Below are 53,964 nucleotides of genomic sequence, written 5' to 3' on the forward strand. Positions count from 1 at the left end.
CTCCTGGTTTGAGGGTTTGGCTTCAGCACCTCCCTCGCTACCAGGAGCCCACCCTTATGCCAACACGACACACCACAGGTTTAGGAACAGGCTCTCAGGCGGGCGACCTGAGCGGACCGGGCAGCGGGAGGCCCGAGTCGCCATAGCGCCTCCTCGCCCAGCACGGCAATCACTCGTGGGGCGTTCGGCCGGAACAGCCGATTACCTCGTTCTTCGCGAGCACGCGCCATCGATTCGACGTCCGTCGCAACCACCACGGGAGACCGTAGAAGCTGGGTGCGAGCATTCTCCGCGGTGTGAAAGAGACCAGGAAGGTGCGGATACACCATCCGGATCTCAGCCGACGCACGTTCGAGCGGGACATATTGCTTTGCCCAGTCGCTGACTCGTTCCGGCGCTGCCCGCCGTCGGGCATCGAGGCCAAGTTGGATGACCTGCGCAGCCTCCGGCCCTTTCACGCCGTACGCGACCAGGAGCGAACGAAGCTCTGCCTCCGTGATACCAAGGGTTCCGTTCTCGATCTTGGACAGCTTGCCGCGGTAGCGGCTGAGCTTTGTGTTGGCGTCATCCAATCCCATCCCCTTGGCTTCCCGAAGAGCCCGAAGGCGAGAGCCAAGGACAAGTCTCTGAACGATAGGTCCAGGGTCATCGTCGAGCATGGCCCCATCCTGCACTATGTCGATCACAGTCACTCAGGGTCACTCCTTGAGTCTCAAGTTTTCACCCGAACGGCAGAGTATCTCTTAGTGTTGCAACTTGAGTCTCAGTTGTACGCTCAATATGTCAGCGGGGCCGGATGCACTCTCCCACAGTCTCCCGGCTTCGCTGGCCTCCAAAGGAGGTCCCCTGTGATCGAGGTAGCCGCAATAGCAGGCGTTGCCGTCGTCGCGCTGATCCTCTCAGCGTTTGTCGTTGGCCTAACGATCCAGTGGGTAGCCGACTGGAGACGGGACAGGGCGTCGAGGCACCGTACAGAGCCGTGGTCGGAGATGCGGGAGAGGTTATGACCGGATGGGTGGACCTATGACTTTGAGCTGGGCAGGTAGCAAACCTCGATTGAAATACCCACAGGGGCCGTTTCGAAACTCGGGCTTCTGGATCGACGACATGATGATCTCCGATCCTCCGAGCGAGGGGGCTCGGGAACTCGGATGGCAGCCCCTTGCATGGCGCCCCCGGAACGCCGATACCGAACGGTCATTGCACAACAGTTCGAACGGATCGTAGACTCCCGGCCGCTGGCCTCCTCCCAGTGAACAGCGGTCGGGCTAGGGGCAGCGCCTGTCGAAGCGAACTCCGGGTTAGCTGACAGGCGCTGTCTTTCAATTACCTCTGAAACGACAGAAAGCCCCCTCCCAGGCCCGCTAAGGACCCGAGAGGGGGCTTTCGCTGTCTATCGTCGTTGGATCGACTTGACCCACTGAAGGGCCACCGCGGCGATCTGGGTCAACTCCTCACACCGCTTGTCGTCGTCCGGCTCGCTGAGGGCTTCATAGACCTCTTCCCGGAGGATCAGATCCCACCCAAGGGTGTCATTGGCGCGGGCCCTAGACTCACGGGAACGGATGCTTACTAGCGCGAGCTCGTATTCCCGCCGGGCGACCTCTGGATCATGTCCACCCCAATCCGGATGGTCCTGTTGGCCCCATCGTTCATTCTGGCGGGTCATCTCCAGGTCGGTTCTCAAGAGGACGCGATATGTCTCATCGTTCACGCCGCCGCCTTCCTGGCAGCCCGCGCATGAGCCGCCCTTGCTCGTAGTTGGGTCAACGTGTTTCGCTCGATGAGGTACTGGGCGTCGACGTCCGGGAATCGGGTGGCCGTAACCCTAACCGTCCTAACCTTGGGTCCGCCGATGAGCGCGCCTTCAGGTGCCCCGGATAGCCCCAGGATTCCGTGTGAACGCACATCCCGGATGACGGCATTACCGTTGACGTCGAGAATGGTCATTCGATCCTGTCCCCCCATACGTCTTCGTAGTTCCCGGACGTGCTCATTTCTTCGCTGATCTCATGGGCCCGTTTGGCGTTAGCCGCGTACTTGTAGACCTTAGAGCCGTTGCGCTTGACGCCTACGATGAGGAACCCAGTCCTCGGGATAGACGGGTCAATAGGGCCGGTCATTAGCCTACCTCATATGGACGTTCACCCTTAGGGATGTCTTCCATAGAGACCACCTCGAACCTATCCAGATAGTACCCGTCGTTGTCGCACAGGATTACGTCGAACGCCTCGGCGGCGTCATCATCGTTTGTCACGATCGGCTCGCCTGTGCGGTCGATCAGATAGACGACGTGGGTCTCGACGTCTTCCGGCTCTAACGTGATCCTGTAAACAACTTCGTCAGCCATTCGCTTCCGCCTCTCTGATTAGAGCTTCCTCTGTCTTCTTGTGCCAGAACCGGGCCTCGTAGACCCAGATGTTTTTCTCCCTATGGGCCGCCGCTAGTCGACGTTCCAACGCCTTGCAGTCGCATTCACCCCGGGTGGCCCGACGCAGGATCAGGCCACCCAGGAGAGCCCAGGGAATCAGGATCTTCATCGGTTCACGATTTCGTCGACAAGTCGGGAGAACCCGCCGACTGTTCGCAAACGTCCCGCCGAGTTCCCCTCGCACTTCTCCAACTCCCGGAGGACAGCCACAACGGCGGCTTCTGCCTCACCTCTCCAGTCAACTGGATCAGTAGTTGGCTGAATGCAAACCCCGATACCTATGCTTCGGTCGTAGGCTTCGGGAAGAACAGCCATCACGGCGTTGACCAGACGCTCAGACAGTTCGCTCACTTCAACTCCTTGCCGCCCCGGAACACACGGACCGATCGGCCGGTTGGAGATACGTAGATATCCAGTCTCTCGCCCGTATCCGGGGTAATCCTCGTGATCGTAGTCCCTCGAATCTCTGCACAGCGCTCAAAGAGGGCCGCCCCGAATCGGAACCCGTAATCGGTCAACTCGCTACGAATGTCCTTCACGGCAACCAGCTTTCCGCTGACTCGTGCCTACCGCGGTCATCAATATAGAGAGCGAACAACGGCTTCCCACACTGGATGTTGTCCCACGGGACGCCCCAGTGATTAAGCCATCCTTCGATCGCTTCGTAATCCGTCCAAGGACGGGACGTGTGAATCACGATCTTGTAGCCCTCAATACGAAGTTCGTCAGCCTTGTGGACGTTCTCGGCGATCGGGTTACCGATACCCGAGGTGGGGTTATCCGGGGTCCACAACGGGTGGGCTAGCGTACCGTCAAGGTCGACTCCGACCCATTTGAGGTCGGACCTCGGCGGGGGATTGATGTAGGTCACGAAAGGCCCTCCCAAACGACAACGGCTCGCTGAACGGAATATGGCTGCCCACCGGGACTCCCGGGCTCCCCATACACACCCGGGGTCTTGTTCGCCCGGGTGGCGATAGCCTTAGCCGTACCTTGCTGCCCGTAGAAAGCTTCGTGGGAACTACTCTGCCGGGTCCTTAGAGGGTGACCGTTCTTGTCGACCACGCGATAGATGTAGTCGGTCATCCCGCCCCCTTCGGAGCGTGGGTCTCGGGAACTTCGATCCAGGTTTCCAAAAGGTCACCCAGAGAAAACCTGATGCTCGGGAGCCACTTCGCTGTTCTTTCAACGAATACCTGGGCCTCAGACTCGGTTTCACCGCAGGACACCCGTCGAAACCACCGCAAGCCTACGTCGTCATCATCGTGGAACCACCGATATCTCGCCTTCGGCCCCTCGGACTGAGCCGCCGCATCCGCGATCGCGTCCGTCATCATCCCGGCTACGACTTCCTGATGCCCCTTCCAACGGATCAGCTCGATAGCCTGGACGTTGAACCAGACAGCCGCCGCGTGGTCCTCGTCCGTCTTACCGGCGAGGAGCTTGAACACGTGCCTAAGAAGGCTTCCCTTGGCGTGCTCCAGGGCCTCAGCGCTGTCGAACTGCTCCCAGTTCCGGGATTCATACTTCTCAGCCCCACGGGCCATCCAGTGGCCATAGCGGGTCAGCATCTGGTCTTCGTACGGCTGCTCAGCTGTCCATGCCAACTCCGGACGTTCTTTGCCGACGGCCGTATCACGCATCCCCCCACCGGGGAATGCCTTACGCTCTCCGCTGTCTTCCATCAGTTCTCCAGAGCGGCAGTAATACGAAGGCCGATGTCGTTACCCTCGTCGTCTTCAACGGCAACAATGTTCAGATCGAGCGCCGAGTTAAGTTCATCCCGGGAGAGATAAACTTCTCCACCCGCTTTTGCGACAGCCCCGGCCAGCCAACGGATAACGTCCTCGTTCACGCCTTCAGCCCTTCGATGATGTTGCCGACAGAAGCGGTGAGGTCTCGAATGGGGACCTCGTCCAACACCCGAAGGCTTTCGATAGCCCGGTCAACTTTCGTGCACAACGAATTCAGCTCCGTGGAGACCGCGTTGGCGCAGTGGTCAACGAATTCTTTAGCGCTGTTTGCCTCGACCAGCTCAGACGCCAGGTTGTCCCTCTCGATCTCTAAGGTTTCAGCCAGACGAAGGGCGTCCGTCAGTCGGCCGTTCAGCTCGATGATCTCGTTGTGCTGACGCTCGATCTCGCCACGCTGATCCGCGATCCAGGCGTCAGCGCACGTGGCCGAATAGCTCATGTCAGTTCTCCTTCAAGCCGACTTCGGGCGGTCGTCGTTTTCCAGCAAGACCTTATAAACCTGACGAGACTGCGTGTGGAAAACGCACACGCCTTCGGGATTCTTGAATTCCAGACCGGTAGCCGGAGATCCGAAGTCACGAAGCTGATCGAGGATGCTACGAAGGACATCTTCGGAGAAGACACCCGTGTAGAGGACGGGCACCGGGTAGAGACCATCGACGGCTTCCAGGGCCTCAATGCCTTCTTCGGTCGTCCATCGGGCCGTATTGAAGAGGCTGAACCTCTTCTCGCCCTTGGGCAGCCCGTAGCCTCGCTGGATTCCGCTACCCCACCATTCGCCGTAGTGGTAGCCGGGTCCGAGCGTGTCAGCTAGCGCACCCGCGTTCTCCCAAACCCACCGGGCGAACCCGAAGTTATCGTTCTCAGGGGTAATCAGACGGTTCCGCGACTGCGCGTAGACCTCGGTGCCATCCTCGCTGACGATGACGGCCGCGTTCGTACCGTCGATCTTCTCCGTGATCACGACGTCCCGAAACAGACGCGGAGTCTTCGGCCAAGCTTTGAATTCAACAGACATTTCTCTCCCTCTAGTGATCACACCCGTACCAGGTGTCTCCGAGTGACCCGGACGACGCCGGGAATTCGATTCGCTGTCCCCGGCCATGCTTCGGCTCGAAGACTGTCGACATAGCGTTGATCAACCACGCTTGGTGTCTCTTCGCGTTCTTCCGTGGGATGGAGAACACGAACTCATCGTGAATCTGAGCCTTCACCCGCCGAAGAACGGGCAGCGGGAACAACAACAAGATGTCGCACATGATTTCCCGGGTGGCGTTCTGACCCATGAGGGCCGGGGCTTGCGTGTACTCCCGACCCTTCTCCACCCGCATTCGACGACCCCAGTCGTTGATGACGTAGCCGTGTCTCCGGGCGAACTTCCGTTGTTCGTCCTGCCAGACAACCAGCCGCTTGAAGGCAGCCGCCATGCCATCGCAGAACTTCGTCGCCTCCTCAACCGATCCGCCAGCGTGGGCGGCCAAGGTCTTTGGTCCGCCGCCGTAGGTCCACCCGTGGCCGTAGGGCTTGCCCGCCTGCCTGTAGTGGGCCTGGGTCTCCTCGGACTCCATGACGACCTCGTAGCCCCAGGCCGCAATGGCGTTGAGCAGATGGCCGTCCTGTCCGGGTTGGAATCGAACGGCGTACTCGGTGTCTCCAGATTCCGCGGCAACCCCTCGGGCGTCCGCGTTGCTGAGGTCTACCGACACCAGGACTTCGTCCGGGCTGTCTGGGAGGTAGTACTTCCGTTCGACAGCTCCAGGACCACGGGCCGTCCACACGGTCAACCCAGGTTTGGTGGTCGACCATCGACCCGATGCCTGAAGCATCGTGATCTCCGGGTGAACCCTGCCGTCCGGATGGACGCTGTCCAAGGTCAGCTGAGCAAGCGACCGCTGCCCCTTGACCTCCGCCAGGGCGGCTCCAAGGTCTTCGGCATCCGTTCCCTTGGTCAGCTCGGTCAGCGTCTCGCCGGACAAGGACAACCCGTAGAACGGCGGCAGTGGCTCACGCTCCAGGCGTGAAGCCTCTTCAGTGTCCCGGGTAATCCACCGCTGTCGGGCCGCTATCTGGCTCTTGGAGAGCTTTCGGCCGTTCATCGCTATCCCAGATAGGAGTTCGTTCTCGCAGGCGACTACGTACGACCGGAGGGCCTTCGCCTTCTCTATGGCCTTCTGGGTGTCTCGCTCCCTGTTCTCCCAGCCGTCCGTCTTCGGCCAGTCGACCGACTTCGGGGTGATCCCGGCGTCGGCCAAGGCGGACACGATGACCCGCTTGCCGTCGTTGGTCGACCACGGGTTATCGCTGTCGGTCGGTAGGCCGTAGTCCTCAGCCAGCTTCCCGACGATGACGTCTCGGCGGGCGGCCAGTTCGTCCCGCCGCCGGGTAGCCGCCGGGATGTCCACCCGCCATCCGTTGGATGAGATGACAGCTGCCCTAGCAGCGATCTCCTGTTCCCGCATCGGGTAGCCGACGTAATCTCGGTCGTCGTAGCGCTCTCCATTGCCGGACAGCTTGCCGAGTTTGACCAGTTCTGCGGCGACCCGTTCTGACGCCTCAACGTCGCCGACGAGGTACGCCATATAGCGTGGGTCGTCGACAGGGATTCGACCGAAGCCAACCCAGTCCTCTTCGCCGTCCTCGACAAACTCCGCGGCCAGCTTCTTGAGATCGTCAGTCTTCCCGCCGACTCCGAGTTGGAATGCCTGTTCGTCCAACCCGTACCATTTCATGGCCTTCGCTGGGCTGTCAGCGATCAGCTCATACCCATGGCGGCTCATGTACTTGTACGGCGCCTGGTTGACCAGGGCGGCGTGGGTCATCGTGTCGTAGACCCGACCCGCCATGGCCAACCGAACCGGCTCGTTCGACTCAGGCCCGAATATGGCCTTTAGGTCAAATGCGTGGATGTTGTGGCCGACGATCCAACGTGCTCGCCGGATGACGTCCCGCATCTCTTCAAGGTCTGCGGTGAGGGTGACTTCGGGATCACCCTTCCACCGATAGCCCCCGAGGCGGAAGAAGTCTTCGGGTGGCATCGTGTAGAGCAGGTGTGCCGAATGAGTCTCAATGTCCAGGGTTACCGTGCCCTTCGGGGCAACCATGTTGTTTCCCTCCGGGTAGACGGGGCGGCCCCTTAAGGGGCCGCCAGCACGCGTCAAGTAATCGGGTATCAGAAATCCGGCTCGTCGTCCGACGACGTCTCCGGAGCCTTCGGGGCCGCCTTCTTCGCAGGGGCTTTACCCCCACCACGGTTGACCTGAATGGTCAGCTTGTTCATCGTGTTGCCGCCATTGGTCTCCTTGGCGTCGAACGAGAACCGGACCTGAACACCCGGAGTGAGAAGTTCGTCCTCCAAGGCGTTCTCAAGCACCGTCAGGTGCTGCTTAGACCGAAGCGGGAAGCTGCCTTCCACGCCATCCAGGGTGTCGACTTCCACCCACCGAACCGGGCCGAACTTGCCGTCACGCAGCTCGCCCACCCGACGGTAGGCCCCCTCGATCTTGCTACCGATTTTCGTCGCCAGACGTTCGCGCTCTTCGTAGTCGCCCGCGCCGTTGTCCTCGACGGTTTCCCACGCCATACCTATTTCTCCTTCTTCGGGGCGTTCAGCCAGATTGCCGGACACTGGTCCGGGTTGGGGTATTCGACGGCGACGCACTCAAACAAGTGGCCCATCTCGCCGTTCTTCTTCAACGTAGACTTGTATCGGCGCTTTTCGCCGTGGTCACACTCGGACGGCTCACCAGCCCAATCAGGCGGCTCTACGCTGCCCGCGGGCTGACCAGCCCTCAGCCTTTTGGGGCTGCCCCGCCGCCGATCTGCTTCTTGTAGAACTCATCGACCTTGGCCACCTGTTTCATCAGGGTCGACACCCGGCCGTCAAATTCCTTGATGCCCAGCTTGTCAGCGAGGTATTCCGCACTCCCCCGGACGACCACCCACGGGGCGTCATAGCCCCCGTGAGCCTTGAAGGTCACCGAGATTTCGTTGCCGTTGGCGTCGCTATCCGCGAACGGGTTGAAGTCAGGGTCAGCCGCCATTGGTGAACTCTCCTCCGCAGTACATCTCTCGATCTTCCATTGACCAATTGCCGATCATCGCGGGCCTTTCCTCCGGGAACATCTCCGGGAGAACCCACGATTGATACATCTCTCCTCGGGTAACCGTGATGTCGAAAAGACTCGTTGTCACAGGTCGCCCCCTTCTCTCTTGGACAGCGAATGAGCCGCCGAGTTGGACAGCACACGTCGGGAACCCGGGCCTTCATGGGTCATCTCCGACTCCCGTCGGGTCTTATTCATGGCGACTGCCAAGGCATCCCGTGCCCTCGTGAGGTTCATCCGGGAGACGCCTGCGGAGGCGTCGTAGTCCTCCGCGACATACCGGGAGAACAGCACCTCAGCGTGCCGCGGGCTGATGGCCCTCATGCCCTCTTGAGCGTCAATCCACTCGACGTGAGACGGAGACCCCGGGATATCCCCGGCTCCCCCGTTCTCCAGGATTCTCCGGACGTCATCCGTCGAGTAGTAAACCTGGGCGGAGAACACCTCTTGGTCGGCCAACTCAGCACCAACGCACTGCCGTGCGATGGCCCGCAACACCTTCCCCCGCTGACCCTCGTCGTACGACTGCAAGGACGACAGGGTGTTCGGGGACTCCAGGATCTTCACCCAGACGTCATTACGGATGTCCTCGAAGTCCAGGACACCCGTCCACGATCGGGATAGTGTTAGGGCGGCCTTCTCGACTTCCGTGACAAGGTCGATCTCTTCATTCATCCAGTTATCCCTCCACCAGCACGCGTCAAGTAATCAGGCAGCACGAACGTCGACACCGAAGACTCGCTTGCCCTCCGATGACCACGATCCACACGAGTCACACCGATAGCGCTGGTATGCACCGACCAGGGTGTGCCGGAATCCCCGAGGCTTCAGGGCTTCCGGGCCTGCCGGGCAACGAGGACAGCCGTCGGTCTCCGAGTAGAGATTGCGGTTCGGGTGCTCAGACCCGATCCACGGCAACATCTTGTCGTAGAGGTCAACCAGAAGGTTGACGTCCTGGATGTTGTACTCCTTCATCTCTTCCCAGGCGTCAAGGTCGCCCTTCATGCAGCGAAGCCAGAGGTCGAACCCAGAATGCTGTACCTTCCCGGCAAGCCCGAGTTCCTGGGAGACGTTCTGAAGCTTCGAGCTGACGAATCGGAAGTGCTTCCGGGAGGTCAGCATGAGGTCGATCTCCTTGTGAGCCGACGGGCGGCCCAGGTCTTCCAGGAGGAACGCCCGTTGCATCCACCGGGTGTCGAACCCCTTGCCGTTCCAGGACACCAGGGCATCGGCCTCGTCGAACAGCTTGAAGGCCGCCCGGATCATCTTGCGGTAGTCAGACTTCTTCGGGCCTCCGAAGAACATGATGTTCTCCGCTGGCTCATCGACCCAGCGGGCTGCGAAGCTCATGATCTCGCCGCGGTCCTTGATCTGATTGAGGCTGACGTTCTGCTTGAACAGCCCCCAGACGTAGGCCAGATTCGGCGATGTCTCGATATCCCAGGCGAGAATCCGCGGTTCGGTCATCGGTTAGCCTTCCGGGACGCCTTCTGACGTCGGTTGAGGGAACGTCGTCGGGCCTTCTCTTTCAGGGACACCGTCCCGCCGTACACGTGCTTGCCCAAGGCGTTCAGGGCGAACAACACAGCCTTCTGATAGGGCGTGCTCTCCGTCATTCGTCCTCCTCGATCGGTTGCCATGTTTTGCTATCCCGGTTCCACCGGTCGACCCATCGGCCGTTGTCGTCAAGCCGGATAATGGTCGGCGGACCGTCGCCATCCCGGACGACAGTGCATCGCCACGTCACTCCGTGATCTCCTTGCCGGTCTCGACGTCGACAAGGCGATAGGACCTGTTCGGCAGAGACCATCCCCATCCCTCGAAGGACTCGGCCTCCTGACGGGACTCCGCCCAAAGAAAGCACCCCGGCGAAAACTCGTAGGCTCGAAAACCCCCAACGAAGTGCTCTTTGCCATCAAGGAGGTGCCAACCGATGAGTGTTCGAAGCTTCGGGGTCTCCTCCTCCGCCGTGGTCGTCTTCGGCTGACCGCCGAACTTCTCGTTGAGGGCGTCCGCGATCGCCTGGGCCATCTCGGTGTCGTCGTCATACGTCGCCAGGTCCGGGATAACCACCGTTTTACCGTTGGCATCCAAAACTAGGTTCTCTTTGGCCTCGAACGGCGTGCAGTACTTCGGGCCATCCGTCGGCTTGGGTCCGATGAAAGCCATTATGTTCTCCTTCAGTTCGACGAAGTGGACGACGGGACGATGGCGGACACGAGAGCGCCCAAGCCAACGAGGGGCCAGAAGGCCAAGGACACACCGAAGATGGCGAGGATTCCCCAGACGCACAGGGTCACGTAGGCCACCCGGAGGATGATGGCGAAGAGGCCAGCAACAACGGCAGTAGCGGTTTCCATTAGTTCTCCCTAGACGAAAGAACCCGCCTCGCGGGCGGGTTCAATAGATATTCGATTGCTGCCCGGAACCTGTCCGGGTTGTCTCGGAATCTCCCGAGCAACTGGTTATCCGGTCCACATAGGAGACCGCGAATGCACTTGCCGCACGAGGTCGGCCCGGGACAGCAACTGTGATCGTGGTCGACTGCTAGCGCCTTCGTCTTCCCCGTGGCCCCACAACCCATGGCACACTGTCCACCCTGGGCCTCATACAGCTCTTGGTAGACCTCGGCCGATATCGAGTACACCTTCTCCAGCCGAGATGCCCTAGCGCGCTCTCGGGTGGCCTTACGGCGAGCCCTGATGTGGGTCACACAGAGGTCGACCTTGGGGCTAACCTTCTTTGTCGGCCGGACGGTCTTCACGCCGTCCTTGATGCAGTCCAGGCAGACGACGGTCTTACTCAACGCCGAAGTGCTTGTTCAGCAGACGCACAACCAGTGCCGCAAACTCGGCATCCTGGTCTGAGTTCGTGGTCACACCGTCGAATTCGGCCAACCGGTTACCCCGGCTGTCCACGACGAATTCCTGGAACTCTCCGGCGGTCTGGAAGGGCACGGTCACCCGAGGGGGTTCGATCGGCTCAGGCTCCAAACCGATGAAGCTCAGTTCGCGGGCAGTCTCCACGGGTTCCGGGTCAAACAAGGTCACCCGCTCCACCAGCGGGTTCGACCCAGTCCCATCCGACAAATCCACATCGACCGAGCCAAGTCTCCAATAAGGTCTTTCGGCCCGCATAACTGTTCCGACATATTTGTCACCCGAGAGGTATCCGTACCCAACCACCCGATCACCCGGTTTGATCTCCGTCATCGTCTCTCCCTAATATCCGAGTTTTCCTTCTGACACGTACACCGGGAAACCCCCCGGTCCGCTTACGGTCTTCCCGATCCACCGGGCGCCGTCTTCGCTGTCCTTCGACTTCGTCACCGTCACCGAATACCGATGCTCTCCATCGGGTTCGGCGAACAAGATGTAATTCGTCTTCCCGTAGAAGGCCCCGTGCTGCCCGGCCATCTCCTTGGAAACCACCGGGTTGCCCTCTCGGTCGACCTTCGGCGCCTTCGGATGGTGGAGGAAGACCAGGGTCACCCCCGCTCGGGTTGCGATGTCCTTCAAGGCCATCACGATGCGGGCTGCGTCGGTGTTGATGGACAAGCCGCCTGTGACGTACTCCAGCATGTCGACGACAACGAACCCGAATGGCTTCATGTAGCTGACCGCGCGCTCTACGGAGCGCGGGTTATCCAACTGGAGATTGCCGGGTTGGACCTCGATCATCCTTGGGTCAGGACTCAATCCATGATGCTTGAACCACGCCCGGAAACGATTGGCCACCGAGGTGAACGCCTCAGCCGCCAGATAGAGGACCCGGGTGGCCTCGACGTCCGACCCCATGAACTCTCCGGCCGTCGCCAGCTGTCCACAGAGGTCGACCATCATGGCCGTCTTCGCTGCCCGGCTGCCCCCGTAGAGCATGATGGCTTCGTTCTCCGCTATCAGCTCTGGGACAACCCATGCTGTCGCCTCCATCGGAGCCATGAGATCAGCGGCGTCCTCCCGACGGAGATGAACGGCGTCCTCTCCCTCGATTTTCTCCAGGGCTTTCCGTCGCCCTCGCTCCCGGATCTCCTGCCGGGTGGCTTCCTCGGCCACGAGATCATCGAGATCCGGCTCAGGGTCGCCCGGTAGCCACGGCTCTACCTTTTTCAGAGCCGACTTGATCGACCTTCGGGCATCGGACAACGTGCCGCCTGGGCGATCCCGATAGGCATCAAGGAAGGCTTCCTCGATCTCCGGGTCGGTCATGCCGACACCCATGGCGACCGCGGCATACCTCATCGACAGCGGGCCAAGGCGTTCCCAGCCCTCACCGGCAGGCATCTCGCGAACCCGCTGGAGAAGACTCTCCGGGTCGGACGGCAACGGAGTCGTCTCCAGACGACCGATACTCTCCTTCACCCGGACGAGGTCAACCCAGGCGGCGGGGAGCACCGGGAGGTCATCCCGGGCTACTACCTTTTGGAACTTCCATGCCCGACCGTCTGAGAGAGCCGTAGGCTCTACGAAGAGGAGACCACCGTTGCCCCCGGCCGCCCTGATGTCGACGTCCTTGACCGGGACACCCTGGCGGCTGGACAACTCGACGCCCTCAGGCGCCCGGTAGAGCAGGTGTCGCCCGCCGCCTGAGGTGTTCTGAACCATCGGGGTAGTCGGGGGCACCAAACCAGCTGACTTCAGGTTCCCCCAGCCGTCCTTGCCTGGCCCCTGGTCGATGTCGACGGCGACGATGCCCGACAACGCGCAGACGATGACCACGCCGTCGTAGTCGGCCCAGTGTTCCCGAATGGCGTCCGGGTCGGTCGGGTATTCAGCGCCCTTCTCGGGAGACCAGTGGCCAGCCTTGAACCGGGGGATCTTCCTGACCTTGCCGTCGTCCCCGGTGACCAGATCGACATGGACCGGGTAGCACTTGAAGCCAAGTTCGGTGTACTGGATGGCGGCTTCAGCGGCCGGATTGGTCATCGTTTAGCCTCCGTTCAAGGCGGTCACCGAGACGCAGACGACGAGGGTAATCACGAAACCGATCATCCCGGAGCCGATTGTCAGCAGAACCAGCCACTCGGGGATATCCTTCGTCGGATCTTCGTTCTGGATATCCAGGGCCTTCGCAGCATGTTCCTCAGCCAGCCGGATGTATTCCTCACGAGTCACGCTGCCTCCACAACATCCGGGTCGAAACCGTCCTGCCAGAAACCGCCGGTTTCTCCAGTGAACGGCGGCACCCGCCGACGAACGGCGCTCATGATCTCCGGGTCCGCCAACCTATTCGGCGGGTCGGAGACTTCGCCTGGGATGACATAGAAGGCGTCCAACACCGTCTCCAGCATGATGAGATCTGGATGCCCGTAGAACATCGCCTGGATCTCTTTGTCGTCCACGTGAATGCAGGCTTTGCGGTCAGCGTAGAATGTCCAAGCCATATTCCACTTGTTGTCGAATGCTTTGTTCAGACGTCCGATGTGAAACGTCGTCCACGGGGTCTCCAAGGTTTTCTTAACCCGGATCTCGTAGTCCCTCTTCAGGTCCCAGTTCTTCTCCATGGTTAGCTCCCTTCGAGCTGTCGGCGGAGGTGACGAAGCGACCGAAGGGCCTCGTCAGCGTCGGCCATCTCGGGGAGCGTCGGGAGAAGCGGAGCCAGCGAAGCCAACTCCCGAATCAGGGAGACCACCCGGGTATATGTATCCGCGATGCTCGGGACAACCGCGGCCGCATCGCCTTCTGCGTAGACCTCGTGGGGATCGAGTCGGTCAGTCATCGGGGATCACTCCTCGGAGAACACGCGGGCATTGAGGGCGGCGGCGATGAACTCACCCAGTTCATCCAGAGTGGATTTATCTTCTTCGTCGTCTCGAAGGTCAATATCGAACGCGAAGCGTCCGTTGGCCTGGAAGATCGTTCCGCCGCCATAACGAAAGGGTGCGACGTAACGCGGGGTTTCAACCTTCGGAGCCGGGCCAACCAGGGGACGACTAGGGCCCACGTCGGGTTCCAGGTTTTCGGGGTAGACCCCTGTTCTAGGGTTACCGTCGTCCCATTCAACATAGGCAACGTTGTAGCCAATTTGCTGGAGAACCCCCGTTTTTCCGTTCCACTCTTCATTCATGGGTTCCCCGCTGTCAAACCCACGGCGTTCGAAGTAGCGAACTCGGTCTCCAACCTTCAAAGTGCTCATGTTTCTCTCCCTAGCTTTCTCGGTGCCGTCAGCACGAATCAAGTTTTAACGCACGACAAAATCACACGACGACGCGACAGAGCACCGCCGACATTGATCGCCCGGTTTCGGGCCCCAGTTGCCCGCCTTGATCCCCTCGTCGGCCGCATGGAACCGGGCCGTCAGAGTCTCCACGGGGATGACCGTCAGATCCTTCTCGACAACCTGGGCCTTACTGACCTTCCCGGTCTTCGTCGGTGGCTTCGCGGTCATCGCGTAGACACCCCGAGAGACGTCTGAGTTGCCTGTAGCCCGCCTCACAGCCTCCGCGTACACAGCGAGCTGCCCCGGGTCGTCTGGCGTCTTAGAGCCCGCCTTCACGTCCACGATGGTGAACCCTTCGGCATCCACCCGTACCTGGTCGGCCGACCCGATGACTCGAACTCCGTCAAGGTCCATGTCGATCGCCCACTCAACGGCGGGCTCATCGACCTTCGGATACCAGATAGGCGACAGTGTCGCCGCCACCTGTCGATAGTTCTCAAGATGCCGTCGGAGGTCGTCGTATCGCCTCGGGATGTCCGTCGGCCCGTGATACGTCCCAGACGATTGCCAGTACTCGGCGTTGGGGGTTTCCCCCAGGCGGGCATTGATGTCCTGCCTGAAGGCTTCCTGAGCCACCGGAAGCATGTCGTCGACCGTGGGGGCTTCGCCCTTCTCGTGGGCCTCTGCCGCCGCGTGAACTCCGAGGCCCGTAGCGAACCAGGCGGCGGGCCGACTCCAGACTTTGGCTATCCGTTCAAGGTAGAAGGCGTGAGGGCAGCTCTCGTAGCTCGTGAGCTGACTCCAGGACCGCGGGCGGGTTTTGTACTCTTCCCATTTCTCGTCAGGCGTCGTCATGGTCGTCCTCGTACTCTACGATTTCGCCGTCTTCACAGCATTCGCCGTACAAGTCTGCCTCTTCGCCGCACGAGTTGCAGTAACCCAGCGGATTGCCATATTCGTCCTCCACGGCTGATCCTTCAGCTTGCGACACAGTTCACCTCCACGACGCAGTGATGTTCGTACGGCGGACAGATGTCCCAGACTTTGTAGATCGTCAGCTCAGCACCCCGAGACCACTCGGGTTCACCTTCGTCATCCCCATTGGGCCCCCGATACCCCAAGGTGTGGCAATGCTCCGTCAGAAGCCGCCGAACCGGTCCGTAGGCCGGTTCGTGCGGACTGACCCCCTCACCCCGTATCACCGTCAACAGCGCGTCGTCTTGGTACGCGAACACCCTGCCAACCACATCAGCAACCAATCGTACTGACAATTGGGGCCCCTACTCCGGCCAATCCTCCCTTGCGGGGAGTGACCATTTAGCCCGGTCCTCGACCGGTATCTCAGTATTCTCGTCGACCCGGACTATCAGGTCCCCATCGCTATCTTGTCGCGGTACATACTCGAACCCTCCGAACCGCTGCCCAGGACGGGGCGGAATGTCGGGGTCGTAGCGGACCACGAGCGAGAAGTCAGCCAACTTCTCGTAGAAGACTCGCAGCTTATCCAGCTTGTAAGGATTAGCCCTCGATTTGTTGGCTGACATGTTCTTGCCGCCAGTCTCCTGGTATTCGAGATGAAGCAGGATCATCCGATAAGGGACGGCTCGCACCATCTCACCAGAGATGTCCCAGGGCAACGACTTCTTCAGGCGTTCAACCGTCGACTCAACGGGCGCCCCGTCAGTGTGCCGAAGGTAGTAGGACACCCCCGCGGGGGTCATACCCACAATCTTGGCTACCTCTTTACGACTGAACCCCTTGTTGATGAGTTCTTCGAGTTCCGCCTTAGACGTCGTGCGCTTCCTGGCCATCTTGTAGTCCCCTCCCGTTGTGGGGATTACTTTACGGGTGCCTCCAATACCACTCAAGCTAGGGTCTCTTAGTTGACCTTGGGCCACTTGTCGCAGCCTGTTGTCCCGTTCATCGGATGAACTACCCGGAGTCGTTAACGAGACATCTCCGGTCGTTGTGTCACTGTGACCTACTGCACAGTAGTTTACCGCCCGCTGACCTGGGACTTTGTCAGCTCAAACGAACACCTGTTCTAGACATAGGGTCACTAGTTCGAGCACGTAGGGTAACTTGAAATATCAACCGACCTGGGTGGTTGACCCGTTTGGAGTAGCCTCAAAGGATCTCCCCGGTTCACTCCTGTGGCGTAGAGTCGCCTCTCAAGTTGTGAGAATCACTAGTCAGCAGCCCGCTCGATGCCGTAGTGGTCCAAGGTGGCGTAGACGGCCTTGTTGACCAGCTCGCAGACCTCCCACTCGGGATCCTTGGCCTTCACCGCGGCCACGACGGCCTCCAGCGGCACGACGCTGGCGACGGCAACCCACAGGTCGTCGCGTTCTTTCATGCGGGGTGTCCTCTCCTCGAAGTTTTGGTGGGCTCAACCCGCGGCGGCACCGTCGTCACGGGGAGCCCTCGCGCCCGTCGACGCGGGAAGGGCCACCCAGCGGGCGACCCAACCTGCCGCGACGGACTACCGGGTCTGAACCCAGACGCTGTTGGCGTCCGCGTAGTCGTAGAGGTCGTTCATAATGCTGTCGAACTCCGCCACGTCATCCCGCTTGTCAGAAGCCATGTCGCGGAACTGGTCGACTACGTCAGAAACGCCGAAAGTCCAGCATTCTGTGAAGAACCCTTTGCTTTCAATCCTGTTGGCTATAATTCGCGCCTTGTCGGCAAGCGAATGAACGTCGGAGTGATAGATGTCCGACAGGTCGAGTCTATGTAACCACTGGCCCATCACGGGTACTCCTCCTGGGTCGTCAGTAGTTGTAGGGGTCGTTCCAGCCGCCACCACACGACCCCGCGACCATGAGGACGAAGAGCAGGACGGCGGTGGCCTTGACGTAGAAGGCCGACCTGAAGTTGTGGACACGGGCAGCGAGCTGGCTCATTTTCTTCTCCTTGTGTTCAGCGGTGGTACGAGGCGGTCGGGATTCGCTTTACGAGTTCGCTAGCGACAGCCTTAGCGAACTCGCCGTCAGGAAGCGATTTCCAGTGGTCGTATGCTTTCGAGCGGACAGCGGAGAGGGCCCACACGTGGCGGTAGCCCTCCCGAGCTTCCGAGTCGATAACGCCCACTTCGAACCAGACGTCTACGGCCTCCAAAGGCTTGAGCTTTAGCTCCTCGGCCGTGCAAGGCGCACAGCGGATGTGCATGAAGTGACCGGCGGTACCGTCGCACGGGCTCATCGACTTCTCTTGATCCGATAGGACGAATGGGCGATGACACCCATCTGCTTGGACAGCGAGCCGCCGAAGGCGGCCTTATAGTCGTGGTCAGCCCGGCCACCCTTGCGGGTTCGATGAAGGGCCGCCGGAAGCTGTTCGGGATGGCGGCGAGTGCTGCATATGCACTCGACAACGATGCAGTCTGTCAAGTTTCCTCCTGGCAGCACGCGTCAAGTAATTGGGTATAAGAAAACGCCCGGAGATCAGCTCCGACGTTCGCGCATGACGGCCACGATCTCGCAACCCTGCTTGTTGTAGCGGTCTCGCCACAGCATGGCGGCGTCGTAGCTGAGACCCCGGTTGAACTTGGTCTCGCCGTTCTTGGTGAAGCGAACAGTCCAGGTCATTGTTCTGATCCTTTCAAAGGGGGTTTCTAGTTGACTAAGCAAGAAGACCGCAGAGGGTCAGCCCTCTACGGAAACCGTGTGCGTTCGATAAGCGGTCCCCGACCGCCTGAGTTCGTCTCTGGCCGCCAGGAAGGCCGACCGCGAGCGGAACACCCGGGCGTACGGGAACTCTCCCTGATTCCAGGTCAGCACGATGACAATGGTGGGCTGTTCGCCTTCAGTCATCGTACGTCGTAATTCTCTTGGCGGGGCAATCCTTGACAAGACGCTCCAACGCTTCCAGTTGTTCGCGCAGTTCCGCGGCCCGCTTTACGCGCTCCGCGCACTGTTCACATAGCATTTCATGCCTCCGTTTCATGACAACAACAAGCCGGGCAGGGAAGAGAAGACCTACCCGGCAAGTTGCCGCAATGACCCATGTAGCTAGCGAGAATCTTGCCGTTTTTTCTTGGCGCGGTAGAGGCGTTGCCAAAGAAGCAGGGCTCCGTCACAGGCATCGTCAAGAATCCTCTGGGTGTCCGGGGACACACCCAACCGCCTACCCATTTTGGCTCTGTCTAGTAGATGGTCTACGGTGTCATCCAAGACACTAGTTTTTCGCGAGTAGCACATCAGTTGTCCCGCCCTGCCGGGTTGTAGTTGGCCCGCCGCATCTGGATGTCCTCGGCGACCTCCTTGACGTGATCAACGAAGTGGCTAGGGGATTCTTCCTCGTTCCAGTCAAGTGGGACGCTGTTATCCTTGGCCGTCTGCACTGTGCGTGCTACTCCCTCCGCAAGTTCGGAGAAAGTGCTGCTTGGAGTCATGATTGGGGCCTCTCGTAGGCGATCGTCTCCGAGTCCATCCACTAGCGCTCCACCTCCCGGTTTGCGTAGCGAGTACTTAAGGATGCACCTTTGCCCGTCGTAACCCACGGATGGTGATCCGAAGGCCAACGAGGTAGGTACATCACCTCTGTGTCTTTAGGTGCGTTGAGCACCGCCTTAGCCAAGTCACCCGGCTTAGGCTTGTTTTTTGGTTTCATGTACCGCTTCGAGGTATCGAACCTCGTAGGCCGTCGTCTCCGAGTCGCCCGCTAGAGCCAGTTGGTCCGCAGTCGTTCGCGGCTGACCCGTCCCGGGAAAATCATGTGAACCTCTGAGATGACGCCCGGTTACCTAACCGAGCGGTCCTGTTCAGCGAGCGCTATCCGCCTCCCGGCAGTCGCCGCCTCGCTGGCCCTCTCGTCGGGGTCTCCAGGGGCTCTCAGGCCCTGGTGGAAGCTTCCCCGGTCTGACGACCGATCCCGGTTCCCGTTGCTGGCTCGCTCCGCTGCTATGACGGAGTCAGTCCGTGTCCCCGGTGTTTGCCTGGCTTCCCGGTGTCCCGGTCGGCCTGACCCCTGTAACTATCCACGTGCTGGCAGCACTCGTCAAGCTTCGAGACATATCTGTCACCCGGATGGGCTAGCTTCAAAGGGCTTCTCCCTGGTCAACGCCCGGTGAACTCAGATCGACTCCACAACACGAGGCAAGCTACGCCTCCCCCGAACGGGTGATATCTGAAGGGGTCGTGTTGCACTTCCCCACGATGCACACCCACCTACTAGATGACAGATAACTACAGATGACCTTGAGGTCATCCGGAGGTCATCCGAAGGATGACCTCTCAAGGGTTAACCAAAGACAACCCTGGTTGATAAGACATCTCAGATATCCATTAGGTCTCCGGTGGGTTGAGCCACCCGTGAGTAACGACAGCCTCTCCCCTGTCGTGGTCCGGGTCGTGCTCCCCACCGGGTTCACGTCAACGAGGGAGTACCGGATGACCGTCATCGTCGCTGCCCGGAACGGGAAGCACGTCACCGTGGCTGCTGATCGACAGACCACCGCGGCCGGAAGCCAGATGGAGAACTCCGAACCGAAACTCTGGATCTCCGGGCGGTACGTCATCGGGTGTGCTGGCGATGTCCGGGCAGCCCAGGTTCTCCGGTACACGGCTAACTGGCCGACGTGGCGACCCAAGGAAGACCCGGACTGGCTCCGCTTCATCGTGACCCGGGTGGTACCGGAGATGCGTCGGGTGTTGTCCCAGGCGGATGCTGACGACGCTGAAGTTATCACCCTGATTGCGAACCGAGGACGGTTCGCCACGATCTACGACAACGGGGCTGTCATGGCTGACCGTTCCGGACGTACTGCCATCGGCAGTGGGGCAGCTGAAGCCCTCGGGTATCTCGGCAAGGACGGCTCCTGGGGCCCTGAGGACGTCGTTACCGCGGTCAGTCGAGCGTCGGCAACCGATGTGGGTTGCAGTGGTCCGATCTCGGTAGCCGATACCCAAGTGCTGGAAGTCTTCACTCAGGCCGACCCGTGACGTGGTCCGCTGGCTATCGATATGGCCCGGAGTTCTTCAGGAATCGGGCCATCGTCAGACGACGAGTAGCCGCTTCGGGTGGCTACTGCGAACTTCCGGGCTGCGCCCTCCCGTTCGCTGCTGTCGACCACATCACCCCGACCGCTGAGGGTGGCTCAGACAGACTCGACAACCTTCAGGGGTTGTGCCAGACCCACCACGACTTGAAGACCGCTGAGGAAGCCCGTAGGGGTCGTCTACGGCGTAGCGGTAAGCGGAGACCGAGGGAACACCCAGGGAGAGCATAGTGAGCGTTCAAAGGTATCGAAAGAAACCCATCGTCATTGAAGCAATGCAGTGGACCGGCGACAATGAGGCTGAGATCCAGGAGTGGACCGGCCCCACTACGTTCTGGGAGCTGGAATTCGCTGACCGGGAAGAGAACCCGGCAGCTACAGCGACCTTGTACGTAGCGGCAAACTCCGTTTGGCTCGGGGTCGAACCTGGCGAATGGGTTCTGAAGGACGCCAAGGGCTTCTACCCGTGCAAGCCAGACATCTTCGAAGCTACGTACGAGGTGGTCTGATGAAAATTCGATATCTCGAAGATCTGGCCAACGTCAAGGCGGGCGAAGTCGTCGACCAGACGCCGTCTACGGCTGAGTGGCTGATTACCCGTGGCTTTGCTGAGGCTGTCGAGGAGACTTCTGTGGTCGACTTCGAGCAGAAGGCTCCAGCGGGCGAAGTAATCGTGGGGACCAAGCGTCGTCCTGGCCGTCCTCGGAAGGCGGATAGCTGATGAGCGATAAGCCGACTCTAGACCGTGTGATCAGAGCGTGCTTCGGTCCTCATCGACTGGTTAGTCCGAAGACGATCCGACTTACTGTTGAACAGGCGAACCAGATCCAGGATGAGATGGTTGACTTTGGTCGGCCCCGCATGGTGATCCAGCGAGATATGAACATGCGGTTCCTGAATCGCCCGGTGGAATGGGTTGACGATGAGTCAGAGTCAACCATCGCCTGACGCCGTCTACGTCGTGAAGGAGTCCGAAGCCAACGAAGAGCTTCGGTACTCCCTGCGATCGGTGGCGGCCAACTGGCCTGATACCCGAGTCGTCATCGTGGGATACAGGCCAGCGTGGGTAGATCCGGATATCTACATTCCCGTAGATCAGATCAAAGGGCAGAAGCATCCGAACAGCCTTCGCAATCAGAGGGCGGCATTGGAAAGCCCACTAATTTCTGACCCCTTCTGGTTCATGAACGATGACTTCTTCGTCATGAAGCCTGGGGCCAACGTCTACCACTGGGGCTACGTACAAGACGTCCTTGATGACTACGGTCCCGATCGACTGGGTAGCTCTTACTACAAGAGCATGGTGGCTACGAGGGACATCCTCAGGGATATGGGTGTCAACAAGCCCTTGAGCTATGCGGCTCATGTCCCACTGCTGACTCACAAGGCTGCGATGTTGGACGCTATGGGTATCAACCGCGAGGACTGCTGGGTCCAACACGCGACCATCTACGGCAACGTGGTTGGCCTTGGCGGTGTTGAGCTACCTCATGGTGACGTGAAGGTTTACGACCCCTTCAGGACACCACTGGCTAGCTGGGTGATGGATAGCGAGTACTTGTCGACCCATGACATGTCGTTCGAGCGAGGCAACATAGGTCGCTTCATCCGCGGTCAGTTCCCTGACCCGTGTCGATTCGAGGTGTGATGAGAGATCGACTGGTAGGTGTCTGGTGCGCCCTGAGTGAGGGTGAACGAGACCAGGTTGACGAGATAGCTCCCGACCTCGCTGAGCTGCTTGAGGGGTTGACTGCCGAAGTGGCCCTCAGATGGCCTGAGACGTTCTGAGCCTGCTCTCCGGTGTCCTGGGGTGGCTGAGCGGTCCCAGGGGCAGGGGGGTACCCCTGGGCCTCAGCGCCAGACCATCGGTTGGCATAGCGTCTGCCTCCGTGCTCGGCGAATGAAGTTTTCCCACAGGCATCGTTCGGTGTCCTGTAGTGACCGAACATCGAACATATCCGCAGGTAGGAGACCTCATGGGGAACTTTGTGTACCTCGTGTCCAGCGATGGCGAGGTTGAACTCACTCTGACCCGAGAGGGTCAGCAGAAGGTTAACGATCTCCTCCGCAAACTGGAAATCCTGGGGGTACAATGGCCGGAGTAGCAGGCCGCTCGGGTGGCGCGAACGCCAAGCGGCCGGAGGCCAAGCTTGGCAGGCCGAATGGAGCTGGCGACGTTGGCGCGGGGTTCACCCGGATCGATGCCAGCGATGAGCCAGCCCCGGTCATCCCAGAGCCCAACCCCGGGTGGTCCAAGGCGGCCCGGCTGGTCTGGGACTCCATGACGTCCTCCCCGACCCGGGTATTCGCCGAGTCCCCCGACTGGGCTTACCTCTACCTGACCTGTGAAGCCGTCCACAAGCTGGCAGAAGGTGGCTACAAGGCCATGGCGTTGACCGCGGTCCAAGCGATGATGCGAGACCTCGGGATGACGGAGATCCACCGTCGTCAGGCGAAACTCCTGATCGATCGGACACCCCCGCCGCCGAAGCTGGCTCCGGTGAGTCAGATCGACGCCGCCAGGAAGGTATTCGAGGAGTGACCGAATTCGCCAAGGGCGGTTGGGTGGACGAGATCAGCGACCGGGAAGACCTTATCCCTGTGTATCTATCGCCCGGCGAGGTCCGAATGACGTCAACCGCTGTCAAGCGGTACGGTCCGGAACTGCTAGCGATGCTAAACCTGAATGCCTATCTGGACGACCAGGCTATCCTGGGTGAAACTAATGAGACCAGCGCTGACGACTAACAAGCGCTACCCGGATAGCCGCACCGGGTGACCAAAGGCGGCCTAATAGCCGGTCGTGGGCTGAAATACACGGCATTTACAGCCCCGGGCCCTGTGCCCGGGGTTTCTAGCTAACCGAAATACACAGCCCACTAGGCTGCGATCCATCTCGGTGCGCCTACGCCGGGCGCTTAAGCGGAGCCTGAAGACCGTAAATCTTCCAGGTAGTTGCAGGCGAGAACAGGGATGATCGGGGTCACACCCCAGGCTAAAACCGGGCGGGCCGGATGCCCGTGGTAATCCCTGTTCCTGGTCGGGTGTAGCTCAATGGTAGAGCGGCGGTCTCCAAAACCGTTAACGGGAGTTCGATTCTCTCCACCCGGGCGAGCTATGGAGTCTTGCCGGATGTCCATAGACAAGCTCATGTTGGTCGTGTCAGTCGGCAAGCTGGACGCGGGTGATGTGGGCCTCTGATGACCACTAACTCAATTGGCAGAGTACCCCGCTGTTAACGGGCAGGTTCCTGGTTCGAATCCAGGGTGGTCAGCTTAGAGGGTGTGTCCGGGTTCGAGTCCCGGGGTTTGACCTGATGGTTGTTCCTAGGCAAACGGGTAAAGCCGCCCTCGCTAAGCCACGTTCAGAAAACGGGCATTTTCAGCCCGATTAAACAATACACGATAAGGAGTCCGCGTGGAGCTAACCGCCCCCGCGGGCTACTACAGAAACAAAACCACGGGTGGCCTCGAATCCATTCCCTGGCCTGAAGACCTCGCGGATCTCCCGCCGTCGATCGGTTTTCAGTTCATCGAATGGGCTGAGGCCAACTTAGTTCATCACCTGACGGGGGACCCCTGGCGGTACACTCCCCAGCAGAAGAAAATCATCGTCCTTCATTTCGCTGTGGACGAAGAGGGCGACTGGCTGTACCGACGGACCATCGTTCGGATGGCCAAGGGCGCTGGCAAGGACCCCTTCTTGGGCACTCTGGTTCTTGGGGCCTGCATGGGTCCGGCGAAGTTCTCCCACTTTGACCCGATCACTGGTCGCCCCATCGGGATGGCCCACCGGAAAGCCCTTGTAGGCATCGGTGCCAACTCCGAAGCTCAGGCCAAGGAGTTGCTGGACACCGCGAATGCCCTCGTTGGCGCCGAACTGCGTCGGGAGACTGGGTTTACACCCGGAAAGATGGCGTCGGCGACCGCGGCAGGCTCCCGGATCAAGATTATGACCGCTTCCGAGCGGTCAGCTGAGGGTGACCCGCTCACTGACGGTTTCCTCAACGAGACCCACCATATGACGGAGTCGAACGGTGGCGCCAAGGTCGCTAGGACCATGCGCCGTAACGTCGGCAAGTCACCCGGTGGTCGAGCGAGGATCACCGAGGCCACCAACGCCCACGAACAGGGCGGCGGGTCGGTAGCGGAGAAGACTTACGAATCCTGGCAGTCCCAGGTGTCCGGGAAGTACCCGAAGATGAAGAAGGACATCCTTTACATCTCCACGGAGGCTGACCCGGATCTGTCCTTCGGCCACGCCGACGACGACGCCAAGATCATTGCTCAAGCATACGCTCACTCCCCGTGGATCTCCCAGAAGCGAATTCTGGCGGAGGTCTACGACGAGGAAACCTCGCTAGCGGAGGCTATCCGCTTCTACGCCAACGGCGTAGCGGCGACGGAGTCTGCTTGGGTGGAACCGAACAACTGGAACGCCCTCGCTCGCCCGGACATCGTCATTGAAGACGGTACCGAAATCTCGATGTTCCTCGACTGCTCGAAGTCGGGAGACGCGACAGCCCTTGTAGGCGTCAGGATCTCCGACGGCCATGCCTTCCGACTCGGTCTCTGGCAGAAGCCCCACGGCAGCCAGAACAAGCGATGGTTGGCGCCGCGGCATGAGGTTGACTCTGCTGTCCGGCAGGCGTTCGAACGGTTCACGGTGTGCTGGTTCGGGGTCGACCCGTCCCCGGCGACCGATGACGAGGACGACGCGACGCCGTATTGGGGTCACCTGGTCGAACAGTGGCATCTCGATTTCCGTGATCAGTTGCCCGTGTGGGCGTCGAACAAGTCCGCGGTGGTCTACGACTTCAGGACGTCTCTCCCGGGCGGCAAGGAACGCTTCAGGCTCTTCGTTGAGATGTGCGAGCGAGTCCGCGAGATGATCGACGAGGACGGCACGCTGACCCACGATGGGGATGCGGCCCTGGCCGCCCACGTCCATAACTGCCGAGTTCGGCCGAATGTCTACGGAATCGGCATCGGCAAGGAGACCCGGACGTCCCCGAAGAAGGTTGACCTCGCAGTGTCGATGGTCGGCGCTCTGCTGGGTAGGTCTCTCTATCTCGCTTCTGGCAAATCTGTCGAGGAACGTTCCTCGGAAATGTACTTCTTCTGATTGGGGCGCGAGGCCCCCTTACTGAGGGGCCTCGATGGCGCTCATCAACAATGACATCCTCAAAGAGCTGATTGAAGAGCACGCGGGCCACATCGCCAACGAACTCTCCCGGCTTGCCAAAATCAAGCGGTACATCGACGGTCAGCACGATCGTCCGTACACACCGAAGGACGCGACGGACCAATATATCCTCCTTCGCGAACGTTCGGTAACGAACATGATGCCGATGATTCGCAACGCCCCCCTTCAACAGCTCTTCGTTGACGGTGTGTGGACCGGAAAGAGGACAGGCGACCAGATACCCGCCTGGGACATCTGGCAGAAGAACGACATGGATCGTCGTCATCAGCAGATCATTTCCGCTGCGCTGACCGACGGCTATTGCTACGGGATGGTTACCCCTGGGAAACCCGTTCCGAAGATGCGGGGCGTCTCCGCCTCCCGGATGTACGCCCTCTATGCGGACCCGGTTGACGACCTCTGGCCCGAATACGTATTCCAGCTGAGCACAAACGGGGAAATCGTCGGCATCATCGACGAAAAGGCCATTTATCCGGTCACCATCCATCCTCAGAAGATTGACCAGCAAGGCAAGGACGTCACCCCGCCGCCGTCACTTGGTAAAGGTGCGGCCCATGGTGCCAGCGTCTGTCCCGTGGTTCGATTCGCACCAGATATGGACCTCGACGGCAACTGCTACGGCGAGATCGAGCCGAACTACCAGGCTCAGGATCGCCTAAATCAGACGTCCTTCGACCTTCTGATGGTACAGCACTACGGCGCCTTCCAGATTCGTGGTTTCTCGGGTGTCAAGGTCGCCAAAGGACCGGACGGTAAACCCGTGCCGATCCGAATGGACCCGTCTATCACTCCGGTCCTGGAAGACAAGGACTCGAAGGCTTGGGCTCTCCCCGGGTCACCCCTAGACGGATACATCGCTGCGAAGGAACAGGCCCGACGGGATCTTGCCGTTTCTTCCCAGACGCCCGCTCACTATCTTCTTGGACAGTTGTCCAACCTCGCAGCCGACGCTATTGCGGCGGCGGAGACGACGCTTACCCGTAAGGTTACGGGTTACAAGCACACCCTTGGTGAAAGCTTCGAACAGCTCCTTCGGCTAGCTTCAGCCTACGTCGGCTTGGATTTCCCGGACACCGCTGAGATTCAGTGGGCTGATCGGGAGTCCCGTTCACTGGCCCAGGTCGCCGACGCCGGAAACAAGATGACGGCCTTCGGTGTCCCCAACGAGGCCATCTGGGAAATGCTTCCCGGCGTCACTCAGACGAAGATCGAGCAATGGCGTGAGATGGTGGAGGCCCAACAGGATGAAATTGATGTCCTGGCTGACAAACTGTTGAACAAGAACCCGGCGGATGAGAATGCCCAGTGACGCCGCTATCGCAACCCGCGGTAAGGCGTCTCAAATGGCTGTCCGTAAGGCTGCCTTAGCGGACGCTCTTACCGCGTGGCAGTGGATCGACCCTGTCCACCCGATAACCACGACAGCCCGATGGTTAACCATCATGGCTGAGGTGATCCGGGAACATCGGGATCGGTCCGCTGAGCAGGCCATGAATACCTACAACCTGCTCCGCCCTCTTCCAGACATCTGGTATGAGGCGTCGTCTCCGATGGATGACGCTCGGGTTATGCGATCGCTGCTAATCACCGGCCCCGGTCGCCTAAGGCACTTGATCAACGAAGGGATGGAGCCCAGCGAGGCCCATTCCAAAGCGTTCCAGTTGGTTGGTCGGTCGACCTCTTCGGCTGTGCTAGACGGCGGCCGTGAGACGACGGAGAACGCGATCAGCAAGGACAAGACTGCGCTTGGATTCGCCCGTGTTCCGTCCCCGGGGGCTTGCGCCTTCTGCATTCTTTTAGCTAGCCGTGGTGCGGTCTACTCCAAGGACACGGTATTGACGACGACGTCCCGATCGAAACGGCGGGGCTCGGGTAAGTCATACCACGAGGGTTGCAGTTGCACGATGATTCCGATCTTCGATCGGACGCAGGGTTTACCCGAAATCATAGCAAAGGCCGAACAGATCTATACGTCGGCTTCCACTGAAGCATCCGGAACAAAAGACATTCTAAAGGCTATCCGACAATCGGAAGGGGTGCGGTAATGGTCATGGTCACTACGGCCCTGAAGACCCCGATTACCGGGGCGTTCGCCGTCTTCACCCCTTCTACCCTCCTGAAGGACGCCGCCGACGACACCCACGTACTTCCGCTGCCCACTCGGGTGGAGTTCGAGGAAGACGGCACGCTGTCTGTCGAACTCGCGGCGACGGATGACCCTGATATCACCCCCAGCGGGTGGTTCTACCGAGTAGAGATCCGCGCGGGTGACTACCGGTCCGCGTTCTCAGTCCTTTTGCCCGCATCGATGAACCCTGTCGACTTGTTCGACTTAGCTCCTGCGGAGACGATTACTCCGCGCTTCACGCGGGTGCTCTCCGTCAACGGGGTTTTCCCTGACGCTGAAGGAAATGTCTTCGTTGAGGGTGCAGGGGGCGACTCTGGCACGCCGGGTGCCGTTGGTATCGCGTCGATCGCGCTGTCTGGCCACCGAGCCGTTACGCCGGGTCCGGACGGTGAATGGGTTTATGCCAGCAATGACAACCCCAACCACATCGCCGCGCCGATCTGGGTAACCGCCGGAGCAGCAGCGGCCGGACAATCGGCCCAAGCAGTGATCCTCGGCGCGATGACGGAACAGAGCTGGAATTGGACGCCCCAGCAACCGGTGTATTTAGGCGCCAATGGCGTTCTTACGCAGACGGCGCCCACGGGTCCGGACGCTAATTTTCTGGCACAGGTGGGTTTTGCCATCTCGGCCACATCTCTGTATGTCGATCGTCTTCCGTCGATCAAGCTCACTTAAGGAAAGTCATGGCCGGAAACAAGTACCTCACCCAGAATGCCGGGACGCTGACCGAGGTCGTGTCCAATCAGACATCGGCGGGCGCCGGTGACGCGGGCAAGATTCCCGCCCTCGATGCGACCGGTCGTCTCGATACCTCCATGATGCCGGTCGGCATCGGCGCGGACACGCAGTCCATCCAGGCATCTGAGGCGCTAGCCGCCGGTGACCTCGTCAACGTGTACAACCTCACCGGCAACCCCCGGGTGCGTAAGGCCGATGCCAGCGCGGCGGGCAAGGAAGCTATGGGCTTCGTTCTCTCGGCTGTGTCCAATGGTGCCAACGCGACCGTGTATTTCGAAGGCACTGATACCCAGGTTTCCGGCCAGACGGCCGGTCCGGTGTACTTGTCGGCTACTACGCCCGGTGCGGCCACCTCAACCCCGCCGTCCGCGACCGGGCAGGTCGTGCAGCGCGTCGGCTACGCGACCGGTGCCACCACGGTCAACTTCAACGCCGGTCTTCCGATCGTTCTCGCCTGATGGCCGCTAGACGTCCGCTGGTTCTGGTCAGCGGGGCCGTCTCCGAACTCCCCTCCGGGGATTCGGTGGCGGGCTCGTTGTCGACCGACGCCGTCGGCTCGCTTACCGACGCCGCCACTATCGCGACCGACGCTTCCACGGCGGAGGTGTTCTCCGTGACGCTAGGCGGGAACCGGACGCTGGGGGCACCCACCAACGCCCAGGACGGCATGAGGCGCACGTGGCGGCTCCGCCAGGATGCTACCGGTACCCGCACGATCACGTTGGCCACTGGAACCGGTGGCTTCGTGCTCGGATCGAATATTCCGAACACCACACTCAACACCGCCGCGAACAAGGTCGGATATCTGACGGCTGTCTACGACAGCGGCTATTCCGGTGGTGCCCGTTGGTGCGTACTCGCGTTCGAACCCGGAGTGTGAGATGCCGCTCGAAGGCGCCTACAGCTTCGATGTCGACGGCCGGGATTACTCCGGACATGGGCGACACCTCACCCTGGGTTCCTCGGCCGTGTCGGTGTCCGGCGGGAACACCGGAAACGCGTTCGGCAAAACCGGTGCCACCATGCCCCAATTTCCGGCCGCCCTTCTCGCTGCTTGCCAGACCGATGACCGGTGCATCATGTTCTGGGCTAAGGGCGCACTCACCACGTGGTGGGTTCGCTTTCAGGACAACGATCTCAACTCAGGCGCCTGGGGAGTCCTGAACGTTTCCGGCAGCATGGCCGTGCAGGCCCGCGACGGGGCGAACAATCTCCTCACCCGCCCCACCGGAACCGCACCATCGGCGACGTGGCGGCACTACTGCGCTACCTACAAGCGATCGACCGGCCAGTGTCGTCTCCTGGTTGACGGAACGCAGACCGGTACGCAGTCGTTCGCCGCCGGGACGGCACTCTCTACGGCCGCCGACTGGATCGACATAGGCGAGTGGTCGACCACTGGCGCGGCGATCGACGATCTCCGGTTCTTCAGCGAGGTGCCTACCGATGCTGAGATTACTCGTCTCCGGAACACGCCGGTTACGGCACTACGGCAGACCACATTCTTCGCGGCTGCCTAATCCCGCGTTCTCGTAGTTCGCGGCCATCCTCCCTCGAAGGGATTACGAACCATGTCCGAAAACACCCAGGAAACCGCTAAGCCGGAAGAGAACGAAGCTCTCCGCGAAGAGGGAATCCGGGCTTTGAAGGCCGAACGTGAAGCCAACAAGGTTCTCCGTGAAGAGCTGAAGTCTCTGAAGGACTGGAAGGATGCCCAGGAGGCGGCTGGAAAGTCGGAAACCCAGAAGCTCGCCGATGAGCTTTCCGCCCTCAAGGCGGAAAAGGCCACGGCCGCCAAGGAGGCCCTTCGTCTCCGGGTGGCTATGCAAAAAGGTCTGACCGAGAAGCAGGCCGCGCGCCTCGTGGGCGACGACGAAGATGCTCTCCTCGCTGACGCTGACGACCTTCTTTCCTCTTTCAAACCGGCTGAGACGTCGGAAGAGGACACGGACGACGGTTCGAATCTCGACACCCGTCCCAAGGAAAAGCTCAAGGGTGGCGCCCGTCCTCAGGAAGAGGCCGTGGAGCTGGACCCCCAGAAGCTAGCCGCCGAAATTGCGGCCATCTCTCAGTAACCTCCGCTCCGAAATGCGGCGGCGGATCGCCGAAAGGTAATCACAAATGGCTTACACGCCGAAAATTACGCCCCTCAAGGCGGAACAGGTCGCCGCGGCAGCTCTCGGCCTGCTCCAGCGGGACATCATCCTGCCGAGTCTGGTCACCCGGAAATCCGGCAGCGACTTCGCTGGGGCCAAGAACGACACGATCTCTTACCGTGTCCCGGCCCTTCCGTCGACTGCACGGACGGCGAACCTTCGCCCGGACCCCAACGATGACACCGGGCGTCAACGCACCCTGGACGCCCTGGCGGAAACCAAGGTCGACGTCACGCTGACGAAGGACATCTACAAGGGCACCGTGATTGAGGACGAAGTCCTCAACTTGGACATCGCCAACTTCGGCGCCCAGGTTCTGAGCCCGCTCGTTCAGTCCGTTGCCTTCGGCGTGGAAGACCTGGTGGCCGCGACCATCACGGGCGCTACCTACGCCACGGGTCACACCCTGGAGTACTCCAGCGCGGATGACCCGTACGACGTCCTCATTGACGCTCGTACCATCCTCAACAAGCGGCACGTTCCTCAGGACGGCCGTGTGGTCGTTTGTGGTGCCGGTGCGGAGAACTGGATTCTCAAGTCGGACCACCTGAACCAGTTCGAGCAGAGCGGTGACAGCAACGCTCTCCGCAATGCGGAGATCGGTCGTCTGGCGGGTAACACCGTGATTACCTCGCTGGCCCTGCCGGACAACGACATCTACGTCTTCCACAAGACGGCGTTCATTTTGTCTCTGATGGCTCCGTCCGTCCCCCGCGGTGCCAGCTTCGGCACCTCGACCAGCTACGCCGGTCTGGCCATGCGGTACATCCACGACTACGACGCGCTGTACGTCCGCGACAGGGCCATTGTGGACACCTACGCGGGCTCCAACGTCATCGTCGATGACCTGGGCGCGGGCAACGGCACCAAGGGTCTCGTCCGCGCGGTGAAGATCACCCTTAACGAGTCCTGATCGGAGTCTGCCCCATGATGCTTGCGAGCGTTGAAGATCTCGCCGACCGCCTGGGGCAGACCCTCACCGAGGGGAGTCCGGATTACAAGCGCGCTAAGGCAAACCTGTTTGACGCTAGCGCACTAGTAACCCGGGAAACCCGACGGTGGACCCCCGGCGACGCCATCCCTGATGTGGTCGTAGCTGTGACCCTTGCGGCGGCGGAACGGAAGTTCCGCAACCCGGCGGGTCTCCAGAGCAGGGCGACCGGTCCGTTCAGCGAGGGATTCGCGACGTCCACAGGTGTTTACCTCACGGACGACGAACTCCGTGTGCTGGCGGACTACGCGGAGGCCCCGGCCAACGGGATTACCTCGGTGCCGACCATGCGGGCTCATGAACAGCCAATCTGTGCGTGGGAAAACCGCGTCATGATTACCGGCTCCAGTGGTGAGCCAGTGCCCTACTACCCAGACTGTGACCCCGGTCAACCCATCCTTATCAACTTCTGGGATGGCCAACAGAACGCGGGTTATCAAGGATGGCCGGGTGAACCGTGTTAGACGTGACCGTCTCTTCGGAGACTGCCCGGGATCGCCACGGTGACCCGTTGTCTACGGCGACCCGAGTTGTCCAGGCTATCGGATTCGCCCCTAGTTCGGGTTCGTCTGGTCGATCGTCCTCCACTACCACGGAGAGCGTCAACAATACCCAAGTCCGGATGACAGGGATTCTCTACTTCCCACCGGGCGCAGGCCATTTCCCCGCCTCGACGGTTTTCGAGTTCAGGGAGCATCCGGCGGCCCCGCTCACGAAGTGGGGCATCGACGGTGACCTATCTGAGTGGGTTTCTCCCTGGGACACCTGGGATGCCGGTTCCGAAGTCCACGTGAGGAGGCAGACCGGATGAGGTACCAACGCAACGACATGAGCGACTTCCTTCGCGGACGGGATATGCGTCGGGTATGCACCCTCGCGGCTGCCCGGAAGATGGCAATCGCTCGTTACTACGTCGGCAAAGTCTCCGGGACCACGGCGGCATCAGGCCATCTGGTCCACGGACGAGACCCCATCGACGGCCGGGTCAGGGTAACGATCGTCTTCTCTGATGCGGCAGTGGCCGAGCAGTTCGGCAACGACCATCGTCCGGCATCCCGCTTCCTTACGCGGGCGTTGATGACGGAATGACGGCCAACTTCCCGGACGTCGAGGACGCCTTATGCGAACTCCTCGAAGACATCGCGCCCACGATGACCGATCTCGGAGCCTTCCTAGACCCCGAGGACGCTGTCGCGGGTCCTCCCCCGCCGTGCATCGTCATCAACCGGGTCGGCGGCGGAGCCGACCGACTAGGGCTGTTCGATATCGCCCGCGTGGAGATCTCCGCATTCGGATCTAGCCGGGCTAACTCGAAGGATCTCAATGCGGAGATCCGACAGAAGATGTGCGACTCAGCCGAAGGCGTTTCAACCGCGGCTGGTCTTCTCGACTCAATCGACGAAGACGGGTCGCCAACTCCGATTCCCTACGGGTTGGAGTACCTGAACATTCGTCGACAGGTGAGCAACTGGGTCGTTCAGACCCGTTCTCTCTGATTTCCAGAAAGGTCGGCTATGGCTGACGTTACTTTTGAAACCGCGGCGGACCGTGACAACGGCAACGTCCGCAAGGCGCTCAAGGGCTTGGTCGCCTTCGCGCCGTATGAGACTTCCAGTCCGGTGACGACCCTTGTCGGCACTGTGGCGGGCCAGATCAACATGCCGACCGGGTTCTCTTCGGTCGGCTGGTTGTCGTCCGACGGGGCCACCGAGTCGGGCGAGATTTCGACTACGGATATCACCGGGTGGGGTTCGGCGGCTCCGCTGCGAACCGACGTCACCGAGCAGACCGCGACTCTCCAGGTTTCGATGCTGGAGAACAAGCGGTTGGCCCGTGAGGTCTACGACTCGGTTGACCTGAGCGGCACCGTGGTCTCCGAAACCGGTGAGGCCAAGTACGAAGTCCAGGCACAGCCCGACGTCAAGTACTGGCGTGCTCTGGTCATCTCCGTTGACGGTACGGGCCCGACCCGTCGCTACTGGGCGACCGCGTACCACAAGGTCAGCGTCACTGGCCGTGAAGACTTCGTCAACGCCAACGGCGACGACCCGGCGGCCCGCGGTGTCACCGTGTCTGCCGTCCCGGACGACGTGACCGGAACTCTCGCTACGAAGTTCGAGTTCGGCCCCGGCTTCCTCACCCGCGCAGCGGACGAGGGCTGGACTGTCGCCGGTTCCTGATGACTAGCGGCCCGGAGACCCCCTCCTGCCCTCCGGGCCGCTTAACCCTTTGGCAGGAGATCACGAAAGGCACCACCTATGGCTGACTTCCGGCTGTATCGAAGCGAGACCGAAGTCTACGTCACGGGCGACCCGGCGGAGGCTTCCAAGCTCCAGCACGCGGGTTGGTCCACCGAACCCCCGAAGCCCGCGCCGCGGCCCAAGTCGCCGCCTAAGGCATTCGAGCCGAAGCCGACTGAGCCGACCAAGACCGAAAACAAGTAACCCCAGCTAACACTAGGCAGGAGACCTAACAATGGCTGTTTTCAAGAACGAGCGCTTCCTTGACCACCGTACCGTTGAGCCGTTCCAGTTGGACATCAGCAAGGAGGGTGAGGCTGAAAAGCTGGTCACCTTCGCTGACCCGAACCGTCTCGCGATCCGGGACGCCTTCAAGCTCCAGACGGACGCTGAGGACAACCCGACGCTTTTCTTCGAAACCCTCCTGGGTGAGGACTTCGAAGCGTTCTGGGCTGTCTGGGGTGACTTCCCGGCGGATGCGGTGTCCAATCTGGTCAAGGCCGTGACGGATCACTTTCGTCGTTGACGGGTCTCTGGGGTTTCTTCACGAAGTCCTCAGTAGGTGGGGTGAGGCTGTCGAGCGTGACCTACTCACGTCGACCCACGTCACCTTCGAGGACTTCGGCCCCTCGGGTCGCCTGTCATGGGCGACCCTGAATAACTTAGTGACCGGGTTTCAGAACCGGTCTACTTCGCATCTGGCGGCGGCTATGGCCACCGACGTCGAGCTGTATGAATCGATGCTCGACGAGGACGGTAAGCCGCCTCCGTCGAAAACTCATGCTCCATCGCTGACCGAAGTTGGCATGACGGAGACGATGTTGATGGCCATTCTCGAACAGCTTCAAGCGATTGCCCATTACACGTCTCAGAATACAGGGAAACCGAAGATCCATCCGGTTCCCCGACCGGAGACAGCCGCGACCGAGTATCGCCGTCGGCAGGAAAAGTTGGCCGAACAAGATCTACTCGGCCTGTTCGGAGAAGGTTAACGGGTGTGGCCGGTCCAGCGCTGGCCATCCCACCAAGCCATCCGGCCGTCCGGGGTCGGGTACCAGCCCGGCGGGGTCGCCAATTCGGTAACCGTGTAGGTCTCCCCTGTGCTGCCTGAGCTGGCAATTGCTAAGGCGATCCAAACGGGCGCCCACAAGCCGCACGAAAAGATCGTCAGTAGCAGATGTAGTACGTGATTGACCTTGCCAGGCGTTGACGTCGTACTGACCGTTCTCATCATTTCTCCTTTAGTCGTGCTGTTGCTACGTGTCAAGTTACCGTAGGTGCCGCCGATTCGCAAACCACCCATGGAGGTGAGAGTTGGCCACATACAGCGCGGGTACAGCAACTGTTGATGTTGTCCCAAGCCTCGACGGTTTTCATAAACTGATCAAGACCGAGTTGGCATCGATTAACCCCGAAGTTGATGTCACGGCGAATATTCGCCAGGCTCAACGGCAGGTAACCCAGCTCACCCGGATGAACCCGACGATCGATGTCGACGTAAGGGTCCGTAAAGCACAAGCGGGGATCGCCGCCGCTATCCGGGATATCAAGGCCGCTGAGGCCGCTCTTGCGGACTCTCGCACGCGATCCGAGGATGCCGCCGCCCGGGTGGATATCGCGGAGAAAAAGCTTGCGGAAACCCGGGCGAACACCAATGCCAAGAGTAGCCAGATCGCTTCGAGTGAGCTCCAGCTGGTTCAAGCCCGACGTGCAGCGGCGGCGTCCGTCCGGGAAATCGAGACGGCGGAACGTCGCCTGGTTACTGCCCGGGGCGACAAGCACCGTCGTGACGTCGACTTGTTCGACGCCCAGGGTGCTGCTAAGGCGGCTCAAGGTCTCCTCCAAGTTGGCCAGATGGCGGGCGAAGCGGGCCAGTCGTTCGGGAAGATGGGCCTACAGGCCGCCTCGTCGCTAACCGGGATCACGGGGAGTGCGACATCAGCCGGTGGCGCTGTCGCTGCTATCGCTGTCGGGGCCCTGGGCATCGGCGGCATCGTTTCTCTGGGTAGTACGGCGGCTGCCTCTCTAATCGGCCTAAGCCAAGCCGCCATTACGGCGGCCGGGGCTCTTCTTCTGATTCCTGCCGGATTGGCCGTTGGTGGCGCTGCTCTCGGTACTCTCGCCCTCGGCACGATGGGCGTTACAGACGCCATTCAGGCGGCTACCCAGGCCCAAGGTGAATCCGCCAAGACGGCTGCCTCCAACGCCAAGCAGCAGCGAGCCGCCGCTCAGTCGATCCGGGCGGCTGAGGTCGGCTTGTCGCGGGCAGTAGAGGACGCCGCTCAGTCGCGGCAAGACGCCGCGAACCGGGTTTCTCAGGCTGTCCAGCAGCGGGAACGAGTAGTCCGGGACGCCGCCCGGGCAGAGGTTCAGGCCGAACGGGCCGTCATTGACGCCGAGCGAGACCGTAACCGGGCTCTCGATTCTCTGACGGAGTCGATCCAAGAAGCTGAGAAGGCTCAACGAGACCTCAATGTCCAGGTCCGTGGTGGTGCTCTCGACGCCAAGGAGGCCGCCCTAGACCTCCTCGACGCCCAGCAACAGTTAGATAACGCCAGGGCGTCCGGGGCGGACGGCGAAGCGCTAGACCGGCTTATCATCGCCTACGAGCGGGCCAAGCTCCGGGTGGAACAGACGGCGAACAGCAACGCTGACCTGGTCGAACAGCAGAAGGCATACGCGGCTCAAGGTGTCAAGGCCAATAAGGCCGTCGAATCGGCTACTGAGGCAGTCCAGCGGGCAGAACGTCAGTTGGCAGACGCCCGGGAAGCCCAGGACCTCCAGCGGCTCCAGGGGCAAGAGCAGATCGCCGACGCCACCCGTGCTGTCTCCGAAGCTCAGAAGGCATCGGATCAAGCGGCCAAGCAGGCTCAGCGATCGATCGTCGATGCTCAGAAGGCTCTAGCGTCGGCTCAGGCCAATGCAGCTGACTCGATGAATCAGATGTCGGCTGGCCAGAACAAGTTGAAGCAGGCCCTTGCGGCGTTGTCCCCGGAGGCCCGTCAGTTTGTTGAGGAAGTTCTACGACTCAAGCCAGCTTGGGACGCCGTCAAGACCTCTGTTCAGGACGCGTTGTTCAATGGTCTGGCTGAAAAGATCGGAGAACTTTCCAAGGTCTATCTGCCGATCCTCAAGGATCGGTTGACGGATATCGCCACAGCGGCTAACGGTGCGGCTAAGAAGATAGTCGATCTGCTGACCGATCCGGGTAACGCAGGAGCAGTCAACCACGTTCTGGAAAAGACTGCGGTAATCGTCGAGAAGATCGGCGATGCCATGCGCCCCCTGGTTCAGGCGTTCCTTGATCTCGCTGAAGTGGGTGCGGACGTCCTTGCGGACGAACTTATTCCGGCAGTTGAGGACGGCGCCCAAGCGTTTGCCGACTGGATTCGCCGCATGAAGGACTCCGGTCAGCTGAAAGACTGGATGACCGGGGCTGTCGATCTCCTGAAGGACATTGTCGGGTTCGCCATCAAGGCGGGCGTTGCTCTGTACAACGTGATCTCGTCCCTTAACAAGGGCGTCGCCGAGTCGGGGTTCTACGACAAAATCGGGCAGATGTTCACGGACTTCGTGAACTTTGCCGGATCAGAAGAAGGCAAGAGGTTCTTTGAGAACCTAGGCCACACTATTGGTGACATAGCGTCGTGGGTTGCTAACTTCATTGAATTCCTAGGGGTACTTGCCCAAATCTGGGAAACTATCGATGAAGGAACCCGAAGACTGACAGGTGGCTCCTCTGGGTTCTTCGAGGTGCTAACGCGGATCTACCTCGCAGTGCAAACCCTTGGGATCTCGGAGCTTATCCGGGCAATGTTCACTGTTGACTGGGACGCCCTCTGGCAGGACTTCAAAGAGGGAAACAGGGTACTTCTTCAAACTATCCTGGATGTCTTGGTACCGGAGCCGATTCGCAACGCCCTACGTCAGCTCTTCTCGATCGACTGGGGAGAACTCGCCGACACCTTCTTCACAAAGGCGGGCGAAGTCCTCCAGAAGGTCATTGACGTTATTGTTCCCTCCCCGATTCGAGAGTTCTTACACTCGCTGTTCGAACTCGACTGGGATCGCATTATCGGTGCCTTCCTTCGTGGTCTGGCTGACCTCGGCCATAAGATCAAGCAGAAGGTCGAAGAAATCCCCGTACTCGGGTCTCTCTTTAAGATGATCGAAGGAGGAACCGGCTGGGGCAAGGAGATGAGTGATCTCCTTGGCGCGTCAGACCCCTTCAACCCGTTCGGACATGCAGCGGGCGGCCTGATCCTCGGGCCGGGCACCGGTACCTCAGACAGCATCCCCGCTATGCTAAGCAACGGCGAATACGTTATGACTGCCGCTGCTACCCGGAGATACCTTCCGCTGTTGGAGGCAATGCGGGCTAACCGATTTGCCAACGGTGGATTGGTCGGAGGAACCTCCGCAACGTCGTCGTCCCCGCTGGCCATCTCGGGCACCGCGGACACGGCCGGATTGACAGCCATCGGAGAGACAGCCACGGCAGCCGTCGTCAGTCTCCAGACCCTGGCCGACTTCATTACCTCGGTGATGGTGCCGACCTTCGCCGCTCTCGCGGCGGCGAACTTGCTGTCTACCAACGGCATGGTCGCTAACGCCAACACGTTAGCCGCTCGAAACGCCTTGCTGGCTCAAGAGCTGACTACACACTGGCAGAACATCACCTACGCGGTGAATGCCAGCGTCATCGCCCAGTCGGGTGCCTTCAACAACTTGAATGCGGGCATGGGCAACGTCCGATCGGCTATGCAGTTCACAGCCGACTGGGCCGTCTCCCAGTGGAACCGTATTCGGGCCGCGGCAGCGGACCCCATCCGATGGGTTCTCCAGGTTCCTATGAACGGCGGATTGATTGCCGCGTGGAACAAGCTCAACGGAGACTTTGCCCTCGGCAAGGAAGTCAGCCCGATTCCCATCGGGTTCGCTACGGGTGGTTACACGGGCGACGGAGGAACATACGAGCCTAAGGGCGTCGTCCATGGTGGCGAGTTTGTCATCAGGAAGGCGATTACCAAGAAGGCCCGTCCGTTCCTGGAAGCCCTGAACGCCGGACAGCCGGAGGCCCTGCAAGCCGTCGGGCTACCAGGGTATGCCTCAGGCGGCCTTGTAGACATCCACGGGCAGCGAGCGGGCGAAGCTATCGCCGCAGCAGCGAGGTTCGCTCAGGCGGAATCTGGCAAGCCCTACATCTGGGGCGGTGTCGGCCCGGAGGGCTACGACTGCTCGGGCTTTATGAGCGCTATCACCAACGTGCTCCGCGGGGAGAACCCCCACAAGCGTCTTGGTGTAGCACAATCACAGCCCTGGCCGGGGTTCTCCTCCGGTCTTGGTGGCGCCTTCTCCACGGGTTACTCCGCCGTCCATACAGCGGGCACGCTGGCGGGCGTCAACGTGGAATCCGGTGGGTCACCGTCCCGTGTGAAGTACGGGGTAGGTGCCGCGGGTGCTGACTCCGCCCAATTCGGCGGACACGCCTTCCTGCCGCTCGTTGGCGGGCAGTTCGTTTCCGGTGGTGCTGGCGGCGGGTTTGACGCATCGGCCGTTGTTGGCGACGCATTCCGATCTGCTCTGTCCGATGCGGAGTCAACCACTGGCCGTTGGCCGGGTAACCGGGCCGCCGACTTCGCTGGCTCTGTGGCTGCCCAGGCCGTCAAGGCCGTCCAGGCTCAGGCCATTGAAGAGCTGTCCAAGGTTCTGTCGCCCACGGGTGCCGGAGTTGAACAGTGGCGGGGACTTGTGCTTCAGGCGCTTGCTCGCGTCGGCCAAGCATCTGACCTCGTGGATAGCGTCCTTCGCCGGATGAACCAGGAATCTGGGGGCAACCCCAGGGCTATCAACAACTGGGATATCAATGCCAAGAATGGAACGCCGTCTAAGGGCCTGATGCAGGTCATCGATCCAACGTTCCAGGCCAACCGGGATCCGTCGCTCCCCAACGACGTTTGGAACCCGATGGCTAACGTGGTGGCAGCGATTCGATACGCCATCCAGAAGTACGGCAGCGTGTCAGCCGGGTTCAACCGTGCAGGCGGGTATTCCTTGGGTGGCATCGTCCCCGGGGTTGGAAGCCGCGACACCGAACCGGCGTTTCTGACGCCGGGCGAACGGGTTCTCCCCGTGGCGGTGACAAGGACGTTCGACCGTTTCGTCAGCAACTTGACGACGGCTGACCGTCTCGCGGCTAGTGCTGCCGCCCCGGCGGGCACTTCCGGGGTCCATCTTACCCAGAACATCCACCCCGCTCCGGGAATGGATGAACGGGCGTTGGCTCAGGACACCTCCCGGCGGACGGCCTTCGCCCTCCGCAACGCCTAATCAGACCCGGGGTCGCTTCGGCGACCCCGGGGTTCCCGGAATGGAATCCCGATGCCAATCAACCGTCCCCCAGTGTGGACAATCGACGGCCTGCGTTTCAACGACGGCGTTGACGAGAGTGGCGTTACGTGGATTGCGACTTCGGATAGCTCCCCGTTGTCTGCGTCCGCGCCGACGACGTCGTTCATACCTAAATACCAACGACACGGGTCGTACATGCTCCCCGGGTATGTCGAACGTGGCACGTCTAGTCTGACTATCCGAGCCTACGCCCGACGGGATGACTGGGTAGCCCTGGAAAGGGCCCGCCTCAAGGTGTTGGCCCTGTGTCAGGACGTCACCCGCTTGTATCCCTTGGTTTATTACTCGGCCGTTGGCCCGCTGGTTCAGAATGTTACTCGTGAGGGGGACATTCTGATTGAGCATGTGACCGCTCAGCACCCTGCTTTCGAAGCTAGTGTGCAGTTCACGGCTCCAGATCCCCGTAGGTACGCCCTCAAGACCCAGGTATTGACTACAGGTGTCCCTCAGAACTCCCTTACGGGACTCGACTTCGGTACTGGGACAGGGCTTGACTTCGGATCTAACGGCGGGCTGACCTTCGGTCAGGCGGCGTCCTCCGGTTTGATCCTCTTGGACAACACGGGGGGAACCGCCCCGTCATCTCCGGTGCTGACGTTGAAAGGCCCGTTGACGACCCCCGTTCTTTCGGTGACCGGGGGGAGCATCAAATACAACGGGACGCTCACCACCGGCCAATCAGTGGTGATCACACCCGAAGATCCTAGCGCTCTCATGGGCGCAGTCTCACAAAGCTATCTGGTCAACCCGGCCAACTGGGACGCCTTTGTCGTCCCGCCCGGGCAATCACTGACCATCGGACTTTCTCATAGCGGCCCCTCGACAGATCCGGGAACGGTGACAGCCGAGTTCGCGCCCGCATTCTGGTAGGAGAACTCATGGCGTCCATTGGGACTACCGTCAACTCTGCGTTCGACCCGTGGGCCGTGGAAGACAAAATCAGCGAGGCTGATGCCCGCTATGCTCTGGCGGGGTTCGCCCTGCCGAAGCCCGGGTCGGTGATGAGTTACAAGTCCGGCGTCTTCGCTGGTGGTGCCATCTCCGGGACGACTCTCGGTGACGCCAGCCACGGCGCTCTACGGGTTACTGTGTCTACGACGGGCGTTAGCCCGTCGGTTAACGTCAACCTCGGAAACTGCCTTATTGATACCCCGTCCAACGGTCCCTACCTTTGTGGTCTCGACGCGATCAAGAACGTATCCTTGGCCACCCCGAGCACGACTCAGCGACGTATTGATCTGATTGTAGCCCGGGTCTATGACGATAGAAACTCGGCGATCGCTTCATCTGCCGGTGACCGGCGGTTTACCGTTCAGGCTGTCACTGGCGACAACACGTCCGGAACTCCAGTCGTTCCTACGGCGACCCTGCCCGCCAACGGCTGGATTCCCCTTGCAACCGTGCTCATCGAGGCCAACGGGTCAACCCTGACTATTACCGACCTCAGAGGCCCTGGGCTGGTAGCCCGCGGCGGGCGCAGAATTCTCTACGGCAATGACGCCAAGATTACGTCGGACGCCTTCTTGGAGGCTGGGGCCTACGCGGGGGATCAGCGGTACGTCGTAGGCCATCCGTTCCCCAACCAGACGTATTACGTCAGCTCCGATGCGGGTACGGCTGGATGGCGTGGAGACGGCGGCAAGCTGGTAATTACAGCCAACGCTACCAACCTTGGTCTCCGAACCCAGATCGGCGGCGGCACGGCGGTAGAAGTTCAATCCTTTGTGGTTCCCGCCTACGGAATCCCGGTTGTCATCACCCCCAGAGCCCGAATCCGGCCTATTACCGACCCGGATATGGTCGTACAGTTTGAGGCCCGCATAGGGTCGAACATCAGCAACCACCAGTCGATCAACACGTGGGGACAGTCGGGTTCGCTTAACAACCCGATGACCGCTCCTGATTTCACCCTCGGGCCGTTTACGACGGCCCAGACGGTTAGCTCTTGGATCAATCTCATCGGTGGCTCTCCGACGGCTAAAGTCCAGTGGGACACCGCGGCGGCGGGGTTCACCGTGCTTCAGGCCGTGGTTGAGCCCGCGAACATCGACCCCATTAAGGTGTGGGTCTGATGTGGCGTTGCCTCATTGCGGAGGCCACCACAGGTCAGGTCGTCAATGAGTTACCTCTCATCGGAGACCCCCGCTGGAGCACGGAAATCGGCACCAAGGGTGATTGGGGCGTTGACCTCTTTCTTGGTAAAGGGGGGAACCTCGCTGACACCGTGATGCCTTACGCCACCTCTGGCCGCTACGCCTGGGCCGTCGTCTACGGTGCGACGGCCATTCAGGCCGGAATGCCAACCGACGTTAGATACGAACAGAAGACCCGCGTCCTGAGTGTGTCCGGGGCGGGCATTGGCGGCTTGTTCGAGAACCGGGTTATCCGGGTTCCCAACGGTACGCCTTTGACGATCACCTCATCGGCCAACAACGTTTCGTACTCGGGCATCACCAACAGACGAACTATCCGATCGCTGTTCAAGCACAGCACGGATGACACCAACAGCGGCGCGGGCTTGCCCTTCGACTTCACGGACGCCGCCACCGAGACGGGCTCGTTCTCAGCGTCTTACCCGGCGTGGGACTTCACCACTGTGTGGAAGGGTGCTGTTGACCTCTCGGCGATGACCGGTGGATCAGAGTTCATTCTGAGGCCATATCTCACCACCTCGGGTGCCCCGTATATCGGCTGGAAGCTAGCCCTGGGTACCCCGTTGCTCGGGGACGCTAACCTCAACGCTTCCTGGGAACTAGGGGCGGCTTTCGGTAACGTCGATGTAGACATCAACTGTGCCGTCCCCACCCCACATTACGTATGGGCCAAAGGGGCCGGGGACGGCGGGGCTTCTGTCGTTGGCGTGGCTGGCAATTCTGCCGCCCTTCAGGCGGCGCATATCCCGTATGCCGACTACGTTGATACAGAACATACCGAGGTTGCTGTCAAGACTAACCTCGACGGGTTCGCTGCGGCAGACCTCGCTAAATATTCGACACCTATGGCTACCTGGACAGCAAGTGTTCGAGTAGATGGCAAGAACAACAGGGGCGTCCAGATCTCCCCAGAACTCGGGTCATGGGTTGAAGGAGACACCCCGCTTTTTCGAATCACTGGCCACCCGGTTATAGCTGACGGCTCTTACCGACGTCGAATCGTCGGAATGTCTAACGGCAATGATCCCGGGACCGTGGCTCTGAAGATCCAGCCAACACCCCTGTAGGAGGGCTTATGGCCGACATCAGGACGGCTAGGTCTGTAGAGCACGCCCTAAGGATTCTTTCAGATCGTATAGACAACCAGTCTCGGGTGACACCGATAGGCCCTCGCGGTGTGGTGGGCATACCGTATCAAACGGCGTCCGCTGGAACTATCACCACTACGGACACCATTCAGCCCGAGGTCGTCACCTTCCAGGCCGAGAAGGACAGGGTTTACCAGATATCCCATGTCCGCTCAGAGGCGATTCTCAGCGGCAGTCCTATCGTAACTGTCCGGTTCAGGGTAGCTAGCGGTTCAACAGTAACAACCGCCGGAACCCAGATCCGATTCTTTACCTCCGCCCCCGGGGGGGCTTTCGGCACCGAGGTTCGTCTGGGGTTCTGGACGGCTACCTTTACCGGGACAGCCACGATCGGCCTATCCGCGTTTGTCAACTCCGGGTCGGCACAGGTCGACTCTGTCCGTATCCGGGATCTTGTTATTCAAGACGTCGGATATACTCCCAGCTAGGAGACTCCCTTGACCGCACTGGGCGATCACGCTATAGCGGAACTTGATTTTGAGGGGATTACCGACCCTCATCGAGCCCGCTTAATTACTATCGTCGGCACCTTCGCGGAGTTCGCGGATGTCGACATTCCCGCCGCTCTCGAAAAGGTTCAGAAGCTTCTACAGTTTCAACCCTTGAGCCCGCTTACGAATGACCCCGACGAATGGATTCTACGGGATTCGGTGGTCAGCGGTCAGCGAGTTTGGCAGAGCGCCCGTTGGCCCGATGCGTGGACATACGACGCCGCCTTCGCAACGTACTTCTTGCTTTCCGGGCACAACGGCGGGAACGGTGGCCCGTTCAACACTGAACCTGCGGAGAGCTAATGACATCCCCCGACCCATTTCAGTACGTTCGAGAGGAACTAGCCGCGGTGCGTGAGTCGGTTCATGACGACCTCTCGGAAACCCGATCGGCTATGTCCACCCTAGCCGCTGAGGTTCGTAGCTATATGGCCCGGCAGGAACCGCGTATTGCGGTTCTGGAACATCGGGTTACAGCCGCTGAGAATTCAAAGAAGGACAACAAGGCAACGTGGCTTGCCTTCACCCTCGCTGCGCTGGCATGGGTACCAAACCTTATCCAGCTCATCGGCAAGTAAGGAGAATCGAATGGGCCTGCCCAGTAGTTCCCGGGGTGGACAGAATGTCCGCCTTGTGGTTCTGCACACGGCCGAAGGAGCGAAGACCAACACCTCGCTCTACAACTACTTCAACTCTACCCAGATTGCTTCGTGTCATGCGGGTATTGATGACACCGGAGTATCTGACGGATGGGTGGACTACAGCCGCGCAGCGTGGACGCTGCGAAACGGCAACGCCTACTCCGATAACGCGGAGATCTGTGGGTTCGCTTCGTGGTCCCGGGCCGAATGGTTGGCCCACCCAGGGATGCTGAAGGGCGCCGCCGCGTGGGTTCGCAGCCGGTGCGACGCCCGGGATATCCCGATCGTGAAGCTGTCCTCTGCTGACGTACGTGCGGGCAAAGCGGGCGTCTGCGGTCACGTCGACTACACGAACGCCACTGGGGACGGATCGCACTGGGATCCCGGTCCCAACTTCCCCTGGGACATCGTCATCGACCTTGCCCGCGGAGGTAGCTCGCCCACCCCCACGCCAAGCCCCACCACCTCGAAAGGAATCGAACTGATGGACCGCTACACCGTCAAGGCCACCCCCGCGAACGGGAATGTCCGAGTGAATCTCCCCGGGGGTGACCACGCGGCGATCATCATTCGCCCGGGTGCTCAGCCTGTGTGGCTGGGGGCTGTCTACGCGTGGGGCGACAACAACACAGGCGTCGGTGGCAACCCCGTTCCCGCCGGGCAGGCCCTGAAGGTCGACAAGCCCCGGAAGTTCGCCGTCCCCGGTGCCCTGTGGGCCGACATCGCCTACAGCTCGAACTCGGACTTCACCGTGGAGACCGTCGGATGAAATACGCAAAGGCTGTTGCCGCCCTCATCGGCGGCCTGACCCCCAGCGCCATCGTCGGACTGGCGACCCTCGCTCGCCTCGACATCGACCCGGCTACCGCGGCTGCCATCGTATCCGCGTTGTCGCCCCTGACGGCGCTGATCGGTACGGCCGTCGGCCCTGCCAACAAGCAGTAGACCTAAGCCCCCTTCCTAGCCACTACGGCCGGGTAGGGGGCTTTCTGTCGTTTCAGGCATCAGGGAAGTCAATGCGAAGCCAATCCGGAACGAATAGATCTCCGGGCCGTTTGCGTCGCGTACGCCTCTTTTGAACCATCACGGTTACCCCGTGACGACGAAGCAGGACACCGCGTCCTTCACGATCGGCTTGTTCCCACGCCTGGCCGTATGTTCGGCCCGTATGGGTGATCTTGACTCCTTGTGCCACCTTGGACAGCCGAGTTAGTTCCTCGTGCTCCCCTTCGAGTTTTACCAAGGCATCTCGTGCTTTCTCAGCCGCCCGTCCGGCGGCGGGCAGGAGGGAGAGGTTAGCCACCAGAGAATCAATCTTCTCGTCCAATTCGAGGATCTGTGATTCGTAGTCCACCAGGGCTATCGCGGATTTCTCTATAATCTCCTCATGGCCGTACTTACCTAGGAACATCTCACCTACGAAGTCTTCCAGCAAGTCAGCGGGAAAGGCCACTGCAAAACAGTCGCGAGGATTTATGTTCAGCGAGTATGAGCTACACCGATAACTTTCTTGCCCCGAGGACCGTGCAGGCTGCTTGTACATCGGCCGACCACACGAGTTGCAGTAGACGATATGAAGTAGCGCACCTCCGTTACGTCGTTTACGTTCACGGGGCGGGCGCGCCAATAAGCCTTGGATCTCGTCCCATTCGGGCCGAGTTAGCACGGGCTTACCCGCCATTCTCGGAGAGCCGTCTTCGTTGCGAAGGGTTTTTCCTTTGTGTGACAGTTCCCCCAAGAGGTGACGGGATTTCAACAGCTGTATAACCTGTTCTCTCCGCCAGTACCGGTTCCGCGATGGACGATCACTTCTAATCGTATGGTAATCAGCGGGGGTTGGAATCCCTTCCTGATTCAAGTAAGTCGCAAGTGCGTTTGGGTTGCCCCCCTCTCGCAGGAAGTCCCGCATCGTTATTAGCCACCCGAGAGACGTCTCATCAACGACAAGGGTCTTACCGCCCCCAGGCCGCTTTACCGGGGTTGTGCCAAACGGAATGATGCCGCCGGGCCACCGCGCCGACTCTCGGAGACGGGCCCGGCTTTCCCGGGCCCGATCCTTGATCTTCTTCAACTCCTCTTGAGCCGCGTAGACCTTGAACATGATCTCTGCGTCATGCGATGAGTCGGTGTCAATCCCCTCGCTTGCGGCAATGACCCGCTTGCCGAGGCGCCTCATCTCGGGAACGAGTTCCCCGTAGAAGTGAGTCATATCGCGTACTAGGCGATCGATCTTCCAGACGGCAAGGACATCCCAGGAGGCCAAGTGATCGGGGTTGGTCAACCAGACACCTAGGTCCCGTCGTTTGAAGGGTGAGACCTCCGCACTAACCCCGATGTCGACAGCCTCTCCAACCAGGGTTGCGCCGTGGTCCTCAACCCACCTCCGATATGACAGGCGCTGAGTCTCCGGGCTCTCGGACGCATCCTTTCGCTTGGACTGGCGGATGGCTCCAAGTACTCTGAGCTGCACGTTTGGCCTCCCGAGAGGGTTTGCCGTAAAATCAGCTTACCCGACTTGTCCAGCTTGCGGCCGAAGTAGGCGTTCATCGCCGACGCCGGGCCGTAGGTGCCGCGGCCGAACGAGATGATGTTGACGTAGCTCTCGAAGATCTCCTTCTTGGTCTGCTGCTGGGTGATCTTCGTGGCGAGCACCAGTTCGGAGAACTTGCGGGTGAGGGTGGCGTCCTCGTTGCCGGTGGACTTCTTGATGTACTGCTGGGTGATCCCCGAACCGCCGCCGACGCCGGTCACCAGCGCCCGGCCGAGCCCGGTGAGGTCGAAGCCCTCGTTGTCCCAGAAGGTCGGGTCCTCGGTCGCGACGATCGCGTCGCGCAGCTTCGGCGGGATGGCGTCGTAGGGCACGAAGAGCCGGTCGCCCCCGGGCGGGACCACCTTGAGCAGTTCCGAACCGTCGGCGTTCTGCAGGACGACGGTCTTGTCGAGGTCCGCGAGCACCTCCTGTGGGCTGCGGACGTCGAGCAGGACGTACGCGATCCCGAACGCGACCACCGGGATGCCGACCAAGAGGCCGAACGTCCAGGCGGCGATCCGGCGCCACCTGCGTTTCTTCCCTTCCGGCGCCGGGGTTGCCGTGGTTTCCGACTCGGGTGCGGTTTCGTCATCCGGGTTTTCCACGTCGGCTAAGACGGCCGAACGAGGCAAAAGGTTGTGGGAAAATCACCGGAAGGCGTGAACGGGCCGAGTTTGGTTGCCGACTTGAAGAATTCTTCATTTGCTAGTCTGACCGTATCGACAAGTCGCGCGAAGGGATCCAGCGTGCCCGTCCCCCTGTACCAGGCCAAAGCGGAGTTCTTCCGCATGCTGGGCCATCCCGTCCGGATCCGAGTGCTCGAGCTGCTGGCGGAGGGGCCGAAAGCGGTCCGTGAGCTGCTCACCGAAATCGAGGTCGAAGCCTCCAACCTGTCGCAGCAGCTGGCCGTCCTGCGCCGGTCCGGGATCGTCACCTCGTCGCGGGAAGGATCGACGGTGGTCTACTCGCTCGCGGGCGGAGACGTCGCCGAGTTGCTGCGCGCGGCCCGGCGCATCCTCACCGAGTTACTGGCCGACCAGAACGTCCTGCTGGCCCAGCTACGCGACGCCGAGTGACGCCGTGTCGCGACCGAGAGCTTCGAGCCTGAGATCACTGCTGCCCGGACGTGACGATCTGCGCACCCTCGCCCGTGCTCCCCGGCGTGATCTCATGGCGGGCCTCACCGTCGCGATCGTCGCACTCCCGCTGGCACTGGGCTTCGGCATCACGTCCGGGCTCGGGGCCGCGGCCGGACTCGTCACCGCGATCGTCGCGGGCTCACTGGCCGCGGTGTTCGGCGGCTCCAACCTCCAGGTGTCCGGGCCGACCGGGGCGATGACCGTGGTCCTGGTGCCGATCGTGGCCACCTACGGGACGGGCGGGGTACTGACGGTGGGCCTGCTCGCCGGCGTGCTGCTGCTTCTGCTCGCCGTCGCCAGGGCGGGCCGGTACATGCGCTACGTGCCGATCCCCGTGGTCGAAGGCTTCACCCTGGGCATCGCCGGGGTGATCGCACTGCAGCAGATCCCCGCCGCACTCGGGGTCGCCGCCTCGGAAGGCGAAAAAGTCGCAGTCGTCGCCGCGAAGGCCGTGGCCGCCTTCGCCGCGCACCCCTCCTGGCAGTCGATCTCGATCACCCTCGGTGTCGCCGCCCTCATGCTGCTCGGCGCGCGATGGCGACCGTCGATCCCGTTCTCACTGGTGGCGGTGGCCCTCGCGACGCTCGCGAGCCAGTTCGCGCAGTTGCCGGTGGCCCGCATCGGCGCCCTGCCCAGTGGCCTCCCCGCGCCGTCACTGGGCTTTCTCGATCTGTCCGCTTTGGGCGCGCTGCTGCCGTCCGCGATCGCGGTCGCGGCGCTGGCCGCGCTGGAGAGCCTTCTTTCCGCCACGGTCGCCGACGCGATGAGCGTCAACGAACGGCACGACCCGGACCGGGAACTGTTCGGACAGGGCCTGGCGAATCTGGTCACCCCGCTGTTCGGCGGGGTACCCGCCACCGCGGCGATCGCGCGCACCGCCGTCAACGTCCGGGCCGGGGCGAGGTCGCGCCTCGCCGCGCTCACGCACGCGCTGGTGCTGGCGGTGATCGTCTTCGCGGCGGCACCGCTGGTGGCCGAGATCCCGATCGCCGCGCTGGCCGGGGTGCTGCTGGCCACCGCCATCCGCATGGTCGAAGCCGGTTCGGTCCGCGCGCTGCTCCGCTCCACCCGCCGCGACGCGCTGGTCCTCGTGCTCACCGCGGCCGCCACGCTGGCGCTGGACCTGGTCACCGCGGTGATCCTCGGCCTCGTCGTGGCCGGGGCACTGGCCTTGCGCGCGATCTCGAAGGCGGCCCGGGTCGAAGAGGTCCCGCTCGATCACGCCGACCACGGGGCCGAGGAACGAGCACTGCTGGACGAGCACATCGTCGCCTTCAGGCTCGACGGCCCGCTGGTCTTCGCCGCGGCCCACCAGTTCCTGCTGGAGCTGTCCGAGGTGGCCGACGTCCGCGTGGTCATCCTCCGGATGTCGCGGGTTTCGGCCATCGACGCCACCGGCGCCCTCGTCCTGCGGGACGCCGTCGAACGCCTCGAACACCGCGGCATCACGGTCCTGGTTTCGGGCATCAAGCCGGGCCACGAAAAGGTACTCGACGAACTCGGTGTCGCGGACCGGCTTCGCGCCGAGGGCCGGGTCTTCCCCGGCACGCCACAGGCCATCGAGTTCGCGCACGCCCTGCTGACGTCACCGTCAAGCGAGGAAAGCGCGAAGCAGTGAAGCGGTGCCTTCGACGTGCTCGGTCATCGCCCGGCGAGCCGCCTCGGAATCCCCGGCGAGGATCGCGTCGACGATGGCCTCGTGCTGGGCGTTGGAGTGCTCCAGGTTCGGTTCGAGCAGCGGGATCATGTCCAGCAGCTGGTTGACCCGCGTCCGCGCGTCGGCCATCGCCGTGGTCAGCGAGCCGGACGCGGTGACCTCGGCGATCGCGAGATGCAGCCGCGAATCCTTGCGCCGGTAATCGCCGAGGTCGGCCGCGGCGGCCTCGGCGAGCGTGCTGGTCAGATGCTGCCGGTCGGCCGGGGTGAGGGAACGCGACGCCGCCATCTCGGCGGCGCCCGTCTCCAGGACGTGCCGCAGGCCGAGCGCGTCCTCCAGGGTGGCGTTGTCGACCTTTCGCCCGTCGGCGGCGGGCGGATCGGGCAGGACGTCGTTGACGAACGTGCCGCCATAGCGCCCGCGCCGCGATTCGACGTAACCGGCGTCGGCCAGCGCGCGGATCGCTTCCCGCAGCGTCACCCGGCTGACGCCGAGCCGGTCGGCGAGCTCCCGTTCCGAAGGCAGCCGCTCCCCCGCGCCCACCACACCGAGCCGGATCGCCTGGAGCAGCCTTTCGACGGTCTCCTCGAAGGCGTTGCCCGCGCGCACCGGGCGGAACAGCGCGTCACCCGCGTTCACGACCGTGCTCGACTCCACCCTTCGAGTTTAGGCCGCCCGCGTTCCGTCCTCTGGATGCGGTAGTTGCACGCAAGCACATCGCGCGGCATGAGTGTCTGTCGATCACACGAGGCGGGAGAGCGGATATGGTCTCCGGGAGAGGAGGACGACGTGGACAACGATGTGAGGTTTACACGAGCCCTGATGAGCATGACAGATGCTGCTCGCCATCTCGGCGTTCCTCAACAAACCTTCCACCGCTGGGCACGAGGCTACCCGCGCGGCGGCCCCCTGCTGCACATCTCCGCAACCGACAGTATCCGCCAGGCAAGTGTTCCCTTCATTGCACTGGCAGAGGCGTGGGTTCTTGAAGGGCTGCGCCAAGCCGGTGTGCGCCCCCAGCGGATCCGCCCCGCGCTGGAGCAACTGCAACGCGAATTCGGGCGAGAGTACGTACTCGTGTCGCCGGCACTCGTCACTGACGGGATTTCAGTGCTGTGGGACTTCTCCAAGACCGAAGCCGGTGCCGGCCTCATCGAGGGACGCTCGGGTCAGACCGTGATTCGCGAGATCGTGCAGGACTACCTCACGTATGTCGGGTTCGGTTCCGACAATCTACCCAACCACCTCAAGCTCAAGGTCTTTGAACCCTCCGCAGTTGCTATTGATCCTTATCGATCCTCAGGGCAGCCTGTATTCGTCGGCTCGGGCGCACGAGTCTCGAACGTAGCCGCGATGCTGAGAGCAGGTGAAGAACCTGCCATCGTCGCCGAAGAGCACGGGATCGGCATCGAAGCCGTCCGGGCCGCCGCACGCGTCCTCCTGGGCCGCGCCGCCTGAGTTCTACCTCGACGAGAACGCCGTTACTCGATCAGTACGGCGTTTCCTCGCCGGGCTTGGCTATCCATGCCATACCCCGCCGGAAGTGTTCGGCACCAGGGCTGAATCACTCGGAGCGGCAGATACCGAATGGCTCGGAAAGATTGCCAACACCGGCTGGGTTGTACTGAATCGTGACGCCAAAATCATGGAGAGGCCTCACGAGCTGAGCGCGTACCGCGCCGCGAAGGTCCACATGTTCTACCTCCCTGGGGAAGCCACTCGTGATCACCTCCTGCACTTGGTGGAGGTCAATCTCCAGGACGTGATCACGTATGCCGCCAGCCGGAATCCCGATGTCTGGAAAATCACCGAACGCGGCGTCGAGCGATTCCCTCTCAAGAAGCGACGGAGCTGAAGGGAGACTCGGCCCCTCCAGCTCCGTGTCAGCACTCGATGACGTTGACGGCCAGGCCGCCGCGTGCGGTCTCCTTGTATTTCACGCTCATGTCGGCGCCGGTCTCGCGCATGGTCTTGATCGCCTTGTCCAGCGTCACGACGTGCGAGCCGTCGCCGCGCATCGCCATCCGCGCGGCGTGGATCGCCTTCGACGCACCGACGGCGTTGCGCTCGATGCACGGGATCTGCACCAGCCCGCCGACCGGGTCGCAGGTCAGCCCCAGATGGTGTTCGACGCCGATTTCGGCGGCGTTCTCCACCTGCGCGGGCGAACCGCCGAGGACCTCGGTGAGCCCGGCGGCGGCCATCGCGCTGGCCGAACCGACCTCGCCCTGGCAACCGACTTCGGCGCCCGAGATCGAACCCGTCTGCTTGAGGATCGAGCCGATCGCACCCGCGGTGAGCATGAACGTCACGATGCCGTCGTCCGAAGACCCGCGGATGAACCGCTGGTAGTAGTGCAGGACGGCGGGGATGATCCCGGCGGCGCCGTTGGTCGGCGCGGTGACGACGCGGCCGCCCGCGGCGTTCTCCTCGTTGACCGCCAGCGCGTACAGGCTCACCCAGTCCATGGCGTACAGCGGATCGCCGACGCCGTCTTCGGCGAGCAGCTTCTCGTGCAACGCCTTCGCCCGGCGCGGCACCTTCAGCCCGCCTGGCAGGACGCCTTCGTGCTCGCAGCCGTTGCGCACGCACTCCACCATGACCTGCCAGATCTCCAGCAGGCCCTCACGGACCTCCTCGCGCGTACGCCAGGAAAGTTCGTTGCGCAGCATGATCTCGCTGATCGGCAGCCCGGTGTCCTCGCAGTGCTTCAGCAGATCCGCACCGGTGCGGAACGGGAACTCCAGCCGCGTCGAGTCCTCGACGACGACGGTGTCGGTCTCGTAGGACTCGTCGCGGACGAACCCGCCGCCGACGGAGTAGTAGGTGCGCTCGCGCAGCACCTTCCCGTCCGCGTCGAACGCCCGGAAGATCATCCCGTTCGGATGCGCCGGCAACGACTTCCGCCGGTGCATGGTGAGGTCGGTGTCCTCGACGAACACGATCTCGTGCTCGCCCCGCACCCGCAGCCTGCCCGATTCCCGGATCCCGGCGATCTTGCCGGGCACCGTGTCGGTGTCGATCTCCTCCGGACGCTCCCCGGACAGCCCGAGCAGCACGGCCTTGTCGCTGCCGTGCCCGAACCCGGTCGCGCCCAGCGAGCCGAAAAGCTCCGACTGGACGCGGGCCGTGGCCGCCAGGTCGCCGTCGGCGGCCAGACCGTCCACAAAGGTCAGTGCCGCCCGCATCGGGCCCACCGTATGGGAGCTGGAGGGACCGATACCGATCGAAAACAGGTCGAAGACGCTGATCGCCATTGATCTGCCCTCCTTCCTATCTGGCCAGCAGTGAGCTGGCTTCCTGTGCTGCGGGGCCTTCGGCGGCGAGGTGGGCGAGGTTCTCCGACAGCGGCTCACCGCGGTGGGCCTTGGTCTGCGCGAACAACCGCCCCGCCCGATACGACGACCGCACCAACGGCCCCGCCATCACACCCGCGAAACCCATCGCCTCCGCCGCGTTCGAGTGCTCGACGAACTCCTCCGGCTTCACCCACCGATCCACCGGATGATGCCGCGGCGACGGACGCAAATACTGCGTGATCGTCAAAATCTCACAACCCGCGTCGACCAGATCCTTCATCGCCGGACCGACCTCGTCCGGCGTCTCACCCATCCCCAGGATCAAGTTCGACTTCGTCACCAGACCAGCCTCACGGGCCTTCGTGATGACCTCCAGCGACCGCGCGTACCGGAAACCCGGACGGATCCGCTTGAAAATCCGCGGCACCGTCTCCACATTGTGCGCCAACACCTCCGGCCGCGACCCGAACACCTCAGCCAACTGATCAGGATCAGCGTTGAAGTCCGGAATCAACAACTCGACACCAGTGCCAGGGTTCAGCGCGTGAATCTGACGCACGGTCTCCGCGTACAGCCACGCACCACCGTC

At 61.4% G+C, this 53,964-nt stretch carries 70 protein-coding genes, 2 tRNA genes and 1 pseudogene (1 of these 73 only partly in view); 35 read left to right on the forward strand and 38 right to left on the reverse strand.

The genetic code is table 11. The features are described 5' to 3' along the window. Positions 1-80: 80 nt before the first annotated feature. The 32 genes from ACZ5ZX_RS39505 to ACZ5ZX_RS39660 form a co-directional block, all read right to left on the reverse strand. Positions 81-692 (reverse strand): Scr1 family TA system antitoxin-like transcriptional regulator, encoded by a 612-nt coding sequence (locus tag ACZ5ZX_RS39505; RefSeq protein ID WP_465507116.1) that lies wholly within the window; start codon positions 690-692, stop codon positions 81-83. A 701-nt stretch (positions 693-1,393) separates the two neighbouring features. Then, the gene (locus tag ACZ5ZX_RS39510; protein WP_465507117.1) at positions 1,394-1,714 is read right to left on the reverse strand and encodes a hypothetical protein; all 321 of its coding nucleotides are present in this window, start codon (positions 1,712-1,714) and stop codon (positions 1,394-1,396) included. Positions 1,715-2,122: 408 nt separating this feature from the next. Beyond that, positions 2,123-2,350 carry a hypothetical protein gene (locus ACZ5ZX_RS39515; RefSeq protein WP_465507118.1) on the reverse strand — a complete coding sequence of 76 codons (228 nt, stop codon included), beginning with the start codon at positions 2,348-2,350 and terminating at the stop codon, positions 2,123-2,125. 186 nt (positions 2,351-2,536) lie between these two features. After that, positions 2,537-2,782: a hypothetical protein gene (locus ACZ5ZX_RS39520; RefSeq protein ID WP_465507119.1), complete on the reverse strand. Its 246-nt coding sequence runs from the start codon at positions 2,780-2,782 to the stop codon at positions 2,537-2,539. A 184-nt stretch (positions 2,783-2,966) separates the two neighbouring features. Continuing rightward, positions 2,967-3,302 (reverse strand): hypothetical protein, encoded by a 336-nt coding sequence (locus tag ACZ5ZX_RS39525; protein ID WP_465507120.1) that lies wholly within the window; start codon positions 3,300-3,302, stop codon positions 2,967-2,969. 211 nt (positions 3,303-3,513) lie between these two features. Then, a complete protein-coding gene (locus tag ACZ5ZX_RS39530; protein WP_465507121.1) occupies positions 3,514-4,116 on the reverse strand; it encodes a dATP/dGTP diphosphohydrolase domain-containing protein in 603 nt (200 codons plus the stop codon). Beyond that, a complete protein-coding gene (locus tag ACZ5ZX_RS39535) occupies positions 4,116-4,286 on the reverse strand; it encodes a hypothetical protein (RefSeq protein ID WP_465507122.1) in 171 nt (56 codons plus the stop codon). Before ACZ5ZX_RS39535 ends, ACZ5ZX_RS39530 begins: the two co-directional genes overlap by 1 nt. Beyond that, on the reverse strand, positions 4,283-4,624 hold the full coding sequence (locus ACZ5ZX_RS39540) for a hypothetical protein (protein WP_465507123.1): 342 nt from the start codon (positions 4,622-4,624) through the stop codon (positions 4,283-4,285). The genes ACZ5ZX_RS39535 and ACZ5ZX_RS39540 overlap by 4 nt, the downstream gene beginning before the upstream one ends. Before the next feature lie 12 nt (positions 4,625-4,636). Further along, positions 4,637-5,203: an RNA ligase family protein gene (locus ACZ5ZX_RS39545; RefSeq protein ID WP_465507124.1), complete on the reverse strand. Its 567-nt coding sequence runs from the start codon at positions 5,201-5,203 to the stop codon at positions 4,637-4,639. Positions 5,204-5,213: 10 nt separating this feature from the next. After that, the gene (locus tag ACZ5ZX_RS39550; protein WP_465507125.1) at positions 5,214-7,286 is read right to left on the reverse strand and encodes a DNA polymerase; all 2,073 of its coding nucleotides are present in this window, start codon (positions 7,284-7,286) and stop codon (positions 5,214-5,216) included. A 68-nt stretch (positions 7,287-7,354) separates the two neighbouring features. After that, positions 7,355-7,765 (reverse strand): hypothetical protein, encoded by a 411-nt coding sequence (locus tag ACZ5ZX_RS39555; RefSeq protein ID WP_465507126.1) that lies wholly within the window; start codon positions 7,763-7,765, stop codon positions 7,355-7,357. A 208-nt stretch (positions 7,766-7,973) separates the two neighbouring features. Further along, positions 7,974-8,225, reverse strand: a complete 252-nt coding sequence (locus tag ACZ5ZX_RS39560) for a hypothetical protein (protein WP_465507127.1) — start codon at positions 8,223-8,225, stop codon at positions 7,974-7,976. Beyond that, the gene (locus tag ACZ5ZX_RS39565; protein WP_465507191.1) at positions 8,215-8,334 is read right to left on the reverse strand and encodes a hypothetical protein; all 120 of its coding nucleotides are present in this window, start codon (positions 8,332-8,334) and stop codon (positions 8,215-8,217) included. Before ACZ5ZX_RS39565 ends, ACZ5ZX_RS39560 begins: the two co-directional genes overlap by 11 nt. Before the next feature lie 38 nt (positions 8,335-8,372). Continuing rightward, the gene (locus ACZ5ZX_RS39570; protein WP_465507128.1) at positions 8,373-8,963 is read right to left on the reverse strand and encodes a hypothetical protein; all 591 of its coding nucleotides are present in this window, start codon (positions 8,961-8,963) and stop codon (positions 8,373-8,375) included. Between the two features lie 33 nt (positions 8,964-8,996). After that, entirely contained in the window at positions 8,997-9,755 is a 759-nt protein-coding gene (locus ACZ5ZX_RS39575; RefSeq protein ID WP_465507129.1) for a ribonuclease H-like domain-containing protein, read from the reverse strand. Positions 9,756-10,031: 276 nt separating this feature from the next. Then, positions 10,032-10,457, reverse strand: a complete 426-nt coding sequence (locus ACZ5ZX_RS39580; RefSeq protein ID WP_465507130.1) for a hypothetical protein — start codon at positions 10,455-10,457, stop codon at positions 10,032-10,034. Between the two features lie 11 nt (positions 10,458-10,468). Beyond that, positions 10,469-10,648 carry a hypothetical protein gene (locus ACZ5ZX_RS39585; protein ID WP_465507131.1) on the reverse strand — a complete coding sequence of 60 codons (180 nt, stop codon included), beginning with the start codon at positions 10,646-10,648 and terminating at the stop codon, positions 10,469-10,471. Further along, on the reverse strand, positions 10,648-11,052 hold the full coding sequence (locus ACZ5ZX_RS39590; protein WP_465507192.1) for an endonuclease VII domain-containing protein: 405 nt from the start codon (positions 11,050-11,052) through the stop codon (positions 10,648-10,650). The genes ACZ5ZX_RS39585 and ACZ5ZX_RS39590 overlap by 1 nt, the downstream gene beginning before the upstream one ends. A 34-nt stretch (positions 11,053-11,086) precedes the next feature. Then, entirely contained in the window at positions 11,087-11,500 is a 414-nt protein-coding gene (locus tag ACZ5ZX_RS39595) for a hypothetical protein (RefSeq protein ID WP_465507132.1), read from the reverse strand. Between the two features lie 9 nt (positions 11,501-11,509). Further along, entirely contained in the window at positions 11,510-13,213 is a 1,704-nt protein-coding gene (locus tag ACZ5ZX_RS39600) for an AAA family ATPase (RefSeq protein ID WP_465507133.1), read from the reverse strand. Between the two features lie 3 nt (positions 13,214-13,216). Continuing rightward, entirely contained in the window at positions 13,217-13,402 is a 186-nt protein-coding gene (locus tag ACZ5ZX_RS39605; RefSeq protein ID WP_465507134.1) for a hypothetical protein, read from the reverse strand. After that, entirely contained in the window at positions 13,399-13,791 is a 393-nt protein-coding gene (locus ACZ5ZX_RS39610; protein WP_465507135.1) for a hypothetical protein, read from the reverse strand. Before ACZ5ZX_RS39610 ends, ACZ5ZX_RS39605 begins: the two co-directional genes overlap by 4 nt. Before the next feature lie 2 nt (positions 13,792-13,793). After that, a complete protein-coding gene (locus ACZ5ZX_RS39615; protein WP_465507136.1) occupies positions 13,794-14,006 on the reverse strand; it encodes a hypothetical protein in 213 nt (70 codons plus the stop codon). Between the two features lie 6 nt (positions 14,007-14,012). Beyond that, positions 14,013-14,423: a hypothetical protein gene (locus tag ACZ5ZX_RS39620; RefSeq protein ID WP_465507137.1), complete on the reverse strand. Its 411-nt coding sequence runs from the start codon at positions 14,421-14,423 to the stop codon at positions 14,013-14,015. Positions 14,424-14,468: 45 nt separating this feature from the next. Next, a complete protein-coding gene (locus ACZ5ZX_RS39625) occupies positions 14,469-15,302 on the reverse strand; it encodes a PD-(D/E)XK nuclease family protein (protein WP_465507138.1) in 834 nt (277 codons plus the stop codon). Then, positions 15,289-15,414 (reverse strand): hypothetical protein, encoded by a 126-nt coding sequence (locus ACZ5ZX_RS39630; RefSeq protein ID WP_465507139.1) that lies wholly within the window; start codon positions 15,412-15,414, stop codon positions 15,289-15,291. The genes ACZ5ZX_RS39625 and ACZ5ZX_RS39630 overlap by 14 nt, the downstream gene beginning before the upstream one ends. 313 nt (positions 15,415-15,727) lie before the next feature. Next, entirely contained in the window at positions 15,728-16,258 is a 531-nt protein-coding gene (locus tag ACZ5ZX_RS39635; protein ID WP_465507140.1) for a hypothetical protein, read from the reverse strand. A 377-nt stretch (positions 16,259-16,635) separates the two neighbouring features. Further along, positions 16,636-16,803, reverse strand: a complete 168-nt coding sequence (locus tag ACZ5ZX_RS39640) for a hypothetical protein (RefSeq protein WP_465507141.1) — start codon at positions 16,801-16,803, stop codon at positions 16,636-16,638. 126 nt (positions 16,804-16,929) lie between these two features. Continuing rightward, complete coding sequence (locus ACZ5ZX_RS39645; protein WP_465507142.1) at positions 16,930-17,199, reverse strand: hypothetical protein; 270 nt, start codon at positions 17,197-17,199, stop codon at positions 16,930-16,932. A 19-nt stretch (positions 17,200-17,218) separates the two neighbouring features. Further along, complete coding sequence (locus ACZ5ZX_RS39650; protein WP_465507143.1) at positions 17,219-17,350, reverse strand: hypothetical protein; 132 nt, start codon at positions 17,348-17,350, stop codon at positions 17,219-17,221. A 540-nt stretch (positions 17,351-17,890) separates the two neighbouring features. Continuing rightward, positions 17,891-18,034, reverse strand: a complete 144-nt coding sequence (locus tag ACZ5ZX_RS39655) for a hypothetical protein (protein WP_465507144.1) — start codon at positions 18,032-18,034, stop codon at positions 17,891-17,893. Positions 18,035-18,645: 611 nt separating this feature from the next. After that, entirely contained in the window at positions 18,646-18,789 is a 144-nt protein-coding gene (locus ACZ5ZX_RS39660) for a hypothetical protein (RefSeq protein WP_465507145.1), read from the reverse strand. Between the two features lie 1,048 nt (positions 18,790-19,837). On the opposite strand from ACZ5ZX_RS39660, the gene ACZ5ZX_RS39665 reads away from it, so the two are divergent. The 24 genes from ACZ5ZX_RS39665 (at position 19,838) to ACZ5ZX_RS39780 (ending at position 34,898) form a co-directional block, all read left to right on the forward strand. Beyond that, on the forward strand, positions 19,838-20,389 hold the full coding sequence (locus ACZ5ZX_RS39665; protein ID WP_465507146.1) for an Ntn hydrolase family protein: 552 nt from the start codon (positions 19,838-19,840) through the stop codon (positions 20,387-20,389). Next, a complete protein-coding gene (locus ACZ5ZX_RS39670; RefSeq protein ID WP_465507147.1) occupies positions 20,386-20,676 on the forward strand; it encodes an HNH endonuclease signature motif containing protein in 291 nt (96 codons plus the stop codon). Before ACZ5ZX_RS39665 ends, ACZ5ZX_RS39670 begins: the two co-directional genes overlap by 4 nt. Beyond that, positions 20,676-20,954, forward strand: a complete 279-nt coding sequence (locus ACZ5ZX_RS39675; protein ID WP_465507148.1) for a hypothetical protein — start codon at positions 20,676-20,678, stop codon at positions 20,952-20,954. The genes ACZ5ZX_RS39670 and ACZ5ZX_RS39675 overlap by 1 nt, the downstream gene beginning before the upstream one ends. After that, complete coding sequence (locus ACZ5ZX_RS39680; protein ID WP_465507149.1) at positions 20,954-21,166, forward strand: hypothetical protein; 213 nt, start codon at positions 20,954-20,956, stop codon at positions 21,164-21,166. The genes ACZ5ZX_RS39675 and ACZ5ZX_RS39680 overlap by 1 nt, the downstream gene beginning before the upstream one ends. 201 nt (positions 21,167-21,367) lie before the next feature. After that, a complete protein-coding gene (locus ACZ5ZX_RS39685; protein ID WP_465507150.1) occupies positions 21,368-22,093 on the forward strand; it encodes a hypothetical protein in 726 nt (241 codons plus the stop codon). Positions 22,094-22,537: 444 nt separating this feature from the next. Further along, positions 22,538-22,987 carry a phage terminase small subunit gene (locus ACZ5ZX_RS39690; protein ID WP_465507151.1) on the forward strand — a complete coding sequence of 150 codons (450 nt, stop codon included), beginning with the start codon at positions 22,538-22,540 and terminating at the stop codon, positions 22,985-22,987. After that, complete coding sequence (locus ACZ5ZX_RS39695; RefSeq protein ID WP_465507152.1) at positions 22,984-23,193, forward strand: hypothetical protein; 210 nt, start codon at positions 22,984-22,986, stop codon at positions 23,191-23,193. The genes ACZ5ZX_RS39690 and ACZ5ZX_RS39695 overlap by 4 nt, the downstream gene beginning before the upstream one ends. 292 nt (positions 23,194-23,485) lie before the next feature. Next, positions 23,486-23,556: transfer RNA gene (locus tag ACZ5ZX_RS39700), tRNA-Trp, on the forward strand. A gap of 90 nt (positions 23,557-23,646) precedes the next feature. Beyond that, positions 23,647-23,719 (forward strand) — tRNA-Asn (locus ACZ5ZX_RS39705). 143 nt (positions 23,720-23,862) lie between these two features. Next, positions 23,863-25,569 carry a hypothetical protein gene (locus ACZ5ZX_RS39710; RefSeq protein WP_465507153.1) on the forward strand — a complete coding sequence of 569 codons (1,707 nt, stop codon included), beginning with the start codon at positions 23,863-23,865 and terminating at the stop codon, positions 25,567-25,569. Between the two features lie 34 nt (positions 25,570-25,603). Further along, complete coding sequence (locus ACZ5ZX_RS39715; RefSeq protein ID WP_465507154.1) at positions 25,604-26,959, forward strand: phage portal protein; 1,356 nt, start codon at positions 25,604-25,606, stop codon at positions 26,957-26,959. Then, positions 26,949-27,695 (forward strand): VG15 protein, encoded by a 747-nt coding sequence (locus ACZ5ZX_RS39720; RefSeq protein WP_465507155.1) that lies wholly within the window; start codon positions 26,949-26,951, stop codon positions 27,693-27,695. Before ACZ5ZX_RS39715 ends, ACZ5ZX_RS39720 begins: the two co-directional genes overlap by 11 nt. After that, positions 27,695-28,456, forward strand: coding sequence for a hypothetical protein (locus ACZ5ZX_RS39725; RefSeq protein WP_465507156.1), 762 nt, complete (start codon positions 27,695-27,697; stop codon positions 28,454-28,456). The genes ACZ5ZX_RS39720 and ACZ5ZX_RS39725 overlap by 1 nt, the downstream gene beginning before the upstream one ends. A gap of 8 nt (positions 28,457-28,464) precedes the next feature. Then, positions 28,465-28,977 (forward strand): hypothetical protein, encoded by a 513-nt coding sequence (locus ACZ5ZX_RS39730; RefSeq protein ID WP_465507157.1) that lies wholly within the window; start codon positions 28,465-28,467, stop codon positions 28,975-28,977. Then, a complete protein-coding gene (locus ACZ5ZX_RS39735; RefSeq protein ID WP_465507158.1) occupies positions 28,977-29,399 on the forward strand; it encodes a hypothetical protein in 423 nt (140 codons plus the stop codon). The genes ACZ5ZX_RS39730 and ACZ5ZX_RS39735 overlap by 1 nt, the downstream gene beginning before the upstream one ends. A 1-nt stretch (position 29,400) precedes the next feature. Further along, a complete protein-coding gene (locus ACZ5ZX_RS39740) occupies positions 29,401-30,039 on the forward strand; it encodes a LamG-like jellyroll fold domain-containing protein (RefSeq protein ID WP_465507159.1) in 639 nt (212 codons plus the stop codon). 51 nt (positions 30,040-30,090) lie between these two features. Further along, positions 30,091-30,594 carry a hypothetical protein gene (locus tag ACZ5ZX_RS39745; RefSeq protein WP_465507160.1) on the forward strand — a complete coding sequence of 168 codons (504 nt, stop codon included), beginning with the start codon at positions 30,091-30,093 and terminating at the stop codon, positions 30,592-30,594. A 46-nt stretch (positions 30,595-30,640) separates the two neighbouring features. Next, positions 30,641-31,588: a major capsid protein gene (locus ACZ5ZX_RS39750; protein ID WP_465507161.1), complete on the forward strand. Its 948-nt coding sequence runs from the start codon at positions 30,641-30,643 to the stop codon at positions 31,586-31,588. Between the two features lie 14 nt (positions 31,589-31,602). Then, entirely contained in the window at positions 31,603-32,130 is a 528-nt protein-coding gene (locus tag ACZ5ZX_RS39755; protein WP_465507162.1) for a hypothetical protein, read from the forward strand. 343 nt (positions 32,131-32,473) lie between these two features. Next, entirely contained in the window at positions 32,474-32,755 is a 282-nt protein-coding gene (locus ACZ5ZX_RS39760; protein WP_465507163.1) for a hypothetical protein, read from the forward strand. Next, positions 32,752-33,162 carry a phage tail termination protein gene (locus tag ACZ5ZX_RS39765; RefSeq protein ID WP_465507164.1) on the forward strand — a complete coding sequence of 137 codons (411 nt, stop codon included), beginning with the start codon at positions 32,752-32,754 and terminating at the stop codon, positions 33,160-33,162. Before ACZ5ZX_RS39760 ends, ACZ5ZX_RS39765 begins: the two co-directional genes overlap by 4 nt. Before the next feature lie 18 nt (positions 33,163-33,180). Then, complete coding sequence (locus ACZ5ZX_RS39770) at positions 33,181-33,846, forward strand: phage tail tube protein (RefSeq protein ID WP_465507165.1); 666 nt, start codon at positions 33,181-33,183, stop codon at positions 33,844-33,846. A 295-nt stretch (positions 33,847-34,141) separates the two neighbouring features. Next, the gene (locus tag ACZ5ZX_RS39775) at positions 34,142-34,432 is read left to right on the forward strand and encodes a hypothetical protein (protein WP_465507166.1); all 291 of its coding nucleotides are present in this window, start codon (positions 34,142-34,144) and stop codon (positions 34,430-34,432) included. Between the two features lie 184 nt (positions 34,433-34,616). Next, entirely contained in the window at positions 34,617-34,898 is a 282-nt protein-coding gene (locus tag ACZ5ZX_RS39780; protein WP_465507167.1) for a hypothetical protein, read from the forward strand. Here the strand turns inward: ACZ5ZX_RS39780 and ACZ5ZX_RS39785 are convergent. After that, positions 34,895-35,230 carry a DUF2510 domain-containing protein gene (locus ACZ5ZX_RS39785; protein WP_465507168.1) on the reverse strand — a complete coding sequence of 112 codons (336 nt, stop codon included), beginning with the start codon at positions 35,228-35,230 and terminating at the stop codon, positions 34,895-34,897. The two genes, ACZ5ZX_RS39780 and ACZ5ZX_RS39785, sit on opposite strands and share 4 nt — an antisense overlap. On the opposite strand from ACZ5ZX_RS39785, the gene ACZ5ZX_RS39790 reads away from it, so the two are divergent. The 7 genes from ACZ5ZX_RS39790 to ACZ5ZX_RS39820 all read left to right on the forward strand — a co-directional run bounded on the left by ACZ5ZX_RS39790 (position 35,221) and on the right by ACZ5ZX_RS39820 (position 45,695). Beyond that, positions 35,221-40,236: a transglycosylase SLT domain-containing protein gene (locus ACZ5ZX_RS39790; protein WP_465507169.1), complete on the forward strand. Its 5,016-nt coding sequence runs from the start codon at positions 35,221-35,223 to the stop codon at positions 40,234-40,236. The two genes, ACZ5ZX_RS39785 and ACZ5ZX_RS39790, sit on opposite strands and share 10 nt — an antisense overlap. Positions 40,237-41,195: 959 nt before the next feature. Further along, positions 41,196-42,389, forward strand: a complete 1,194-nt coding sequence (locus ACZ5ZX_RS39795; protein ID WP_465507170.1) for a hypothetical protein — start codon at positions 41,196-41,198, stop codon at positions 42,387-42,389. Then, positions 42,389-43,537: a hypothetical protein gene (locus ACZ5ZX_RS39800; RefSeq protein ID WP_465507171.1), complete on the forward strand. Its 1,149-nt coding sequence runs from the start codon at positions 42,389-42,391 to the stop codon at positions 43,535-43,537. The genes ACZ5ZX_RS39795 and ACZ5ZX_RS39800 overlap by 1 nt, the downstream gene beginning before the upstream one ends. An 8-nt stretch (positions 43,538-43,545) precedes the next feature. Further along, entirely contained in the window at positions 43,546-44,046 is a 501-nt protein-coding gene (locus ACZ5ZX_RS39805; RefSeq protein ID WP_465507172.1) for a hypothetical protein, read from the forward strand. Positions 44,047-44,055: 9 nt separating this feature from the next. Then, positions 44,056-44,412, forward strand: a complete 357-nt coding sequence (locus tag ACZ5ZX_RS39810; RefSeq protein ID WP_465507173.1) for a hypothetical protein — start codon at positions 44,056-44,058, stop codon at positions 44,410-44,412. Between the two features lie 285 nt (positions 44,413-44,697). Further along, positions 44,698-45,519 (forward strand): peptidoglycan recognition protein family protein, encoded by an 822-nt coding sequence (locus ACZ5ZX_RS39815; protein ID WP_465507174.1) that lies wholly within the window; start codon positions 44,698-44,700, stop codon positions 45,517-45,519. Beyond that, complete coding sequence (locus tag ACZ5ZX_RS39820) at positions 45,516-45,695, forward strand: hypothetical protein (RefSeq protein ID WP_465507175.1); 180 nt, start codon at positions 45,516-45,518, stop codon at positions 45,693-45,695. The genes ACZ5ZX_RS39815 and ACZ5ZX_RS39820 overlap by 4 nt, the downstream gene beginning before the upstream one ends. A gap of 52 nt (positions 45,696-45,747) precedes the next feature. On the opposite strand, the gene ACZ5ZX_RS39825 is transcribed toward ACZ5ZX_RS39820, so the two are convergent. Next, positions 45,748-47,220 carry a recombinase family protein gene (locus ACZ5ZX_RS39825; protein ID WP_465507176.1) on the reverse strand — a complete coding sequence of 491 codons (1,473 nt, stop codon included), beginning with the start codon at positions 47,218-47,220 and terminating at the stop codon, positions 45,748-45,750. 41 nt (positions 47,221-47,261) lie between these two features. Continuing rightward, positions 47,262-47,885, reverse strand: a pseudogene (locus ACZ5ZX_RS39830) (transglycosylase domain-containing protein); the annotation flags it as partial. Between the two features lie 141 nt (positions 47,886-48,026). Here ACZ5ZX_RS39830 and ACZ5ZX_RS39835 point away from each other — a divergent pair. Together ACZ5ZX_RS39835 and ACZ5ZX_RS39840 are read left to right on the forward strand one after the other, a co-directional pair. Next, a complete protein-coding gene (locus tag ACZ5ZX_RS39835; protein ID WP_465507177.1) occupies positions 48,027-48,356 on the forward strand; it encodes an ArsR/SmtB family transcription factor in 330 nt (109 codons plus the stop codon). A gap of 4 nt (positions 48,357-48,360) precedes the next feature. Continuing rightward, positions 48,361-50,037: a SulP family inorganic anion transporter gene (locus ACZ5ZX_RS39840; protein WP_465507178.1), complete on the forward strand. Its 1,677-nt coding sequence runs from the start codon at positions 48,361-48,363 to the stop codon at positions 50,035-50,037. Here ACZ5ZX_RS39840 and ACZ5ZX_RS39845 read toward each other — a convergent pair. Next, positions 50,011-50,733, reverse strand: coding sequence for a FadR/GntR family transcriptional regulator (locus ACZ5ZX_RS39845; RefSeq protein WP_465507179.1), 723 nt, complete (start codon positions 50,731-50,733; stop codon positions 50,011-50,013). The two genes, ACZ5ZX_RS39840 and ACZ5ZX_RS39845, sit on opposite strands and share 27 nt — an antisense overlap. A gap of 132 nt (positions 50,734-50,865) precedes the next feature. Here ACZ5ZX_RS39845 and ACZ5ZX_RS39850 point away from each other — a divergent pair, with 132 nt between their 5' ends. Together ACZ5ZX_RS39850 and ACZ5ZX_RS39855 are read left to right on the forward strand one after the other, a co-directional pair. Continuing rightward, positions 50,866-51,534 carry a DUF433 domain-containing protein gene (locus ACZ5ZX_RS39850; RefSeq protein WP_465507180.1) on the forward strand — a complete coding sequence of 223 codons (669 nt, stop codon included), beginning with the start codon at positions 50,866-50,868 and terminating at the stop codon, positions 51,532-51,534. Next, the gene (locus ACZ5ZX_RS39855) at positions 51,443-51,931 is read left to right on the forward strand and encodes a PIN-like domain-containing protein (RefSeq protein WP_465507181.1); all 489 of its coding nucleotides are present in this window, start codon (positions 51,443-51,445) and stop codon (positions 51,929-51,931) included. Before ACZ5ZX_RS39850 ends, ACZ5ZX_RS39855 begins: the two co-directional genes overlap by 92 nt. A 28-nt stretch (positions 51,932-51,959) precedes the next feature. On the opposite strand, the gene ACZ5ZX_RS39860 is transcribed toward ACZ5ZX_RS39855, so the two are convergent. Together ACZ5ZX_RS39860 and lipA are read right to left on the reverse strand one after the other, a co-directional pair. Then, the gene (locus ACZ5ZX_RS39860; protein WP_465507182.1) at positions 51,960-53,333 is read right to left on the reverse strand and encodes an L-serine ammonia-lyase; all 1,374 of its coding nucleotides are present in this window, start codon (positions 53,331-53,333) and stop codon (positions 51,960-51,962) included. A 16-nt stretch (positions 53,334-53,349) separates the two neighbouring features. Continuing rightward, positions 53,350-53,964: the 3' portion of a lipoyl synthase gene (gene lipA, locus ACZ5ZX_RS39865; protein ID WP_465507183.1), read on the reverse strand. The gene runs 387 nt beyond the window's last position; only the last 615 of its 1,002 coding nucleotides appear in the window; its start codon lies off the right edge, out of view; it ends in the stop codon at positions 53,350-53,352.

Source organism: Amycolatopsis sp. NPDC033938 (assembly GCF_055575975.1).

Coding starts and splice junctions, on each gene's coding strand:
- ACZ5ZX_RS39515 (WP_465507118.1), bottom strand. CDS start 2,350: ATGGCTGACGAAGTTGTTTACAGGATCACGTTAGAGCCGGAAGACGTC.
- ACZ5ZX_RS39530 (WP_465507121.1), bottom strand. CDS start 4,116: ATGGAAGACAGCGGAGAGCGTAAGGCATTCCCCGGTGGGGGGATGCGT.
- ACZ5ZX_RS39540 (WP_465507123.1), bottom strand. CDS start 4,624: ATGAGCTATTCGGCCACGTGCGCTGACGCCTGGATCGCGGATCAGCGT.
- ACZ5ZX_RS39545 (WP_465507124.1), bottom strand. CDS start 5,203: ATGTCTGTTGAATTCAAAGCTTGGCCGAAGACTCCGCGTCTGTTTCGG.
- ACZ5ZX_RS39550 (WP_465507125.1), bottom strand. CDS start 7,286: ATGGTTGCCCCGAAGGGCACGGTAACCCTGGACATTGAGACTCATTCG.
- ACZ5ZX_RS39555 (WP_465507126.1), bottom strand. CDS start 7,765: ATGGCGTGGGAAACCGTCGAGGACAACGGCGCGGGCGACTACGAAGAG.
- ACZ5ZX_RS39560 (WP_465507127.1), bottom strand. CDS start 8,225: ATGGCGGCTGACCCTGACTTCAACCCGTTCGCGGATAGCGACGCCAAC.
- ACZ5ZX_RS39565 (WP_465507191.1), bottom strand. CDS start 8,334: ATGTATCAATCGTGGGTTCTCCCGGAGATGTTCCCGGAGGAAAGGCCC.
- ACZ5ZX_RS39570 (WP_465507128.1), bottom strand. CDS start 8,963: ATGAATGAAGAGATCGACCTTGTCACGGAAGTCGAGAAGGCCGCCCTA.
- ACZ5ZX_RS39575 (WP_465507129.1), bottom strand. CDS start 9,755: ATGACCGAACCGCGGATTCTCGCCTGGGATATCGAGACATCGCCGAAT.
- ACZ5ZX_RS39580 (WP_465507130.1), bottom strand. CDS start 10,457: ATGGCTTTCATCGGACCCAAGCCGACGGATGGCCCGAAGTACTGCACG.
- ACZ5ZX_RS39585 (WP_465507131.1), bottom strand. CDS start 10,648: ATGGAAACCGCTACTGCCGTTGTTGCTGGCCTCTTCGCCATCATCCTC.
- ACZ5ZX_RS39595 (WP_465507132.1), bottom strand. CDS start 11,500: ATGACGGAGATCAAACCGGGTGATCGGGTGGTTGGGTACGGATACCTC.
- ACZ5ZX_RS39600 (WP_465507133.1), bottom strand. CDS start 13,213: ATGACCAATCCGGCCGCTGAAGCCGCCATCCAGTACACCGAACTTGGC.
- ACZ5ZX_RS39610 (WP_465507135.1), bottom strand. CDS start 13,791: ATGGAGAAGAACTGGGACCTGAAGAGGGACTACGAGATCCGGGTTAAG.
- ACZ5ZX_RS39615 (WP_465507136.1), bottom strand. CDS start 14,006: ATGACTGACCGACTCGATCCCCACGAGGTCTACGCAGAAGGCGATGCG.
- ACZ5ZX_RS39620 (WP_465507137.1), bottom strand. CDS start 14,423: ATGAGCACTTTGAAGGTTGGAGACCGAGTTCGCTACTTCGAACGCCGT.
- ACZ5ZX_RS39625 (WP_465507138.1), bottom strand. CDS start 15,302: ATGACGACGCCTGACGAGAAATGGGAAGAGTACAAAACCCGCCCGCGG.
- ACZ5ZX_RS39635 (WP_465507140.1), bottom strand. CDS start 16,258: ATGGCCAGGAAGCGCACGACGTCTAAGGCGGAACTCGAAGAACTCATC.
- ACZ5ZX_RS39640 (WP_465507141.1), bottom strand. CDS start 16,803: ATGAAAGAACGCGACGACCTGTGGGTTGCCGTCGCCAGCGTCGTGCCG.
- ACZ5ZX_RS39650 (WP_465507143.1), bottom strand. CDS start 17,350: ATGAGCCAGCTCGCTGCCCGTGTCCACAACTTCAGGTCGGCCTTCTAC.
- ACZ5ZX_RS39655 (WP_465507144.1), bottom strand. CDS start 18,034: ATGACCTGGACTGTTCGCTTCACCAAGAACGGCGAGACCAAGTTCAAC.
- ACZ5ZX_RS39665 (WP_465507146.1), top strand. CDS start 19,838: ATGACCGTCATCGTCGCTGCCCGGAACGGGAAGCACGTCACCGTGGCT.
- ACZ5ZX_RS39680 (WP_465507149.1), top strand. CDS start 20,954: ATGAAAATTCGATATCTCGAAGATCTGGCCAACGTCAAGGCGGGCGAA.
- ACZ5ZX_RS39685 (WP_465507150.1), top strand. CDS start 21,368: ATGAGTCAGAGTCAACCATCGCCTGACGCCGTCTACGTCGTGAAGGAG.
- ACZ5ZX_RS39690 (WP_465507151.1), top strand. CDS start 22,538: ATGGCCGGAGTAGCAGGCCGCTCGGGTGGCGCGAACGCCAAGCGGCCG.
- ACZ5ZX_RS39715 (WP_465507154.1), top strand. CDS start 25,604: ATGGCGCTCATCAACAATGACATCCTCAAAGAGCTGATTGAAGAGCAC.
- ACZ5ZX_RS39720 (WP_465507155.1), top strand. CDS start 26,949: ATGCCCAGTGACGCCGCTATCGCAACCCGCGGTAAGGCGTCTCAAATG.
- ACZ5ZX_RS39725 (WP_465507156.1), top strand. CDS start 27,695: ATGGTCATGGTCACTACGGCCCTGAAGACCCCGATTACCGGGGCGTTC.
- ACZ5ZX_RS39730 (WP_465507157.1), top strand. CDS start 28,465: ATGGCCGGAAACAAGTACCTCACCCAGAATGCCGGGACGCTGACCGAG.
- ACZ5ZX_RS39735 (WP_465507158.1), top strand. CDS start 28,977: ATGGCCGCTAGACGTCCGCTGGTTCTGGTCAGCGGGGCCGTCTCCGAA.
- ACZ5ZX_RS39740 (WP_465507159.1), top strand. CDS start 29,401: ATGCCGCTCGAAGGCGCCTACAGCTTCGATGTCGACGGCCGGGATTAC.
- ACZ5ZX_RS39745 (WP_465507160.1), top strand. CDS start 30,091: ATGTCCGAAAACACCCAGGAAACCGCTAAGCCGGAAGAGAACGAAGCT.
- ACZ5ZX_RS39750 (WP_465507161.1), top strand. CDS start 30,641: ATGGCTTACACGCCGAAAATTACGCCCCTCAAGGCGGAACAGGTCGCC.
- ACZ5ZX_RS39755 (WP_465507162.1), top strand. CDS start 31,603: ATGATGCTTGCGAGCGTTGAAGATCTCGCCGACCGCCTGGGGCAGACC.
- ACZ5ZX_RS39760 (WP_465507163.1), top strand. CDS start 32,474: ATGAGGTACCAACGCAACGACATGAGCGACTTCCTTCGCGGACGGGAT.
- ACZ5ZX_RS39765 (WP_465507164.1), top strand. CDS start 32,752: ATGACGGCCAACTTCCCGGACGTCGAGGACGCCTTATGCGAACTCCTC.
- ACZ5ZX_RS39770 (WP_465507165.1), top strand. CDS start 33,181: ATGGCTGACGTTACTTTTGAAACCGCGGCGGACCGTGACAACGGCAAC.
- ACZ5ZX_RS39775 (WP_465507166.1), top strand. CDS start 34,142: ATGGCTGTTTTCAAGAACGAGCGCTTCCTTGACCACCGTACCGTTGAG.
- ACZ5ZX_RS39780 (WP_465507167.1), top strand. CDS start 34,617: ATGGCCACCGACGTCGAGCTGTATGAATCGATGCTCGACGAGGACGGT.
- ACZ5ZX_RS39785 (WP_465507168.1), bottom strand. CDS start 35,230: ATGTGGCCAACTCTCACCTCCATGGGTGGTTTGCGAATCGGCGGCACC.
- ACZ5ZX_RS39795 (WP_465507170.1), top strand. CDS start 41,196: ATGGCGTCCATTGGGACTACCGTCAACTCTGCGTTCGACCCGTGGGCC.
- ACZ5ZX_RS39800 (WP_465507171.1), top strand. CDS start 42,389: ATGTGGCGTTGCCTCATTGCGGAGGCCACCACAGGTCAGGTCGTCAAT.
- ACZ5ZX_RS39805 (WP_465507172.1), top strand. CDS start 43,546: ATGGCCGACATCAGGACGGCTAGGTCTGTAGAGCACGCCCTAAGGATT.
- ACZ5ZX_RS39815 (WP_465507174.1), top strand. CDS start 44,698: ATGGGCCTGCCCAGTAGTTCCCGGGGTGGACAGAATGTCCGCCTTGTG.
- ACZ5ZX_RS39820 (WP_465507175.1), top strand. CDS start 45,516: ATGAAATACGCAAAGGCTGTTGCCGCCCTCATCGGCGGCCTGACCCCC.
- ACZ5ZX_RS39860 (WP_465507182.1), bottom strand. CDS start 53,333: ATGGCGATCAGCGTCTTCGACCTGTTTTCGATCGGTATCGGTCCCTCC.